We start from the raw sequence: 57,671 nt of genomic DNA, 5'->3' as shown, positions 1-57,671 counted from the left end.
TTCGAAGATGCCCTCGAAGATGCGCTGCACGACGTAGCCGCCGACGATCACCCACAGCAGCAGGCCGTCGAAGGGCGTTGCCAGACCGGCGGCGCCGAGGCCGACGATCCAGGCCCACCACCAGAACGGCGGATGGACGAGATCGATGCCGTGGTCGAAGACGTTGCCCCACTTCGACGAGGTCAGGGTCACGCGCGCCAGCTTGCCGTCGACGGTGTCGAGGAAGGTCATGATCCAGGCGCTGACCAGGCCGCTCAGGTAGTGGCCGTGCCAGAACGCCCAGAACGAATAGATCACGCCGATTGCGCCGATCGAGGTCACCATGTTCGGGCTCAGGCCCAGCTTGGCGCACCAGCGGGTGACGACTTCCGCCGGTCGCGGCCACCAGTATTTGGTGACGAAGTCGGTGACGCCCTTGTAGCTGCCGTTGAACATCCGCCGTTCGACCGCCGCTCGCGTGTCCGGCGTCAGTCGCAGCAGATACGGCGATTCCTTCTTGCGCAGCTCGTGGTTGTAGGTGCCGCCGACCTCGTCCGGGCCGAGCCGCTGCAGGGTGTCCGGCAGCGGGTCGGCGCCGCCATCGAGCAGCGCGATCGCCGCCAGCAGCTGGCCGGCCTCGACATGAGCGGCCACCGGCCGCTGCGTGGCCGGTTCGATCACCAGCGTGCCCGGCCGCTGGGCAAGGCCGACGACGATGGAAACGTCGAACACCCAGTCGTTCGACAGCACCACGACGGTACCGCCGACGATGTCGCCGAGCCGGTCCGCGCTGCGCACCTCGGAAACGCCGGCGCGCTTCAGGCAGCGGCTCAGTCGCTCGGTCGACGACATGCCCCAGAGCAGGGTGCTGTTGCGGCCGGTGATCACGCCGCACGCAGCGCGTGGGCCCGGGGACGGCGGGGAAGGAGAGGCGGCGGAAGTCATCAAGCGGGATCGTCAAAAAAAGCGCCGTATTATGGTGCAAAGCGGCAACCGGTCTGTGACCGGCGCCCGCCGGCCCGGCCGAGGCGCGCCAGCCGGCTCGACCTCATCGTGCAATCCCATGTTCCGGCTGGCCCATTTCTCCGATCCGCACCTGCATTTCGACGCGCCGCCGCCGACCCTGGCCGAGCGCTTCTCGAAGCGCAGCCTCAGCCGCCTGTCGTGGGCGCGGGGCCGGCGCGAGCTGCAAAGCCCCCAGGTGCTGGCGGCGGCGGTGGCCGATGTCCGTCAGCACGCGCCGGATCACTGGCTGATCAGCGGCGACATCACCAATTTCTCGCTGCCGGGGGAATTCGCCGCCGCCGCCGGCTGGCTGGCCAGTCTCGGCAGCTGCCGCGATCTCACCGTGGTGCCCGGCAACCACGATGCGCTGGTGCCGGTGTCGTATGCGGACGGCTGGGCGCACTGGCAACCGTGGATGCAGGGCGACGATGGCGTGGCCGCGTTTCCGTTCCTTCGTGTGCGCGGCGAGCTGGCGCTGATCGGCCTGTCGACCGCGCTGCCGACGGCGCCGGGACTGGCCAGCGGCCGCCTGGGTCGCGCGCAGCTCGAGGCGCTGGCGGCGCTGCTGGCCGATCTCGGCCGGCGCGGGCTGGCGCGCGTGGTGGCGCTGCATCACCCGCCGGCCGATGGCGTGGTGAAGCGCCGCAAGGCGCTGGATGATCGCGCCGCGCTGCGCGCGGTGATCGCTCGCCATGGCGCCGAGCTGCTACTGCACGGCCATTCCCGCGATGCCCGCTTCGATCCGCTGCCGGGTCCGGATGGCCTGGTGCCGGTGCTCGGCGTGCCGTCGGTCTCGGCGATTCCCAATCCCAAGGACGAAGGCGGGCGCTGGAACCTGCTGGGCTTCGAGCGGATCGACGGTCGCTGGACGATCGACGTCCGGGCCCGCCGTTGGCAGCCCGCGCAGCAGCGCTTCGTCGACGGCGGCGGTTATCGGCTGCGCTGAGTCGCGGTAACCTTGTCCACCGATTGCCCCGCGCCGATGCCGAATCCCACTGCCCTGAAATTCGCCTGGCCCCGTTCGCGGATCGCCGAGACCGCCAGCTGGACCGTCCAGCTGCGGCCGAAGCAGCCGACCTTCGGCAGCCTCGTGGTGGTCTGCAAGGAGCCCGTCACGGCTTTCTCGGCACTGAGCCCGCAGGCCTTCGCCGAGCTGCGCGACATCACCATCGGCGTCGAACGCCTGCTGAAGGCGATGGTCGACTATCAGCGCCTCAACTGGCTGATGCTGATGATGGTGGACCCGGACGTGCACTTTCACGTCATTCCGCGCTACGAAGGCGTTCGTCACTGGGACGGGCTGACGTTCGCCGATGCCGGCTGGCCGAATCCGCCGGCGCTGACCGAGGCGGTCAGCCTCGATGACGGCCGGCTCGCGCAGCTGGCGGCCGAGTGGGCTGCCGCCTGGCAGGCCCGCTGATGCCGACCCTGCTCGACCGCTACCTGCTGCGCCAGCTGCTGCCGGCGTTCACGCTGTGCCTGGGCACGGTGCTGATCGCGCTGCTGCTGGAACGCCTGCTGCGGCTGTTCGACCTGCTGGCCGAGAACAACCACGCGCTGCCGGCCGTGTTCCGGCTGATCGCCAATCTGGTGCCGTACTACCTCGGTCTGGCGCTGCCGGCGGCGTTCTTCGTCGCGCTGTTCGTGGTGGTTTCCAAGCTCGGCGACGAGAACGAACTGGATGCCTACCTGGCCGGCGGCCAGTCGATCGCGCGGCTGACGCAGCCGTTCCTCGCCGTGTCGGTGGTGCTGTCGCTGTTCAGCGCCTGGGTGTTCGGCTGGCTGCAGCCCTATTCGCGCTACGACTACCGGGCGGTCATGTACTCCGCGCTCAATGCCGGTTGGGACGCGCGGCTGCAGCCCGGTACCTTCGCCAGCGCCGGCAGCGGCTACACGCTGACGGCCGATGAAGTCGACAAGACCGGCCGCCAGCTCCGGCGCGTGTTCATCCGCCGCGAAGTCGACGGCCGCGAGGAACTGACCGTCGGCGCAAGCGGCGAGCTGACGCCGTCCGACGACGGCCACCGCCTGAAGCTGACCCTGCACGACGGCCAGCACCTGCGCGACAAGCCCGACAGCGGTCTGCTGGACGTGCACTTCGCGCAGATGGACAGCAACACCGCTTTCACGCCGGATGCCCCGCCGTTCCGCGCCCGAGGCGGCAACGAGCGCGAGCTGACCGCGCCGGAGCTGCTGGCCGGCGGCTTGCCGGGGCAGGACACGCCGATCAGCCACGCCAAGCTGACCGGCGAATTCAACGGCCGGCTGGCGCGCACGCTGTCGCTGCCGCTGTTGCAGCTGCTGGCGATTCCGCTCGGCATGTCGGCCAAGCGCGGCAAGCGCACCGCCAGCCTGATCGTCGCCGCCGTGCTGATGCTGCTGTTTCACAACAGCCTGCAGCTCGGCGAAAGCCTGGCGGAGTCCGGCAAGGTCAACGCCTATCTCGGCGTCTGGCTGCCGTGGCTGGCGTTCGCGCTGCTGAGCGGCTGGATCTACAGCCAGAGTCTGGCGCGCCCCGGCGACAACCCGGTGACCCGCGCGGTGTCGGCGCTGGAGGATCTGGTGGCGGCCTTCGTCGCCCGCCTGAAGCCGGCCGCCAAGCCGAAATGAGGCTGTTCCTGATCGGCAGCGGCCTCGGCGGCTATCTGCGCGGCCTGCTGGCGCTGCGCTGCTTCGCGGTGCTGTGCGGCCTCGGCGGCCTGTTCCAGGTGCTCGACCTGCTGGAAACCTCGACCGACATCCTCAGCCGTGGCCAGGGCTTTGCCGGCATCGCCCACTACACCGTGCTGCGCTCGCCCAGCGTGCTGCTGCAGGCCGTGCCGCTGGCGACGCTGCTGGGCGCGATCTTCAGCTTCTCGACTCTGTCGCGGCAGAACGAGATCTGCGCGATGCGCGCCGCCGGCCTGCCGTTCCGCCGCGTGCTGCTGGCGCTGCTGCCCACCGTGATCGCGATCGGCCTGCTGCACGCGCTGCTCGCCGAAGTGGTGGTGCCGCGCTCGCAGAAGGCGCTGACCGCCTGGTGGGCCAGCCTGCCGCCGTCGCCGGACAAGGACCCGGACACCGAGCTGCTGTGGTTCCGCACGGCCGGCGCCGTGGTCGGCGTGGCCACCGTGATGCCCGATGGCCGCCGACTGGACGAAGTGCGCATCTACCGCCGCGACGACGCCGGCCAGTTGGCCAGCCGGACCGTCGCCAGCCGGGCCGAATATGCCGACGGCGCCTGGACCCTGATCGACGCGGTGGTCACCGATCTTCGCGCCGGCCGGCATGCGCCGGTGCAGGCGCAGCTGCCGTGGGACACGCGGCTCAAGCCCTCGGATCTGATGCGCCTGTCGGCGTCGGAGCCCTACGTGTCCGGCGGGCTGGCGGCGCAGGTGCTGGCCGGCAGCCAGTCCGGCACCAAGACCGATTCGTTCTACCGCACGCGCATCGCCCGGGCCTTCAGCGATCCGCTGTCGGCGCTGGTGATGCTGCTGCTGGCGACACCGGTGGCGATCGCGCTGACCCGCGGCGGTGCCGGCGGCGCGCAGGTGCTCGGCGCGCTGGCCACCGGCCTCGTGTTCCTGCTGGTCAATGGCCTGATGTCGGCGCTCGGCGAGGCCGGCACCGTGGCGCCGCCGCTGGCCGCGTGGCTGGCCCCGGCGCTGTTCGCGCTGCTCGGCCTGATCTTCGTGTACCGCCTCGATCGGCACTGATCGACGCCCTTTCCTGGAGGCTGCTTCCCCATGTCCGCGACATCCGCAGGCGCTGCGATCACCCTGGTGCCGGTCGACTCCGCCGCACTGAAGCAGCGCTTCATCCGCCTGCCGGCGCGGTTGCATGCCGGTGACCCGAACTGGATCACGCCGCTGGACCTGGAGCGCAGCGAAGCGCTGTCGCCGAAGCACAATCCGCTGTTCGCGCACACCGACGTGCAGTTCTGGCTGGCCGTGCGCGATGGCCGCGACGTCGGCCGCATCAGCGCCCAGGTCAACCGCGATGCCACCGACGGCGTCGGCCAGTTCGGCCTGCTGGCCGCAGAGAACGACGCGGCCATCGTCAAGGCGCTGTTCGACACCGCCGAAGCCTGGCTGAAGGCACGCGGCATGCGCGAGGCGCTGGGGCCGTTCAGCCTGTCGATCAACGAGGAGACCGGCCTGCTGGTCGCTGGCCACGACACGCCGCCGATGCTGATGATGGGGCACGACCGCCCGTATCTCGGCGGCCTCGTCGAGGCCCAGGGCTATGCCAAGGCCAAGGATGTCTACGCCTACCTCTGCGACATCACCCAGCCGTGGCCGAAGCCGGTGCAGGGCCTGCTGCGCCGGCCGCTGGGGCCATCGGTGCAGCTGCGCCACCTGAGCTTCAAGCACTACCGTCGCGACATCGAGCAGATCACCTCGATCTTCAACGATGCCTGGTCGGCGAACTGGCGCTTCGAGCCGCTGACCGCCGCCGACACCGACCATCTGGCCAAGGCGATGCGGCCGATCCTGTCCGAGCGGATGGTCTGGTTCGTCGATGTCGATGGCGAACCGGCCGGCTTCGGTGTCGCGCTGCCCAACCTCAACGAGGCGATTGCCGATCTCGACGGGCGGCTGCTGCCGTTCGGCTGGGCCAAGCTGCTGTGGCGACTCAAGGTTCGCGGCGTGACCGGCGCGCGGGTGCCGCTGATGGGCATCCGCAAGCGCCACGCGCACGGCATCATCGGTTCGACCCTGCCATTCCTGATCATCGACGCGATGCGCACGGAAGGGCTCAAGCGCGGCTTCCAGCGTGCCGAGCTGTCATGGATTCTCGAAGACAACCTGCCGATGCGGCGGATCAACGAAAGCCTCGGCGGCGTCGCCTACAAGACCTATCGCGTGTACCGGAAGGCGCTGGCTTGAGCGGTGTGAAGGCGGGCGGGCTGACTGCGCTGGTCCTCGCCGGATCGCGCGGGCCGGACGACCCGATGGCGCAGGCCTTCGGCGTGCCGCACAAGGCGCTGATCGCCGTTGCTGGCACGCCGATGCTGCTGCGGGTGATCGCGGCACTCGGCGCGACGCCGGAGATCGCGCGGATCGTCGTGGTCATCGAAGCGCCGGCGCTGGTGCAGGCACTGCCGGGCCTTGCCGAGGCGGCGAACGGCAAGCCGGTCGATCTCTTTCCGGCGGCCGGCAGCCCGAGCCGCAGCGTGGTGGCCGCGCTGGCCCGGTATCCGGTGCCGCTGCTGGTCACCACGGCCGACCACGCGCTGCTGCAGCCGGGCTGGGTGCGCCATTTCCTCGCCAGCGTTCCGGCCGGTGCCGATGCGGCGCTGGCGCTGGCCCGCTCGGAAGTCGTGCTGGCCGAAATGCCGGACACCCGCCGCACCTGGCTGCGCTTTGCGGAAGGGTCGTACAGCGGCTGCAACCTGTTCTTCTTCGCCACTCCGAAGGCGCAGGCGCTGGCCGAGCTGTGGCAGCAGGTCGAGGCCCTGCGCAAGCAGCCGGTGGCGATGCTGCGGCTGCTCGGCCTCGGCTATGCGTTGCGCTACCGCTTCGGCTGGCTGAAGCTGTCGGCGGCGCTGGCGCGGCTCGGCCAGCTCGCCGGCGGCTGCCGCGCGGCGGTGGTGGAGATGCCGTTCGCACGGGCGGCGGTGGATGTCGACAAGCCGGCGGACAAGGAGCTGGTCGAACGGCTGCTGGCGGAGGATCGGCCAGCGCACTGAACGGAGGCGGGCATGGCCAAGGCGCTGCGGGTGGCTTCGTGGAACATCGAGCACTTCAAGGACGACCCGAGCCGCGCCGATCGCGTGCTCGGGACGTTGAAGGCGGTTCGTCCGGATGTCTTCGCGCTGTACGAGGTCGAAGGCAAGGGCGTTTTCGAGCCGCTGGTCAAGGCGTTCCCCGGCTACCAGTTCCACATCACCGAAGGCGCGCAGGTCCAGGAGATCCTGGTCGGCGTCAAGGGCGGCATCACCGGCTTCTTCTCGCAGCGGCTGGAGTTCCAGATCGGCCAGGTGAGCCTGCGGCCGGGCAGCCTGCTGACCGTGACCGTGGCCGGCATCCACTACTCGCTGCTGTTCCTGCACACCAAGAGCAGCGCCGATCCGATCGGGCTGGGCCTGCGTGATGCGCAGTTCCAGAAGGCGTTCCGGCTCAAGGAGGTGCTGGACGCGCAGGCCGCCGATGGCCGGTCGAACTTCATCGTGCTGGGCGATCTCAACACCATGGGCCTCGACTACGCCAAGGGCATCGCGATCGCCGCCGATGCCGAGATCACCCGGCTGGCGGCCGAGGCCGGCAAGGTCGGCATGCGGCTGCTGTCGAAATCGCATCCGGCCACCTGGTCGAACGGCAGTCGCAGCCGCTACAAGCCCGCCGACCTCGACCACGTGCTGGCGTCCACCCATCTGGCCTTCAAGCCGCTGCGCGGCGCCGAGGTCGAGGTGCTGGGCTGGCCGCTGCTGGCCGATACCACCGCCCGCGACGCCTGGATCAAGCAGTACTCCGATCACGGCCTGCTGGTGTTCGAGCTGCAGAAGCGGGCCGCTGTGACTTGATGCCGCAGCGCCCTGCGCCGCGGCACGCGCAGCAAAAAGCCGGCGCGAGGCCGGCTTTCGGACGCACCGCCGAATCGATGGCTCAGGGCCGCGTGGCGCTGCGCCGCGTGCCCATGATCCAGTCCCACAGCGGGCTCGATACACCATAGCCGGTGTCGCCGTTCACGAAGTGGTGCTGCATGTGGTGCACCTTCAGCTTCTTGAACAGCGGCTGCTGCCAGGCGTAGTGGTGCAGCGCGTAGTGCAGGGTGTCGTAGATCACGTAGCCGACGATGAAGCCGCCGAACAGCGCCTTCAGCCAGACGCCGTCGACCGCCAGCGCGAACAGGCACCAGAAACCGTAGGCCAGCGGCATGCTGACCGACGGCGGCATCACCAGCCGCAGCCGGTCGTTCGGGTGGTCGTGATGGACCCCGTGCCAGATGAAGTGCAGCCGCTCGCCGATCTTGCCTGGCGGGGTCCAGTGGAACAGGAAGCGATGCAGGAAATACTCGGTGGCGGTCCAGATCAGCAGGCCGCCGGCGAAGCAGGCGATCCAGCCGGACACTGGGATGCCATCGGTGAACGCGGTCCAGGTCAGCCACGCGAACAACGGCAGGTAGATCGCCATCGGCACCCAGAACGGGATCTTCGACAGCGCTTCCATCCAGTCCGCCTGGAACATCCGGATCGACTCGTCCGGCGAGCGCCGGGCCGGGCGCGCGGCTGCCATCAGGCGGCGCCCTTGGCGGCGCGGCTCGTCAGCGCTGCGCTGACCGGTTGCGGCCAGCCGGCGACCAGCGCCTCGTTGTGGGCGACGTCGGGCAGGAAATCCATCTCGCCCCAGCCCAGCCCCTCGATCGAGGTGTAGCCGACATCGCCGGACTGGCTGGCGATCCGGTGGATGACCGACAGGTACCAGAGCTTCAGGCCTTCCGGCGTGCGCATGATCCGCTCGACTTCACCGACGAAACGGGCCGCTCCTTCGGTGGTGAAGCGCAGGAAGCCGATCGACTCGCCGTTGACGATCTCGGCATCCAGCTTCTTGCCGATGGCGACCAGCTGGCCGCCTTCGGTGCGCACCTTCATGTCGTCGGCGTCGTAGAAATCCTTGCGGTCGATGGTCACCGTGATCGGGTGGCTGACCTTGCCGAGCACGCGCTCGACGATCGCGGTCTCGACCAGCGTGTCGCCGTTCAGGATCAGGCATTCGCCGCGCAGTTCGTGGCGGGCGATCCAGCAGCTGGCCAGGTTGTCGGCCGCCTCGAAGAACGGGTTGTACAGCGTGCGCACCTGGATGCCGGCCGGCGTGCGCGCCTTCAGCATGTCCTCGACCTGTTCGGCGCCGTAGCCGATGACGATCACGGCTTCGCGCACGCCGGCCTGGGCCAAGCTGATCAGCTGCCATTCGAGCAGGCTGCGGCCGCCGAGTTCGATCAGGCACTTCGGACGCGATGCGGTCAGCGGCAGCAGTCGGCGGCCTTGGCCGGCGCTGAGAATCAGCGCCTTCACGAGGACAGGCCCGACGTGGCGGTAACGGCGATCAGCTGCGGCATGCGGAGGAACCTCGGCGCGAACGATTGTCAACAAACGGTCGCAATTCTAGGGCAATTCGCGGGCCAGGGCGGAGCGCGGGAAGACCCGTCCGGCGAGCGGTCGGGCCGGCTTCCGCTGGTGCGGATCAGTGGCCGAGCGCCAGTTCCAGCTGTGCCGCCAGCCGCAGCCCGGCCCGTTGCAGCTGCGTTTCCAGCACCGGCTGCCAGCGGCGCCGGTAGGCCGCTTCGTCGAAGGTCTCGGCTGCCGGATAGAAATCGGCCGAGGCGACCAGCGCGCAGGACTGCCGCGCCCACGCGGCTGGCGGCCCGGCCAGCGTCGATGCCGCCGGCTTTCGGCGGCGGGCGAGGCTTGCGGCCAGGCGCGTCGCATCGGTGCCGATCGCGCGGATCAGCAGGCCGTCCCAGAGCTGGTGGAGGTTGTGCGGCGCGCCCTGCCAGCGCAGCGGCACGCGATTGCCGCCGCGATCCTCGGCGCGGCCGGCGTGCAGCGGCTGGTGCAGGTCGGCGACGAAATGGACGAGGTCCTTCAGCGCCTGGCGGCGATCGGCGCTGGCCGCCCGCCGATCGCCGACGACGGCTGCCGCCCGCTCGATGGCGGCGATCACGCAGCGGCCGTCGGGGCAGTCGCGGGCCGGCTGGTAGTCGCAGCGGCCGGGCGGCAAATTGATGTAGTGCAGCGGGCCGGTCGCGTCGGTCTTGTGCAGATCAGCATCATTGGCGACCCCGGCCAAGGTCGGCTCCGGCTCGCCGGCCAGCAGCGCGGCCACCGCTGCCGCCGTCGCCGGTCGCAGCTGGCGTGCGGCAAGCTCGCCGACGATGCGGTGACCTTCCGGTCCCCAGGCCAGTGCCGGAGCGCTGGCCGCCGTCAGCAGGAGGGCGGCCAGCAGCGCCGTGCAGCAGGCCCGAAGGCCGGAAAGCATCAGACGCGCGACACCTTGACGATCACCACCGGTTCCACCGGCACGTCCTGGCCGAACGGCCGGGCGCGGCCGGTCGGCGTGGTGCCGATCTTGTCGAGCACGTCGAGACCTGCGGTCAGCTTGCCGAACACCGCATAGCCCCACTGGCCCGGCTTGCCGTCGAGGAAGGCGTTGTCGGCGTGGTTGATGAAGAACTGTGCGGTGGCCGAGTGCGGATCGCTGGTGCGGGCCATGGCGATCGTGCCGCGGGCGTTCTTGAGCCCGTTGTTGCACTCGTTCTCGATCGGCTTGCCGGTCTTCTTCTCGGTGTAGTCCGGGGCCACGTAGCCGCCGCCCTGGATCATGAAATCGCGGATCACGCGGTGGAAGGCCAGACCGTCGTAGTGGCCGGAATCGACGTAGGCCAGGAAGTTGGCCACCGTCTTCGGGGCCTTGGCGGCATCGAGTTCGATCGTCATGTCGCCCAGGCTGGTCTGCATCAGCACGGACACGGTTGCGGCGTCGGTCATCAGTCTTCTCGGGGAGGGAGTGGCGTGGAAAGGGCGGCAGTGTAAGCGTGGCTGCCGTCCGGCGGGGATGGCCGCCGGCGCGCTACTCTCGGTCCACCATGCCGGCCGCCCCGACACCGCGATCCCCGCAGCGCCGCGCCACGCGCAGTGGCGGGGATCATCTCGACCTGGTCGCCGAGCTGATCGAGGCCTTTGCCGACAGCGAGGATCTCGACGCCACGCTGGCGGCGGCGCTGGCGCGGATCGCCGAGGCGCTCGACGCCGATGCCGCCGGCCTGTTCCTGCTCGATGGCACTTTCGGCGATCCGGCCGCGCGGCTGCGCTGCCGCGCCTGCGTCGGGCCGGTCGATATCCGCCAGCTGCAGTTGCCGGCCGATCGCGGCATCCACGGCCGCGCGCTGGCCCGCAACGCCACCGAATGGGTGGCCGATGCCGCCGCCGACCCGGACCTGCTGGCGCCGGCCAGCATCGGCATCGACTACACGATCCGCTCGATGATCTGCGCGCCGCTGAGCCATCGCGACGAGCGCTACGGCGTCGTCGAGCTGCTGAATCCGCGCGGCCGGGGCCGGCGCTTCAGTGCCCGCGATGCCGAACTGCTCGGCCTGCTGGCGACCGCTGCCGCGATCGCCATCCGCAACGCCCGGCTCACCGCCGCGCTGCTGGCCCAGAACCGCCTGCGTCGCGAGCTGGAACTGGCCGCCGACGTGCAGCGCCAGCTGCTGCCGCCGACGCCAGCCAGCACCGCGCCGGTGCAAGGCCTGAACCGGCCAGCGCACGGCGTATCCGGCGATTTCTACGACGCGCTGCAGCTGCCCGACGGCCGCATCGCCTTCGCGCTGGCCGATGTCTCCGGCAAGGGGCTGAACGCGGCGCTGATCATGGTCAAGGCGGCCACGCTGTTCCGCAGCCTTGCCAAGCGCGTGTACGAGCCGGGGCTGCTGCTGTCGCGGATCGAGACCGAGCTGTGCGAGACCATGGCCTTCGGCATGTTCGTGACCATGGTGATCGGCGTCTACGACCCGGCGAGCCACCAGATCCGGCTGGCCAACGCCGGCCATCTGCCGGCCTTGAAGCGCGCTGCCGATGGCGGCTTCGAGGAGTTTCCGGCCACCGATCCGCCGCTCGGCATCCAGTGCCGGCTCGACAACGACCGCTACCGCGAAACCACGCTGTCGATCGCCGGTGGCTGCCTGTATCTGTACACCGACGGCGCCAGCGAAGCGCGCGATGCCAGCGGCCGGATGCTCGGCAGCGAAGGCCTGAAGGCGCTGATCGAACGCCACGCCGATGCTGCGCCGGGCACCCGGCTGACCGCCATCGCCGATGGCCTGGGCGACGATGTCCGCGACGATCTGACCCTGCTGGTGATCGACGACCGCTACGCCGCCGCCGAGCCGCTGGGTGCCAGCGTCCGCCGGCGCAGCGTCGCCGAACTGGTGGCGCAGACCATTCCGGCCGAGGCCGGCCAGCTGAAGATCGTCCGCCGGCTGGTCGAGGCGGCCTCGCGCGAAGCCGGAGCGAGCGTCGAATGGGCGCAGGATCTGGTGCTGGCCGTCGACGAGGCCTGCCAGAACATCATCCGCCACGGCTACGGCGCGGCGGCCAAGGCTGGCGCCGCGCTCGGCGAGAAGATCGAGTTCTCGATCCGCAAGGCGGCCGACGGGCTGGAGGTCGAGCTGATCGACTACGCGCCTACCGTCGACGCGCAGGACTGCCGGGGGCGGGCGCTCGACGAGGTCCGGCCCGGTGGTCTCGGCACCCACCTGATGCACGCCTTGACCGATCGCGTGCAGTTCCGGGCGCCGCCGAAGGGCGCCGGCAATCGCCTGGTGCTGACCAAGAAGCTGGTTCGCGGCTTCGGTCGCGCCGACCGCCCGGCCGAGGCCGGCCAGGACGCCGATCCCGGCGTCGACCATCCGCCACACGACAAGGGGAGCGGCAGCAGATGAGTTTCAGGGTCAACGATGACGCCGGCACGTCGACGGTCTTTCTCAGCGGCGAGATCGATCTCGAACGCTCGCCGGCCGCCCGCAAGACGCTGCTCGACATCTTGGCGCGCCGGCAGGCGCTGGTGGTCGACCTGCGCGATGTCAGCTACATCGATTCCTCCGGCATCGCCAGCCTGGTCGAGGCCTACCAGAAGGCGCGCACCGCCAATCTCGGCTTCACGCTGGCCGAAGTCGGCCCACCGGTGATGCGGGTGCTGAGCCTGGCCCGGCTCGACAAGGTGTTCCCGATCCGGGCCGCTGGCTGAGCGGCCGCTGGCACCGCATGGGCGGCGGCAAATTTTTTCGTCCGCCTCAACCCCGTTTGCCGGGCGCCTTCGTTCAAGTCGGTACAGCCCCCACGGAGTTCGCCATGTCCCGCCCTCATTCGACCACCCTGATCGCCGCCTGCTGCCTCGGCGCGGCTGCCGCGCTGGCGGCCTGCTCGGCACCGCCCGCGCAGCGCGCGGCTGCGGAGCCGATCTCCGCGCCACCGTCGGTGGCGCAGGACGTCGTGCCGGCAGCGGCAGAGGCCCCGACTGAAGCCCCGCTTCCGGCCCCGGCGCAAGCACTGGCCCTGGCCAAGGCGCAGACCCGCGAAGCGCAGGCCACGACGCGCATGGCGCCACCGCCGATGGCGGTGGCCACCGAGCAGTGGCAGCACATGCCGGCGCCGTTACCAGCGCCGTCGGTGATGCCGGATGGCGACGGCGAGCGCTACGCCGAACTGCGGGCCAACCCGGTCTGGGTCGCCGCCGAGCAGCCGGTGTCGACCTTCAGCGTCGATGTCGATACCGGCGCCTACGCCAATGTCCGCCGCCTGCTCAACGCCGGCCAGCTGCCGCCGCGCGACGCCGTGCGGGTCGAGGAACTGATCAACTATTTCGACTACGCCTACGCGCCGCCGAAGGACCGCGCGACGCCGTTCGCGCTGCACACCGAACTGGGGCCGACGCCGTGGAACCCGAAGACCGAGCTGCTGGCGATCGGCATCCAGGGCTGGAAGCCGGCGGCGGCATCGATCCGGCCATCGAACCTGGTGTTCCTGGTCGACGTGTCCGGCTCGATGCAGTCGGCGGACAAGCTGCCGCTGGTCAAGGCCAGCCTGAAGCTGCTGGCTGGCCAGCTGACGGCACGCGACCGGATCAGCCTCGTGGTCTACGCCGGCCGCACCGAAGTGGTGCTGGAGCCGACGCCCGGCGACCAGACCGCGACCATCGTCGCCGCGCTCGATCGTCTGGAAGCCGGCGGTTCCACCGACGGCGCCAGCGGCATCCAGCTGGCCTATGCGATGGCCGAAAAGGCCTTCATGAAGGACGGCAACAACCGCGTGCTGCTGGCCACCGATGGCGATTTCAACGTCGGCCTCCGCGATGTCGGCCAGCTCAAGGAGATGGTCGAGAACAAGCGCCGCAATGGTGTCGCGCTGTCGACGCTAGGCTTCGGCACCGGCAACTACAACGACGCGTTGATGGAACAGATCGCCGATGTCGGCAACGGCCACTACAGCTACATCGACTCGGCGCGGGAAGCGCAGCGGGTACTGGTCGAGGAACGTGCCTCGGCGCTGGAAACCATCGCCAGCGACGTCAAGATCCAGGTCGAGTTCAATCCGGCGGTCGTCGCCGAATACCGCCTGATCGGCTACGAGAACCGCCTGCTGCGGCGCGAGGATTTCAACAACGATGCGATCGACGCCGGCGACATCGGCGCCGGCCATCGGGTCACCGCGCTGTACGAGATCGCCCGGGTCGGCAGCGGCGGCGAGAAGGTCGATGCGCTGCGTTACGGTCAGGCCGCGAAAGCCGGTGCCGGCATGGCCGGCGAACTGGCCCAGCTGAAGCTGCGCTACAAGCGCCCGGAAGACGGTGTCGATGCCCGCAGCCGGCTGATCGCGCGGGTGGTCCGCGCCGACGAGGCGGTGACGGCCGATCGCACCTCGCCGGCCTTCCGGCTGGCGGCGGCGGTGGCCGCCTACGGGCAGCTGCTGCGCGGCGGCGAGTACACGCAGCGCTATGCACTGCGCGACGCGGCGGCGCTGGCCAGCGCCGCGCAGGTCGACCAGGCCAGCGGCCGCGCAGCGGAGTTCGTCGAACTGGCGCGGCTGGCCGCCAGCCTGAACGGCGAACGCCTGCTGGTGTCCGGCGATGACCACCACGCCGGAGCGCACTGACTGGACCGCTCCGCACCGCCGGCCGCGGCTCCGGGCCCGAGCGACGAAACGCTGATGCTGCGGTACCAGGCCGGCGATGCGGCGGCCTTCGAGCCGCTGTACCGGCGCCATCGCGACGGCGTCTACCGGCACCTGCTGCACGGCTGCGGGCGGCCGGCCATCGCCGGCGAGCTGTTTCACGATGTCTGGCTGAACGTCATCCGCACCCGGGCCGACTGGCAGCCGCGCGCCCGGTTCGCGACCTGGCTGTACCGGATCGCCCATCACCGGCTGATCGACTGGTGGCGGGCGACGCCGCCGGGGCTGGAGCCGCTGCCGGAGCCCGGCGATGACGACGAGGCGCCCCCCGTGCCGGCGGCGCTGTGGCTGCCTCGCCGCGAGCAGCCGGACGAACAGCTGCTGAGTGCCGAGCGCGGCCAGCGGCTGCGCGCGGCGCTGGCCCGCCTGCCGATCGAGCAGCGCGACGCCTTCCTGCTGCACGAGGAAGGCGGCCTGAGCCTGGCCGAGATCGCCGAGGTGGCGGGCGTCGGCCGGGAAACCATCAAGAGCCGGCTGCGCTATGCGCTGGTGCGACTGCGGGAGGCGCTCGCCGATGACCGAACCTGACGACGACGATCGCCTGCTGGACGCCTTCCTGGACCGGCGCAGCCCGCTGGCCAGCGCCTGGCGCGACGAGGCCACAGCCGGGCAGGGCGCGCCGGCGTCGCTCGATGCCGCCATCCTCGCCGCAGCAGCTGCTGAACTATCCGACGCTGCCAAGCCCGTGACGCCGCCGCGCCGGCCGACGCGACTGCGGCGTTGGCGTCTGCCGGTCAGCCTGGCCGCGTCGCTGCTGGTCAGCATCGGCGTGCTGCGCGAAGGTCTGCGCGATGCCGCCGCGCCGCCGCCGCGCGCAGCAGTGCTTGCGCCCCTGCCTGCGCCCGCGCAGCAGGCCCCGCAGGACGTGCCGATGGCGGCTGCGTTGGCGCCGCCGGAGGAAACGGCCAAGCGCGCGCCGTTGCCCGCGCCAGCCGCGCCATTGCCGCCGGATAGCCGGCCGGAGATCGCTGCGCTGCCGTCGCCAATACCATCGCCGCCGCCACCGCTAGCGGAATCGCAGGCCCGATCCCCGGCGGAATCCCCGGCTGAATCTGCGGCTGTCTCGCTGCCCGAATCCTCGGCCGAACCTGCGGCTGAACGAGCCGCCGCCGCGCCGGAACGGGCGCCGGCGCTGGCGGCGATGCCGCGTCTGGCGGAAGCGCGCCGCGCGGAGGCCGATGCACTGGCCGCCAAGGCTGATCCGCCGGCGACAGCGGATCAGACCTGGCAGCCGGCGCGCTATCGCGGCCAAGTGCTCGGCCAGTTCACCGCCGATGCGCTGCGCCAGCCGGCGGCGTCTGCCGATGCCGAGCCCGATGCCGACGCCGGCACCGCACCGCAGGCCGACCCGGCCGCAGGCAGCGATCCGCGCGGCACCGTGACCGTGCAGCTGGCGGCCGGGCGCGGCGTGGTCACGGCGCTGCATCTGGCGCTGGCGCCGCCGTTGCCGCTGGCCGTCGTGCAGCAGATGGAAGGGCTGTCCGGCGATGGCCGGGCCGTCACCCAGGACGACGCCCGCTGCGCGGCCGAGCTGCCGCTGGCGGACGGGTTGCTGCTGCGCCGCTGGCCGCAGCAGGGCGTGCAGCTGCGGCTGACGGCAGCCGGCACGGTAATGGCGATCGACTATCTCGAACACTGCCCCTGAGCCGCTCGTCGGCGGCGCGGCGAACGCCGGTCGGCCGCTGCCGGCGCGCAGCGCGGGCGCGACGATTCTTGAAAAATCGGACGATCCGGCGCGATTCCTGCAAGAACGCGCCGCCCGTCCACATGACTTTTCCAAGACCGCAGTACGCCGGAGCCGGGCTGAGTGATAATCCGCGAACCAGAAAAGCCCGGCGCACCGGGTTGCCGTCGGAGCCATCCATGAATTTCCTGCGTCCGCTGCGGATCGCGATCGTTTCGCTGTGCGTTGCGCTGTCGTCCTCGACGCAGGCGGACAACCTGCTATCGGTCTACACCAAGGCACTCGACGGCAATCCCGAGTACCTGTCGGTGATCGCCGGCTACCAGCAGGCGATCGAGGCGCGGCCGCAGGCGCTGGCCAAGCTGCTGCCGCAGATCGGCGTCAGCGGCGAGGCGGCCACCGTCAGCCAGACGCTCAGCGGTCGCTTCTTCGTCGGCGGCGTCGGCGCCATCCCAACCAGCGGCGCCGATGTCAACCGTACCGATGCCTTCAACAGCGTCGGCTATCAGGTCGGCCTGACGCAGGTGCTGTTCGATCGCGGCCTGTACTTGACGCTCGACACCGCCGCGCTGGAAGTCAGCCGCGCCGGCCTGCTGACCTACGACGCCCAGGACACGCTGCGCATCGGCGTCGTCGAAGCCTATTTCGCCGCGCTGTCGGCGGACGAGGAACTGCGCTTCGCCGAAGCCGAGAAGACCGCCATCGAAGCGGTGCTGGCGCAGACCCGCGACAAGTCGGCGGCCGGGCTGGTGGCCGATACCGAGGTGCAGGTCGCGCAGTCGCAGCTCGATCTGGCGGCGGCGGCGCTGATCGCCGCGAAGAACGCGGTGGCGGTGTCGCGCGTGCAGCTGGAACTGCTCAGCGGCGGCACCCGTTTCGGCGCGCTTGACGGCCTGTCGAAGACCTATCTGCCGGCGGCGCCGCAGCCGGACAGCCTCGATGTCTGGATCGAGCGCGCCGGCAAGCAGAACCTGCAGCTGAAGGCGCAGATGCTGGCCACCGAGATCGCCCGCAAGAACGTCGACAAGGCCTACGGCGCGCGCTGGCCGAGGGTCGACGCGCTGGCCGCCTACACCTACCAGTACGCTGAAGGCGGCATTTCCAACGGCATCGGCGCCGAAGGCAACCGCGCCACCGATGAACGCGTCGGCCTGCAGGTGAAGATTCCGATCTTCACCGGCGGCGCCATCAGCTCCGCGATCCGCGCCGCCCAGGCCGGCGTGGTGCGGGCCGAGGCCGATGAAGCGGCCAAGCGCGCCGACGCGCTGCGCAAGGTGCAGGTGGCGTTCCTGAATTCCAGCGCCGCGATCGCCAAGGTGCGCGCGCTGAAGCAGGCGGTGCAGTCGACGACCGCCAGCGAGAACGCGATCCGTGTCGGCTACGAGGTCGGCACCCGGACCAACGGCGACCTGCTGCTGGCGCTGCGCAGCCGCTACCGGGCGGAGCGCGACTACGCGGTCGCCCGCTTCGACGCCATCCTCAATTCGCTGCGCCTGCGGGCCGCTGCCGGCAGCCTGAACCACGCCGATCTTCTGGCCGTCAACGGCGCGCTGGCGGCGCCCTGACGCCGCTGCCGGCCGCGTTCGTCTCTTTCGTTCCACGATCGTTCCCCGAAGCCGATCTTCCCGAGCTCCCTGATGGAAAGCCCTCGTCACCTGTATCGAAAATTCGTCTTCGGCTCGGCGGCCAAGTCGGCTGATGGCCTGTACTACGCGCTGACCGGCGCCCGCCACGGCCGGCCGATCCGACTTGATCCGGCCGAATTCGAGCTGGCCCGGCTGATCGATGGCAGCCGCGATGCGGCCGCGGTCCGGACGGCGGCGCGCGAGCTGCTGGGTGCGGAGCTGACGGCGGCGGAACTCGAACACTTCTGCAACGAGCTGGCCACCAGCGACCTGCTGGCGGCCGGCAGCCAGGAGCCGCTGCCGGTGCCGGCGCAGACCGATGCCGAAGCGACGCTGGCCGGCTGGAATCGCGGCCCGCGCCCGGCCGGCGTGGCGCCGGAAACGGCGGCGCCGTCGACGGTGCCCGGCTCGCTGGGCGGCCCCGGCCTGCCCGGTTCGCTGACCGGCCTGTGGGGCGCGTTCCGGGGCGTGGTCGCGGCCCCGAAGGTGCTGATCCCGGCCAGGCCGCTGCTGCCGATCGGCTGGCTGCTGAACCTGCCGCTGTTCGGCCGGCTGCCGCTGCTGGGCCTTCTGGCGCTGGTGATCGGCGCGGTGGTGGCGATGTGGACGCACCGGGTCGAGATGGGCGTCGATTTCGTACGCCTGATCGAACCGCTGCCGCTGCTGCTGACCCTGATCGGCGGCATCTACCTGGTGAACTTCCTGTCCGAGATGGCGCGCGCGTCGGCCATCCACACGCTGACCCGGCAGACGCCGAAGTTCGGCGTGGTGCTCGGCACCGTGCTGATCCCGCGCTTCCACTGCGATACCGGCGGTGCGGCGGAAAGCGCGCCGCGCGACCAGCGGCTGCGGATCGTCGGCAGCGGCCTCATTGCCCAGCTGATGATCTTCGTGATCGCCGTGGCGCTGTGGCTGGTGTTCCATCACAGCCACTCGATCCTGCCGTCGCTGCTGGTGGCGCTGGCGCTGCTGGCCAGTGCCTTCTTCCTGCTGCAGGTCAATCCGCTGGTCAAGCGCGACGGCTACAACTGGCTGGTGCAGTGGTACCAGGCCGCCGACCTGCGCGAGCAGGCGATGTACGCGATCTTCGGCTACGACCGGCCATGGAACGAGATGAAGAAGCTGTCGCCCGGCGTGCTGCGCTGGTACGGCTTCCTGGTGCTGGCGTACACGATCTGGCTGATGGTCTGGGTGGTGATCTTCCCGGCCCGCTGGCTGAGCGGCGCGTTCGGCGCGGTCGGCATCGTCATCACCGCGCTGCTGCTGGCCTGGTCGGTGTTCACCAGCACCCGCCGCGCACAGGCGAGCCGCGGCTCGATCGGTGCCGGCAAGGTCAATCTGGCGCCGCCGAAGCGCTGGGACTGGGCGATCATCACGATCCTCGTCACCGTCGCGCTGTTCCCGTACACCTACGAGCCGAGCGGCGAGTTCATCGTGCTGCCGACCGCCCGCGCCGACATCCGCGCGCTGACCGATGGCGATGTCCGCGAGGTGTTCGTCAAGGAAGGCGAACTGGTCAAGGCCGGGCAGGTGATCGCCAAGCTCAACGACGACGCCGAGCGCTACGCCGTGGCCTCCAGCGAAGCGAATCTGACGCGGCTGCGTGCCAACGTCGCGATCGCCAAGTCCGGCGCCAAGGGCGAAGAAATCGACCAGGCCCGGCAGCTGGTGGCAACTGCCGAGAAGCGTCTCGAATTCAGCCGCGCCGAGGCCAATCGCCTGAAGCAGGCGTTCACCCGCAAGGCGGTGTCGGACCAGGAATACCAGCGGGCGCTGTCGGTGGCGGAACTCGATCAGCAGCGGCTGCTCGAAGCGCGCAAGCAGCTGGCGCTGGTGATCAGCCCGGTGCGCAATGAACAGCTGCAGGCGCTGGAAGCGGAGATCGCCAGCGAGCAGGCCAAGCTCGATCTGGCGCAGAAGGCGGTCGAGTACGCGCAGGTGAAGGCGCCGATCGCTGGCCGGATCCTGTCCGGCACGCTGCGCTTCGCGCTGGGCGATTTCCTCGCCCGTGGCGCGCAACTGGCGACGGTTGAGGATTCCTCGAAGCTGCTGGTCGAGATCCGGGTGCCGGAGGCCGATGTCGGCAAGGTCGAGATCGGCCACAAGGCGATGGCCAAGGCCTGGTCGTTCCCGGATCGCGGCTATCCCGGCGTGGTGCGCGAGATCGCGCCGAGTGCGGAAGTCAGCCAGTACGGCCGCGTCGTGCGCGTGGTGATGTCGATCGACGAGACCGACGGCAAGCTGCTGCCGCAGATGACCGGCTACGCCAAGGTCGAGGCCGAGCGGATGCCGCTGATCGTCGCGTTCACGCGGCCGATCGTGCGCTTCTTCCTCGTCGAGCTGTGGTCCTGGCTGCCCTGATGGACGACGGCGTCCAGCCGCAGCGGCGGTGGCGTCCACCGCCGCCGGACAACGGCCGTCTCGACGGCCGCGACTTCCGGCTGACCTGCGAGTCCGGCTTCGGCGACGGCTGGAATGCTTACGCGCATTCGATGGCCTGGTTCGAGGGCCGGCTGTACGTCGGCACCACGCGCGGCACCATTCCCGGCATGAAGCTGCTGTCGCCGCCGCCGGACATCAAGCCGTGGCCGGTGGAGTCGCCGGACAACGTCTACGACATCGACCGCAACTCGCAGATCTGGCGCTACACGCCACAGACCGATCGCTGGGACATGGTCTACCGCGCGCCCGACGTGATGGCGCGCAACAAGTCGCGGATGGTCGCGCGCTATGTCGGCATGCGTGGCATGACCGTTTTCCAGGGCAAGAGCGACTTGAAGCCCTGTATCTACTGCTCGACCTGGGCGCCAGCGATGGCCGAACCGCCGGACATCCTGCGCAGCGAGGACGGGATCAATTTCACCGTCGTCAAGCGGCCGCCGTGGGATGTGTCGGTGCGCTCGTTCCGCACCCTGCAGGTGTTCGGCGGCCGCGTACACACCTCGCCGACTGCGTCGAATGCCGGCGGCAAGGTGCAGGATTCGGTCGGCTCCGAAGCGGTGATCTACGCCAGCGAAGACCTGCCGACCGGCGTCTGGAAGCCGGTCAACGACGAGGGCTTCGGCAACAAGGGCAATCTGACGATCTTCGAGATGGCCGAGTTCAACGGCTATCTGTACGCCGGCACGGTCAACCCGTTCACCGGCTTCGAACTGTGGAAGACGCGCGGCGGCGACACGTTGCCCTACCAGTGGACCAAGGTGCTGACCCACGGCGCCTGGCGCGGGCCGTTCAACGAAGTGATCGTCAGCATGTGCGAGTTCAAGGGCGCGCTGATCGTCGGCACCGGCATCATCAACGGCGGCTACCACCGGGCGTTCAAGCTCGGGCCGGCTGCCGCCGAAGTGCTGCGGGTCTGGCCGGATGACAGCTGGGAGCTGCTGGTCGGCCATTCACGGGTCACGCCGGACGGCCTGAAGGTGCCGCTGTCCGGGCTCGCCGCTGGCTTCGACAACCTGTTCAACGGCTATGTCTGGCGCATGGCCACCCACGGCGACTACCTGTACGCCGGCACCTTTTCGTGGGCCAACTCGCTGCCGTACCTGCCGAACGCCAAGTGGCCCGAGGACGTGCTGAAGCTGATCCGCCACTGGGGCATGGAACATCTGACGCGCAACTACGGCGGCTTCGCCCTGTGGCGCACGCACGATGGCGTGCGCTGGGACTGCGTGACGCCGAACGGCTTCGGCAACAAGTACAACTGGGGCGTGCGCAACTTCGCCTCGACGCCGCATGGCCTGTTCGTCGCCACCGCCAATCCGTTCGGCCCGCGCGTGGCGATCAAGGAACAGGGCGAGTGGAAGTACGTCGACAACAACCGGGGCGGCTGCGAGGTATTCCTCGGCGCAGCGCCGTCGCGTCAAGCCGATGCTTGAAGCCCCGGTCCTGATCGTGGCGCCGCCTGGCGCCCATGCCTCGCGGCTGGCGGCGATGCTCGGCCAGCACCAGCGCGCCCAGGATCTGCCGGAACTCAACCTGTTCATGGCGCCGACGCTCGGCGGCCTCGGCGAGATCAGCGCCCTGTCCGACGGGCGCACCAGCCACGGCCTGCGGCGCGCCGTGGCGGCCCTGTACGGCGGCGGCCAGACCGATGACGGCATCGCCGCCGCCGGCCGCTGGCTGGCACGGCGGGCCGACTGGCGCGGCGCCGACATGCTTGCCGAGCTGGCGCAGACGCTGGCGCCGCGGGTGCTGGTCAGCGCCGAGACCTCGATCGGCTGGCGGCCGGATTTCATCGACCGCCTGCTCGACGAGCGGCCCGACGTGCGGCTGCTGCATCTGGTCGAACATCCGCGCCGCTGGTGCCGGGACAGCGCGCGGGCGCTCGACGGCCGTCTGTTCATTGCGCCGGACTACAAGGATTACGCGGTCAATCCGCCAGCGCTCGATCCGCAGCTGGCCTGGTTCCGGGTGCACGCCAATCTGGCGGCGGCCGGCGCGCTGCTGCCGAACGCCTGCTATCGCGTGCTGCGCATCGAGGATCTGCTGCGCCAGCCGGAAGCGACGCTCGGCGAGCTGTGCGAGTGGCTCGGCTGGCCGGCCGAGCCCGATCAGCTGGCGGCGATGCAGCAGCCTGAGCACAGCCCGTTCGCGGCGCTCGGGCCGGATGCCGCGCTGTACGGCGCCGACGAAGGTTTCCTGGCCGATCCCGGCTTTGCTCGCCGGCTGCGGCTGACCGAGCCGCTCGACGGGCCGCTGGAATGGCGCACCGACGGTCGCGGTTTCGCCGACGAAGTGCGAGCCATCGCCGGTCGCTACGGCTACGCCTGAGCCGGCCTGCCGGCATCAGACAGCAAGAAGCCCGGCGTGCCGGGCGGCACGCCGGGCTTCGGGCGCTGCGATCAGCCCTTCGGCGCGAACGCGGTGCACCAGCCCTTGGCCGACACCGCCTTGCCCGGGAAGATGCCGCAGGGACCGCTGGCAGCCCCGGCGGCGCCGGAGAACAGCGCGCACTTGGCGCAGGCGCTGCCGGGCTTGTAAGCCGGGTTCTTCACGGTGGAGGCATCGGCGACATAGCCAACGCCCTTGGCGGTCGGATCATCGGCGGTGACCAGCGGCAGGTCGGCAGCCTGGGCCTCGCGGCCGTGGAGGGCCACCGGCACGGCGGCGACGGCAGCGGCGAGCGTCAGAAAACGGCGACGCGACAGCGGGTTGCGATCAGTCATCGGAACGGCCTCTGAGAACGTGGAGGCCGAAGCTTATGAGCTTTCCTTGCGCGATGACGAAACGAGATTTGTTCTCATTTTACAAATTCTCGACATCATCGCCGCTCATGGCGCGGCGTCGGCCAGGCCGAAGAAGGGTCGCAGCCAGGCGAGCACCGGACCGGCATTGCTGATCGGAAAGAAGTGCCCGCCTTCCGCGACCAGACGGAACTCCGCAGCTGGCCGCAGGGCCTGCAGCGCGCGGCAGCTGGGCATCGAACGCGACCATTCGCCGTAGATCCACAGGCAGGGCATCGGCAGCGCGGCGATCGCCGGGCCGTCGATGCCGGGCATCACCACTTCCTGCAGCGCCGAGCTGCTGTCCATCAGCGCCACGAACTGCTTGGCGGTGCGCTGCGCGCCACGGCCCTCGCCGAACGGCGTGAACACGTCCTTGGCTTCCGAACCGCCGCCGCTGGTCTTCCAGCGCGCCAGCACGTCGAGAAACAGCAGGCCGACTTGCGGCTCGTTCTGCCAGTCGTGCCCGGAACGGCTGGCAACCTCGATCTCGAACGGCGACAGATGCGGCGAATCCGACAGCCGCTGGGTCGGCTGCAGCGCGTTGATCTTGGTGTCCATGACGACCAGCCGCTCGACCCGTTGCGGATGCAGCCCGGCGAACTCCAGGGCCACGCCGCCGCCGTAGCTGTGGCCGACCAGCAGGCAGCGCGCGATGCCGAGGTGGTCGAGCAACCCGGCCAGATCGGCTGCCGCATCGATCGCCCGGTAGCCGCTGGCCGGCATGCTGCTGTAGCCGTGGCCGCGCAGATCGAACAGGGTGATGCGGAAATGCTTCGACAGCGGCAGCGCGTACTGCAGGAACCAGAACGCGCGACTGGCGGCGAGGCCGTGCACGAACACCAGGTCCGGTCCTTCGCCCATCTGCTGGTAGGCGATGGTGACGTCGTTCAGCTGCACCTCAGCCATGCGGGCTCCGGATCGCGGTATTTGCGGATGTCATGCGTGGACGGCGGGCTGCAGCAGGTCCCAGGGATTGCCGTAGAGGTCGACGAACACGGCCACCGTGCCATAGGGCTCGTGCCGGGGCGCTTCGCGGAACTGCACGCCACGCGCCTGCATCCGTGCGTGGTCGCCAGCGAAGTCGTCGGTTTCCAGGAACAGGAACACCCGGCCGCCGGCCTGTCGCCCGAGCTGGGCGCGCTGGGCGTCGTCGCTGGCCCGCGCCAGCAACAGCGGCGTGCCGGCCGACGGATCGGCCGCCACCCGGACCCAGCGCTTGCCGCCGCCCAGCGGCGTGTCCTCGATCAGCGTGAAGCCGAGAACATCGGTGAACCAGGCGATCGCCTCGTCGTAGTCGGCAACCAGGTAGCTGATGGCCCCGAGACGGCGTGCCGCCGGCATGGCGCAGGCTTCAGACGAAGCCGACGAGGAAGTCCGCGATCTGCCCGATGCTCAGGTCGTCGACATAGCGGCCGTCCTTCATCAGCAGCTTGTCGAACGGGACCTTCTTCTTGGAAATGTCTTCCTCGATCGCGACCACCAGCTGGATGATGTCGATCGATTCGAAGCCGAGGTCGCCGAGCAGGCGCGTGTCGGCATTCATCCGGCCTTCGAATTCGTGATCCCAGTCCTGGGTGAAGTCCTCGAGCAGGACGATGAGTTGCTTGACGTAGGTGTCGTGCGCAGCGGACATGGCGGGCAGGGTCGGGGAGCGGTGGGCGGCGTCAGTACAGCGGGGCGGGCAAGGTTTCGAGATCGTAGCCGCTTGCCCCCGGACGTATCGAACAGGTGGCCGGAACCAGCCGTTCGAGACGGCCTTCGGCAAGCTGCTCCTCGAAGTAGGCGAGTGTGGCTTCGGTCTTCGAGAAATCGACCCGGTTCTTGTGTGGCGCGAGATCGTACAGCCACCACTGCAGCTGCAGGAAGCGTTCGATCAGCGGCTCGGCGAAGCGCATCCGCACGATCCGTGCCGGCGAGCCGACCACGATGGCGTAGTCCGGCACATCGCGGGTGACGCTGCTCTTGGCGCCAACCACCGCACCGTGGCCGATCCGCACGCCGCGCTTGATGAAGCTGCTGACGCCGACATAGGCCTCGTGGCCGATGGTGGTCTCGATCGGCATCGAATCCGCGTACGAAGGACCTTCCTGGGCATCCGGCGCCAGTCGCGCGAAGTCCTCGAAGCGGTACATGTTCGGCATGTACTTCGGCCGCGTGAAGGTGAACGGGTGCGAGCTGAACCAGTCCATCGGGTGCTCGGGCGGGCCGAGGATCGACGACTCGCCGATCTGCGCATAGCGGCCGATGTTGCAGCGGTAGGCGCTGCTGGTGCCGGCGGCGTTGAAATAGGTGAAGGCGCCGATCGAGCAGCCCTTCAGGCGATGGCCGTAGACGAAGGCCGGCCGCTCGAAGCGCAGCTCGATGCCGATCCGGCTGGGGCCTGAGTCGATCATCAGGCCGTGTTGCATCAGGTCGTGGGCCGTAAGGCCAGTGGCGGTCATGCCGGAATGGAGAGTGGAGTCAGTAGAGCGGGGCGGACAGCCGGGTCAGGCTGTAACCGGTGGCCGTGCTGGTGACGGCATAGGCTTCGGGCATCAGCTTGTCGAGCTGCCGGTCGGCGACCTTCTGTTCGAGCACGTCGAGCGTGCGCTCGGTGTCGGCCCAGTCGACCGCGCGCTTGATCGGGCCGATGTCGTAGTTCCACCAGGCCAGTTTCAGCAGCCGTTCGATCACCGGATCGGGATAGCGGTAGCGCAGCACCCGGGCCGGCGAGCCGGCGACGATCGCGTACGGCGGCACGTCGCGGGTGACCACGCTGCGTGCGCCGATCACGGCGCCAACGCCGACGGTGACGCCCCGGCGCACGAAACTGCCGGCGCCGACATAGGCCTCGTGGCCGATGACGGTCTCGATCGGCGATTCCGACTCCGCCCACGAAGGGCCGTCATCTTCCTCGGGCGAGATCCGCGCGAACTCCGGCATCTGGAACATCTTCGGCATGTGCGACGGCCGAGAGAACGCGAACGGATGGGTGCTGAACATCGTCATCGGATGTTCGGGCGGGCCGACGATGGTCGACTCGCCGACCTGCGAATAGCGGCCGAAGCGGGTGCGGTAGGCGCTGGCGAGGCCGGCGGCGTTGTAGAAGCCGTAGGCGCCCATCGAGCAGTTCTTCAGCCGATGGCCGTGGATCATCGCTGGCCGCTCGAAGCGGAAGTCATGGACCTTGTTGTTGCCCTCGTCGATGCAGACGCCCAGCGCCATCAGGTCGCTCGCCGACAAGCCTTCTCTGCGGTCCATGTCCGTTCTCGCCTCGCGCCGTGCCGCGACTTATTCCATGTACCCGAGCATCTGCAGCTGCTCGATGATCTGGCGCTTTTCCTCGTCGTCCATGTCTTCGGCCTTGGCCTTCTCGCCGCCGCCGACCGTGGCCTTGCCGATCTTCACCGGATGCTCGGCCAGCCAGTTGTCGGTGAAGAACGGCTCGGCCGCCTTTCCTTCGATGTCCTTCGGCACCGGCAGGCCGAGGCTGTAGAGCAGGGTCGGGCAGACGTCGCGGATGTCGAGACGGTCGACCAGACCACGGGCGGCGATGCCTTTGCCGTAGGCCATGAAGATGCCGTCCGGGTGGTGGGTGCCGGCCGGGCTCGGCCGCTTGATCACGACCGGCTTCAGGTTGCGGATCGACACGAAGCCGTTGTCGCGCAGCACCAGGGTCAGGTCGCAGGCGCGCTCCATGTGCTGGCCCGGGAACCATTCCTCGCGCTTGAGCACGTCGACGATCACCGGCTCGCCGTCGTCGTTGCGCAGCGTCTTCAGGTCTTCGATCAGCTTGTCGCGGAAGGCGATGTAGTCCTTCGGGTCGATGCCCGGCTCGCCCGGCTTGGTTGACTGGCGGATATGGATGCCGTTCGACGACGGCGTGCGGCAGTAGGCCGTGGTCTTCGACCAGTCGAGGTTAGCGAAGTCGCTGGCCTCGCGGCGGATCGCCTGCTCGGAGCCGTCGTTCTCGGCCCACTTCAGGTAGCCCAGTTCTTCGAGGAAAGCGTTGATGCGCAGGGTCTCGACCGTGGTGGTGAAGCCGTGGTCGGAGGCGAAGAACACCTGGCATTCCGGGCCCGCCATCGTCACCAGCCGCTCGATGTAGCGGTCGACGTTGGCGAAGTACTCGCGGCAGACGCCGCGCATGCGGTTGTAGAAGTCGCTGCGCTCAGCCGGCACCAGCGCCGGATCGACAAACTGCCAGGCCTGGTGCTGGATCTTGTCGGTGCCGTCGAACATCACCGCCATCAGGTCCGGCGCATCGTTCTGCAGGATGTACTCGGCAATCTTGAACCACTGCTCTTCGCGCGGCAGGTGGTAGCGCACCCACTGCTCCATGTCGTTGTCGTTGAGCACTTCCAGCGCCTGCTTCTCATTGTCGAAGTCCCAGGCCAGTTCCTTGGCATCGAAGCCCGGAATCGCTTCCTTCAGGCGCTCGAACAGACCTGGCGTGGAGTTGCGGCGCAGATGCTTGGCCGGAATGAAGCCCGGCACGATCGAGCCGTTGACCTCCTTCGGCGGCGGCGCGGTCAGCGGGAAGTTCAGCGCGGCGATCGACTTGCCCTGGCGGCTGGCGATCGACCAGATCATTTCCGAATCGACATCGCGCGAGTCGTACAGCGTCCAGTAGACCTCGCCGCCCTTGTCCTCGGCGCGGATGAAGTCGAACACGCCGTGCTGGCCGGGGCCGCGGCCGGTCATGATCGACGTCCAGGCCGGCGGCGTCAGCGGGTTCGGCGTCGACCGCAGGTTGGCGCGCGAGCCCTTGGCCATCAGTCCGGCGAGGAACGGCATGGTGACGCCTTCGCCGGGAAGGTCGCGGGTCATTTCGTCCAGCACGGTGAACGTGCAGCCGTCCATGCCGATGAAGAGGGTCTTGGTGGTCATCTGGGGTCTGCCTGAATCGTCTGGATGAAGTGCGGCTTGAAAAGGGTCGGTGCTGTCAGGTGCTGGCGAGGTGCCGCTAACGCAGGAACTAGGCCATCGCCGGGCGCGGCCCGCTGCTGGCCGGCAAGGGCCGCAGGGACAGCGCGAACAGCGTGTCGGCCTGCAGGTGCAGCGCGACCGGGTGATCGACGCCGCCATGCCGCACCAGCACGGCGCCGACCGGGGCCGATGCCTGCGGCAGGGCACCGTCGACGACCGCCCAGGCTGCCGGCTGGGTCTCGGCGCGCTGGCCGCTGGCGCCAGCAGCAGCGCGCTTGGCCGCGCCGAGCAGGGCGATGCCGCGCTGCGCGTCCGGGCCATCGGCGGCGGCGATGAAACGGCTGCGTTCGGCGGCCGACAGCGCCTGCGCCAGCGGATCATCGGCGGCGTTGCGGTCGAGCCGCCGGTAGTCGATGCCGACTGCCAGACCCGGCGCCGAGCAGGCGGCCAGCGCATCGCCGCCATCGGCGCTGACCGAGATCGACGGCAGCGCCGCGAGGCTGACGCCGGTGATCTGTCTCAGCTGCGGCTGGCCGGCGGCGTCATCGGCGAGCGAAATGTCCGCCGCGGCAACCGCAACGCCCAGTGTCTGCTGCAGCCAGATGCGCACGGCGTCCTTGGCTGCCACCCGGCCGAGCAGCCAGGTCTCGCGCTGCGGGCCGGTGACCGGCAGCGCGTACCAGTCCCGGCGCTCGTCGTCGTCGAGCACGAGATTGGCCAGCACCCGCTTCCAGATGCTGAAACCCTGGTCGAGGAAACCGTCGTCGAAGGCGGCGACCCGGCGGGCGACCACCCCGGCAGCGGCCAAGGTGTCGGCCTGCCAGGCCTCGCTCAGGAAGCCGGTCTGCGGCGCCATGCGGAACGCGTAGTAGCGCTCCGGCACGGTGAACTTGCGGTCCTCCCAATGGGTGGCGCGCATCAGCAGGCGGCCGGCGCCGTCGATCACGTCGAAGTGCGCTTCGATGCGCAGCGGATCAGTCATCCGCACATCGCAGCGGCAGACCACCGGCGTGCCGGCCGGCGGCATCGGCGCGTACTGGCGGAAGCTGCCGACGTGATACGGGAAGCAGTTGAAGCCCCAGGTGTAGCGTTCGGTCAACCAGTAGCCGACCACCTGGCCGGCGGCATCGAGCAGCGCCGGATCGGTGCGGAACTGTGGCCGCTGCGTGAAGCGGAAGTAGTCGTGGGTGGCGATCGTCACCATGTCGGCCTCGATCGCTTCGTCAGCCCAGCGGCGGATCGAGGTCACGCCCTGCAGCCGGGGGCCGTGGAACATGCCGCGGCTGTACAGCGTGCCGTCCGGATTGCTGCGCGTCGGCCGGCTGTCGGCCGCTGACCACGGCCGCACGGCCGGGGCCGACGGGAAGCCGGCTGCCAGCAGCGCGATCGCTTCGAACACCAGCACGCCGCCGGCCGGGCCACCGACGCCGGCCTGGAACAGACGCACCGCGACGCGCTCGATGCCGGGTTCCTCCGGCTTCGGCGCGCTGCGCTCGGCGACGATGCGCAGGTCCAGGGTGCCGCCATCGAGGCCGAGCCAGCGATGGCCGCGCGAGCTGTCGAGGCCAATGAACTGCAGTGCGTCGCCGGTCAGCAGGCAGGCCGCTTCGGCGACGATTTCCATGCTGAAGGTGAACGGGATGACGCTCAGCGCCAGCAGCTCGCCCTGCTGTGCGCTCGGCGCCGAACCGAGCGCGTGATCGCGCAGGAACAGGTCCGAGGCGAGGTCGTAGCGGCGTTCGCAGACGAGCCTGGCGCTGTCCTGCGACAGCACCCGGCCGAGCAGCGGATAGCGGTCGGGATCGGGGCGGGCGGGGTCGGCGCGTTCGGCTGCCGCCGGATCGGCCGGCGCCAGCGCGCCGGTCGCGAAGCCGTCGAGCACCCGGGCCTGGCTGTCGAGGAACTCCTGCATCAGCGCGAAGTGCGACTTCAGCGCTGCCAGGCGTGGATCAGCCGGCGCGACCGGCGCCGCCTGCGGCACGGCGACCGACGGCGCAGCAGCGGCCGGCCCGGCGGCCGGTGGGGCGCTGCCGGCCGGCGCGGGCGCGACGATCACCTTCGCTTCCGGCATCGGCCGCACATCGTCCGGCAGATGGATCAGCGGCATCTGCAGCTTGATCTTCGGCTTCACCTTCGGCGCGGCGCCGGGCGCGGCGCGCAGCGTCAGCGCCGGAATCTCGCGATGGCGGTACAGCTGCTGCGGATCGAAGCCGACGCCGAGCGCGAACAGCTGCGCCAGCGTCTGGTGCAGATGGGTGACGCCGGCCTTGCGTCGGCTGTTGGTGCTCAGCGACACGACGTCGTCGCGGTCGCGCAGGGTGTCTCCGATGAACGAGGTCAGGTTGCCGCTCGGGCCGACTTCGACGAACACCCGCACGCCGTCGGCATACAGCTGCTCGATCGTTTCGGTGAAGCGCACCGGGCTTTCCCACTGCTGGCAGGCCAGCTCGCGGATGTCGAGCGGGTCGTCCGGGAACGGACCGACGCTCTTGGCGCTGTACAGCACGGTGTTGCCGGGGCCGAAATCGAGATCGGCGTAGTACTCGCGGTAGGCGTCGGCGACCGGTGCGAACAGCGAGGTGTGATAAGCGCGGCCGAACGGCAGCTCGGCGCAGATGGCGCCGTCGGCGGCCAGCGTGTCCTTCAGGTCGGCGATGTCGAAGCGCGAGCCGAACAGCACCAGCTGGTTCGGGCAGTTGTCCATCGCGACCCGGATCGGGCTGTCATCGCTGCCGAACCGGCGCAGCAGTTCGCGGCGGGCGTCCGGCTTCAGGGCGCCGATGGTCAGCAGGCTGCCTTCGACGATGCGGCCCTCGCGGTCCAGCTCCCGGTAGATGCGGTTCAGATCGCGCACGGTGTCGGCGATCTCGTCGCGGCGCTCGTAGCGGCGCACGCCGGACGCGGTCAGCGCGGTGTTTTCACCGGTCGAGTGGCCGAGCATCGCATCCGGCCGGAAGCCCAGGTCTTCCAGCAGCGTGTACAGGCCGATCGACGCCGCGAACACGGATTCCGCCGCCACGTCCATTTCGTACAGCGCACCGTCGAGGCGCTCCCGGACGGCCGCGCTGATCGCGTTCGGCACCGGGAACACCACCGGCGAGCGGCGCAGGCCGTCGCGCTTGATCGAGGACTCGTCGATGAAATCGAACCACTCGCGCACCTGAGGGAAGTTCAGGCACAGGTCGGCCAGCATGCCGCTGTACTGCGCGCCTTCGCCGGGGAACACGAAGCAGACCTTGCCGGGCAGGCTGCCCCGGCCGTAGTGGACGCCGGCGCGGATCTTGAACGGCGCCGGATCGGGGCGGCCGAGCTTGGCCAGCGCCTGGTCGAGCTTGGTGGCCAGATCGGCGCTGTCGCTGGCGACGACCGCCAGCCGGTGTTCGCCGCGCGCATGCTGGCTGCTGGCCCGGGCAAGCATCGCCAGGCTCGGCCGCGCCGGGCCGCGTGCGTGGGCGATCAGCTGCTGGGCGAGGGTGGTCAGTTCGTCGACGCTGGCGGCGGCGAGCGTCACCAGTTCCGAATGTCCCGGCACGTGCAGCAGGCCGGCGCCGATCTTCTGCCGCTGGCTTTCCGGCGGCAGGTATTCCTCGAGGATGACGTGGGCGTTGATGCCGCCGAAGCCGAAGGCATTGACGCCGGCCCGGCGCGGATGCGGCCCGGCGTGAATCCACGGCCGCGCCTCGGTGTTGATGTAGAACGGCGTCTTCTCGATGTGCAGCTCGGGATCGACCTCGTCGCACAGCATCGGCGGCAGCACCTTGTGGTGCAGCGCCAGCGCGGTCTTGATCATCGAGGCGCTGCCGGAGGCCGGCAGGCAGTGCGAGATCATCGACTTCACCGAGCCGAGCGCGATGGTCGGCAGATCGCCGACTCTCGGCCCGAACAGCGTGGTCAGCGACTGGATCTCGGTCTTGTCGCCGACCCGGGTGCCGGTGCCGTGCGCTTCGACCAGGCCGATGGTCGCCGGATCGATGCCGCTGGATTCGTAGGCGCGCTTCAGCGCCAGCACTTCGCCTTCCAGGCGCGGCGTCAGCAGGCCCTTGGCCTTGCCGTCGCTGGCCGAGCCGATGCCCTTGATGACGGCATAGATGCGATCGCCGTCGGCCTCGGCCAGCGACAGCTTCTTCAGCACCAGCACGCCGACGCCTTCGCCGAGCAGGGTGCCGTCAGCGCCCTTCTGGAACGGCCGCAACTGGCCGTGGCTGAGCGCGCCGATCTGGCAGAACTGCATGTACAGCTGCGGCGGGCACTGCGCCTGCACACCGCCGGTGATCATCATGTCGCAGCGGCCGGAGTGGATCTCGCGCACCGCCAGTTCGATGGCGATCAGGCTCGAGGCGCAGGCGGCGTCGACGATGAAGTTCGGCCCCATCAGATCGAGCCGGTTGGCGATCAGGCCGGCGATCACGTTCGGCGTCAGCAGGCCGACCATCTCCGCGTTGTACGGCGGCAGCTGCTTCTTGAACTGCGCCTTCAGCTTGTCCAGTTCCGCAGCGGTCAGATCGGGCCGCAGGCCGCGGATCAGGTCCATCGTCTGATCCATGATCATGCCGTGCTGGACCATGGTCAGGATGCCGCGATTGGCGTAAGTGCCGCGGCCCAGGACGATGCCGATGCGCTCGCGGTTGAAGGCCTTGTTCAGATAGCCGGAATCGGCCAGCGCGTCGCGCGCGAAACGCAGCGCCAGCATGTGATCCGGCTCGCCGCCGTCGAGCGTGTTCGGCATCACGCCGAGTTCGCTCAGGTCGACTTCGGCGAGATCGCGCAGGAAGCCGCCGCGCGTCGTGTAGATGCGGTCGTTGGTCTTGGCGTCCGGATCGACGTACGGCCCGGCCCATTCCGGCCCGGCTTCCGCGACGGCATCGACGCCGTCGAGGATGTTCTGCCAGAACGTCGCGGCATCGCGGGCGCCGGCATAGGCGCCGGCCATGCCGATGATGGCGATGTCGAGCGGCGCGCTCACGCGGCGGTCGCCTGCCGTGCTGGCTGCCGAGGTGCTCAGGAGTTGCCCGCCAGTCGGTTGAGCGCTGCGCTCATCGTGCTTTCGGCGTCGATGAACGCCATCCGCAGCTGGCCGGCGCTGTCGATGAACTGCATGTCGTAGCGGACGCCGGATTCGTGGGCGGCCGGCTTCATGCGGATCGCCACCGTCATCGGGCCGGTGACCGGCTGGCTGCCATAGCGCACCACCTTGCCGAAGCTCGACGGCAGCGCCGTCTTGCCGTGCATGACCCGCGACCAGACCAGCACCAGCTGCGGGCCGCAGTCGACCAGGCCGAAGTCGAACAGCCAGCGGGTGCTGGCCGCCTCGGCGGTGCCGAGCATGCTGCCCGGCGAGGTCGCCACGACGGTGGCGTCGATGCCGGTCATCGACATCGACGCGACCTCGGTCACCAGCTGGAACTGCGGGCCGTGGAACAGGTGCTCGGCGTACATCCGCGTGGTGTTCATCGGCGCGCCGTCGGTCAGCGACGTGACCGCCACCTGCGGCGGCTCCGGCAGCTTCGGCAGCAGGATCACGCTGGCGCGGTAGTTCGGCGCCTTGCGGCCCTGCTCGAACAGTTCGATGGTCGCCGCCTGCGAGCCGGCGTCGGAATGGGTCGACGAGCGCGCCTTCAGCAGCAGCGTCTTTTCGGCGCCGTCATGGTCGAGCACGATGCCGGAGAACGCCCGCAGGTCGCGGATCTCGGCCACCGTCCACTCTGGCCAGGCGGCCTGCGCGAACTGGGCGATGTACTCCAGCGCCGTGGCGGCCGGCATCACCGGCTTGTTGTCGAGCCGGTGATCGCCGAGATACGGATCGGCGCGCAGGCTCAGGCTGTGCTCGTAGACCACCGCGCCGCCCGCACCCATGCGTACCGGTCGCGGGATCAGCGGCAGCGCGGTGCTGTCGGCGACGGCGGTGCTGTCGTCGATCGCCGGCGCGCCGCGATCCTGGTCCCAGGGACCTTCGCCCGCCACCAGCTCGACATCCTTGCGCGGCCCGAAAGCCAGTTCGTCCATGAACCAGCGGCGCCCGGCGGCAACCGGAATCGGCGTGATCTTGCGGGCCCGGAACGCATCGCGGACCTGTTGGCTGGCCATGCCGGCATCCCACGGACCCCAGTTTATCGAGATCACGCGCACGCCGTTCCACTGCCGGTGCAGCTGCCAGGCCAGGCGGTTCAGCGTTTCGTTGGCGGCGGCGTAGTCCGACTGGCCGGTGTTGCCGAAGCGGCCGGACACGCTGGTGAACAGCGCCAGCAGCTGCAGGCTGTCCGGGCGCAGCTTCTGGGCCAGGGTCCAGGCGCTGTCGACCTTGGTGTCGTAGACGCGGTCGAAGGAATCCGGCGTCTTGTCCGGAATCCGCTTGTCCTCGATGACGCCGGCGCCGTGGATCACCGCATCGATGCGGCCGTAGCGGGCGTAGATGGCATCGATCAGCGCGCCGAACGCGGCCGGATCTCGGACGTCGCAGGCGCGGTAGTCGACGGTCGCGCCGGCCTTGCTCAGCTTGGCGATGTTGCCGAGGATTTCGCGGTTGGCGAGCAGGCTCGACAGCTCGCGTGACAGCTCCACCGGCGTCGGCTTGCGGCCGGCGGCCAGCGCCTGGGCCAGCAGCGTCTTCTTGAGTTCGGCCTCGCCGACGATCGACGCGGTAGCCGGGCTTTCGATGCCCGGCAGCGCGCTGCGGCCGAGCAGCACCAGCCGCATGCCCGGACGCACCATCTGCTCGGCGATTTCGGCGGTGATGCCGCGGGCGCCGCCGCTGATCAGCACCACCCAGTCGCCGCTCGGGGTCAGGTGCGGTGCGAACGGGTGATCGGATACCGGCTCGGCGGCGTGCGTGTAGCCGTAGCGGACGCCGTCGACATAGCCGATCTCGGTGCGCGCATCGTCGGCCACCAGTTCGTCCATCAGCGCGTCGACGATCACCTGCGCCGAGGCATCGGCCGCGAAGTCGACCAGACGGGCGCGCAGGCTGGGGATTTCCTGGGTCGCGCAGTTGAACAGGCCGACGGCGGCGCCGGCCTGCGGCAGGCTGCTGCCTTCGGTCTCGCGGCCGAGGCTGCCGCCGAAGCGGCTGGCGGCCAGCGCCACCGACGGCCCGCGGCCGAGGTCGGCCATCGTCTGCTGCAGCAGCCAGAACAGCGCCTTGGCCTGCCGCGTGCTCTGCAGCTTCCAGGCAGCCAGCTCGCTGGTGTCGGCGCGGTCGAGCGTGGCCAGATGGACGATGCCGCTGACCTTGCCGTGCTGCTGGCGCAGGCCGTCTAGCGTGGCGGCCAGCGCTGCCGGATCACTGGCGGCCGTCACCGGAATCACCACCGCCTTGCCGCCGGCCTTGTCGAGACAGGCGGCCAGCAGATCGGCAACGCCGCCGTCATCGGCGGTCAGCAGGTACAGCCCGGCAATCGCCAGCTGCGCCTTCGGCAGCGGCACCCGGCGCGCGCGCGGCGCGTAGCGGGGAATGCTGTCGGCGCTGGCGCTCGGGCTGGCTGCCGCGACCGGGCCCGAGGCCACGCGGCCGCCGGACACCGCAGCCGTCGCCGCCGGGACCGGCGCCAGCGCCACGGCGCTGTCGAGAATGGCGCTCAGGCTGCGGCTGCGCGTGAAGCGCTCCATCGACGCCTGCATCGCATCGCTCTGCGCAGCCGGCAAGGCTTTCTGCAGCGCGCCGAGAATTTCCACGCGCTTGATCGAATCGATGCCGAGCTCGGCTTCCAGATCCTGATCAAGCCCGAGCATGTCGGTCGGGTAGCCGGTGCGCTCGGCGACGATGCCGAGCAGCAGCGCGGCAAGCGTGCTGCGGTCGAGCGTGGCCGCTACGGCGGCGGCGACCGCTGCCGGTGCAGCTGCCACCGCAACGGCGATTGGTGCTGCGACCGCAACCGGTGCCAGCGCGGCGGCCGCCGCGAGAATCGCGTTCAGCGAGCGGGCGCGGGTGAAGGTCTCCATGCCGGCCTGCATCGCGTCGGCCTGCACGGCCGGCAGCGCCTTCTGCAGCGCGCCGAGGATTTCCACGCGCTTGATCGAATCGATGCCGAGTTCGGCCTCCAGATCCTGGTCGAGCCCGAGCATGTCGGTCGGGTAGCCGGTGCGTTCGGCGACGATGCCGAGCAGCAGCGCCTGCATCGTCGTGCGGTCGAGGCCGGCTGCCGCCGGCGCCGCAGCCTGCGTTGCCACCGAGACCGCGACCGCCGTCGCCGGAGCCGCCGCCACGGGGGCGATCGCAGCCACGGCATCGAGAATCGCGTTCAGCGAGCGGGCGCGGGTGAAGCTTTCCATGCCAGCCTGCATGGCGTCGCCAGCCGCTGCCGGCAAAGCCTTCTGCAGCGCGCCGAGAATTTCCACGCGCTTGATCGAATCGATGCCGAGCTCGGCTTCCAGATCCTGATCGAGCCCGAGCATGTCGGTCGGGTAGCCGGTGCGTTCGGCAACGATGCCGAGCAGCAGCGCCTGCGCCAAGGTGCGATCGAAGGTGACAACCGGTGCCGCCGTCGACACCGCGACCGATACCGCCACCGGCGCGGCAGCGGTGACGCCGGCCGACGCTGGTACCAGCGCCATCGCGGCCTCGAGAATCGCGTTCAGCGAGCGGGCGCGGGTGAAGCTTTCCATGCCCGCCTGCATGGCTTCGCCAGCCGCCGCCGGCAGCGCCTTCTGCAGCGCGCCGAGAATCTCCACGCGCTTGATCGAATCGATACCGAGTTCGGCTTCCAGATCCTGGTCGAGCCCGAGCATGTCGGTCGGGTAGCCGGTGCGTTCGGCGACGATGCCGAGCAGCAGCGCCGACACCTGGGCGCGGTCGATCGCGGGCGCGGCATTGACGGTGACCGCCACCGCTACGGCGGCGGCTGGCGCGGCGCCAGGTGCCTCGGCGGTAGTCCCGGCAGCAGCCAGATCGGCCCGGGCGGTGTTGAGGATCGCGGTCAGCGAGCGGGCGCGGGTGTAGCGCTCCATGCCGGCCTGCATCGCCTCGCCAGCCGCAGCCGGCAAGGCCTTCTGGAAGGCGCCGAGAATCTCCACGCGCTTGATCGAATCGATGCCGAGCTCGGCTTCCAGGTCCTGGTCGAGCCCCAGCATGTCCTGCGGGTAGCCGGTGCGGTCGGCGACGATTTCGAGCAGCGCCGCTGCCGCGTCGAAGCGGACCGCCGCCGGCGCCGCGACGACTGCCGGCTTCACCGCCTCGACCCGCGCGGCAGCTGCTGGCTGAGCCATTGCCGGCGACGGCGTTGTCGCCACAGCTGGCAGCACCACTGGCGCGGCGGCGAGCACCGGTGCCGGCATCGGCGTCGGCAGGGCCGGCGCGACTGCACCGGCAGCTGCACCTCCGAGGTATTGCGACAGCACGCGCTCCTGCAGCTGCAGGAACTGGCGCATCGTCTGCTGGTAGGCGGCCAGCGCTTCCGAGCCGAGCGCGGGATTGGCGGCAAGTGCCGCACGCGGCGCAGCAGCGGACGCGGACGAAACCGGTGCCGCTGCAGCGGGCGCCTGCACGATGACGGTGCGGGCGGCCTTCAGCTTGGCCTGTTCGGCTGCCAGCGATTCGACGTCGTAGGCCGGCAGCGAGCCGGTACGGAACAGAGCGTCGTCCTGCGCGCGCGCACAACCGCCGCTGACCCACCAGGCGTGCTTGGGGATGACGTCGGGCTTCAGCAGCTCGGCGAGCTTGGACAGATCAAGCGGCTGGGGATCGCGACCGTCGAACAGACGGGCGAGGGCGACCGGCACGCCGGCCACCACCAGTTCGGCAAGGCCCAGCAGCAGACCGCGCAGGCCGCCGCCGTTGCCGTCAAGAGACACACAGATCGCGTCACGGCCGGCCAGCGTGGCGCGGGCCATGTTGGCGCAGGTGCCCTTCGGGCCGAGTTCGACGAACACCCGCACGCCATCGGCGTACATGGTTTCGATTTCGGTCACGAACTCGACGCTGTTCAGCAGGTGGCCATCGAGCACGCGCTTCACGCCGGCGGCATCGGCCGGGTAGGCCTTGCCGGTGGTGTTGGCGTACACGGCGTAGCGCGGTGCGCTGATCGCGCTGCCGGCGATCGCGGCTGACAGGCCGGTCTGGGCGCTGGCGACCAGTTCGGTGTGGAACGCACCCGACACTGCCAGTCGGGTGACGCGCACGCCGCTGGCTTCGAGCGCCTTGGCGGCCTGTTCGACGCCGGCCGCCGGGCCGGAAATCACTGCCTGCTCCGGCGCGTTGTGGTTGGCGATCTTGACGCCGGCGATGCCGGCAATCGCGGCAGCCACCACGTCGCGCTTGGCCTGGATCGCGGCCATCGCGCCCTTTTCGGAGGTTGCGGCGGCTTCGGCCATGCACTGGCCGCGCACGGCGGACAGCTTGAGGAAATCGCGAGCGGTCAGGGCGCCGGCCGCGTGCAGCGCGGCGTATTCGCCGTAGCTGTGGCCAGCGGCTGCGACCGCGCGCAGGCCGAGACGCTCGGCCAGCCGCGTGTAGCCCAGCGCCAGCGCGCCGATCGATGGCTGCGCGACGCGGGTATCGGTCAGCGCCTTCAGCTGGGCCCGTTCGGCCTCGGCATCGAAGGTGGCCGGCGGCAGGATGGTGCGCGACAGCAGCGCCGGGAATTCCGTGCGCAGCGTCAGATCGGCGAACTCCAGCGCGCTGCGCAGTTCATCGACATACAGCGCCGTCTCGCGGCCCATGTTGACGTACTGCGCGCCCTGGCCGGGGAACAGGAAGCCGAGCTGCGGCGGTGTGCCCGGCACGGTCTTCGAGTAGCGCACCGACTGCGGCAGCGGCCGGCCGTTGCCGGCGAGGCTGGCGATGGCGGCGTCGAGATCGGCCTGCAGGCCGGCGAAATCGCGCACCACCAGTGCCAGGCTGACCGGCGACCCGACCCGGCCTTCCGCCTGCCGGGCCAGCGCATGCGCGAGGTCGCGCAGCTTGAGGTTGCTGCCGGCCTTCAGTGCCGTGACGAAGCGGCCGAGATCGGCGGACAGCGTCGCCTCGTCCTTGGCGCGGAACACGAACAGCTCCTGCGGCCAGCGCGGGGCGCCGCTTGCGCCGCCGCTGCCGAAGCTGCCGCGATACTCCTCGAGCACCGCATGGAAATTGGTGCCACCGAAACCGAACGCCGATACGCCGCCCCGGCGCGGGTGATCCGGATGGGCGATCCACGGCCGTGCGTCCTTCAGCAGGTAGACCGGCGCGCTGGGGTCGGCAATGGTGTCGATCGGCTTCTCGACGCCGTAGTGCGCCGGAAGCGTGCGGTGGTACAGCGACAGCGCCACCTTGATCAGGCCGGACACGCCGGCGCTGGCCTTGGTGTGGCCGAGCAGGGTCTTGACCGAGCTGATCGCCACCGTCTTCGGCGCAGCACCTTCGGCTGCCAACGATTCGGTGATCGTGCGGGCTTCGGCCTTGTCGCCGACCGGCGTGCCGGTGCCGTGCGCCTCGGCCATGCCGAGCGTGGCCGGCGAAAAGCCGGCGCGTGCGTAGGCCCGCTTCAGCGCCAGCTTCTGGCCTTCCGGGCGCGGCGCGGTCAGGCCGAGCGCGCGGCCGTCGCTGGAGCCGGCGACCGACTTGATCACCGCATAGATGCGGTCACCGGCGGCTTCGGCGTCGGCGAGGCGCTTCAGCACCACCACGGCGAGGCCTTCGCTGATCGCGATGCCGTTGGCGTTCTGGTCGAAGGTCTTCGGCTTGCCGTCCGGCGACAGCGCCTGGGTCTTGGAGAAGCACAGGAAGCCGAACGGACTCTGCACGGTGTCGATGCCGCCGGCGATGGCGACATTGCTGCGGCCGGCTTCGAGTTCGTTGACGGCGATCGAGATCGCCGCCAGCGACGAGGCGCAGGCAGCATCGACGGTGAAGTTCAGGCCGCCGAAGTCCATGCGGTTGCTGACCCGGCCGGCGGCGACGTTCAGCAGCGTGCCGGCGAACGATTCCTCGGTCCATTCCGGCAGGCGTTCCCAGACCGTCTTGTCGTCGATGTCGACGAAGCGCGGCAGTTCGGCGCGCACCGCGTACTGGGTGCCGAGATCGCCGAGACCACCACCGGCGCCGAGCACGATGCTGGTGTTCTCGCGGTCGTAGTCGCCATCGGCCATGCCGGCGTCGGCGAGCGCGCGACGCGCAACTTCAAGCGTCAGCAGCTGCATCGGATCGATCGACTTCATCGACTTCGGCGGAATGCCGTAGGAAATCGGGTCGAAAGCCACTTCGTCGAGGAAGCCGCCCCAGCGCGAATAGACCTTGTCGCGCGCACGGCGGTCGGCGTCGAAGTACATCTTCCAGTCCCAGCGGTCCTTCGGCACTTCGCCGATCACGCAGACCTGGTCGAGGATGTTTTCCCAGTATTTGTCGGCCAGCGTCGCCTTCGGCAGCAGGGTGCCGAGGCCGACGATGGCGATGTCCGACGGCTTCGCTTCCTGCTTGCGGGCAGCCTTGGCGCCGGCCACCGCGTGCAGCATCGCCATGCCGCCCTCGGTGACTTCGTGATGCAGCGCGTCCAGCGTGATCACCTCGTCGCGCAGGGTCGCGATCTGGCCGATCATGAACATGCCGTCCTTGTACTGATCGGCTTCGCTGACTTCGACGATCTGGCCCGAAGCGTCGCGGTTCAGGCCCTTCGAGGCCACGCGCATGCGGCCCATGTTCATGTCTTCGAGGCGGTCGCGCAGTTCGTCCGCACCCACGCCTTCGCGCAGCAGTTCCTTGCGCGCGTTGCGGAATTCGCGGAAGAACGGGGTATCGACGCAACGCGTCGAGTGGCCGGGGCCAGTCTCGAAATTGACGGTCTTGTCGCAGCTGATCGCGGCGTCGCGGAAGCCCTTGACCACGGCTCCCGAATCGACGATTTCCCGCGTGAACAGGTAGGCCGTGCCCATGATGCAGCCGACCTTCATGCCGCGCGCTGCCAGCGGTGCCGCCAGCGCCGCGAGCATCGCGCCGCTGGCGGCGTTGTGGATGCCGCCGGCGAACAGGATGTGGTACCCGGCTTCGGTGCCCGGCTTCACGTCGGCCAGCAGCACTTCGATCATCTGCTCCCACAGCGGGAAGCTCGCCAGCGGGCCGATATGGCCGCCGCATTCGCGGCCTTCGAACACGAAGCGCTTGGCGCCCTGTTCGATGTACATGCGCAGCAGCGCCGGGGCCGGCGCATGGATGTAGGTGGGGATCCCTTCCTTCTCGAACAGCGCGGCCTGGTCGGGTCTGCCGCCGGCGATCAGCGCGTAGGTCGGCTTGCACTGCCAGACTGCGGCGATCTGCTCCTCGCGCAAGCTGTGCGGCACGAAGCCGAGCATGCCCACGCCCCAGGGCAGCTCGCTGCCGTCAGCCTGGGTCATCTTCGCCTTGGTCTGCTGGAGCATCTCCAGCACCTGCGGGCCGCGGTACAGCGCCAGCGCCAGGAACGGCAGCGCGCCGTTCTTCGACACCTGGTAAGCGAATTCGGGGGAATCCGAGACGCGGGTCATCGGACCCTGAGCAATCGGATAGGTGGTGCCGTGCGACTTTGCCAGCGCGCCGCCGGGTGCCATGAAGCCGGTCGCCACCGCCGAGCTGACGTGCTGGGTGCTGGCGCGGCGCACCGCCTGGATGAAGCGGCCGACGCTGCGGTACTGGCTGCGATAGGTCGCTGCCATGCCGATGCCCTGGCCGATCGGCAGGAACTGCTCGCCGCCGTTCCAGCCAAGGTTGGCCGTCAGCCGGGCGCGCCAGTCGGCGACCGCGAGATCACCGGCTTCCACCGCGTTGTTGTCGGCATCGGCAGCCTTCAGCTGCGCGGTTCCCGGCCGCGAGTAGACGCGGCAGGGCAGGTCGATCAGCTCGCCGAACAACCGTGTCTCGGCACCGTTCAGGCGCGCCAGCTCGTTCTGCTGCGTTTCCGGCAGCGGCGATTCGGCGAGCAGCAGCAGCTGGTCCTCGAAGACCACGCCGGCGGCGCCCATCGCCCGCAGCGCGGCGGCGCTGTGCACACCAATGCCGCCTTGCATGATCACCGGCAGCGCCGTCTTGCCGAGCAACTTCTGGGCAAGGATGTAGCTGGTGTCGGCACCGACCCAGCCGCCGGCCTCGTGGCCCTTGGCGACGATGCCGTGGTGGGCGAATGGCAACTGGCCGACGTGGGCGACATCGATGATTTCAGCCAGCACGCGATGCTGGCCTCCGGGCGCCAGCTGGGCCGCCAGCGACGCCTGCTGGGCCGGCGTGCCGGTGAAGATCAGGGTCAGCGGACGATCGCCGGCAGCCGACAGCAAGGCAGCGGCCAGCGCCGAGTGCCCGAGATCGACGCGAAGGCCGATCCTGGCATCGGTCGCCGTCAGCAGGCGCTCGAACGAGGCGGACGCGCGTTGGTCGTCGCGGCTGAATTCGAGGTCGAGCAGGCCGATTCCGCCGGCGCGGGCCGTTGCCACTGCAGTGCCCGGATGGGCTGCGTCAGCAGGCGCAAGCCCGAAAACATCGAAGCTATCGTGAACCACTGCCGCTCTCCCGTCTGACCCCGCACTCATCGACATCTTTCCCGCACCCGCCATGCTGTGACGGATCAGCGCTTCCGGCCTTCCAGGAACGGCACTTCGAGCACCTTCTCGTGAACGATCGGACCATGGCCGAAATAGCCGCCTTCCCCGAAGCATTCGCCATGGTCGGCGGTGATCACGAAATGGGTGCCGACCGGCGCTTTGGCGATCAGCGCATCGAGCACTTCGTCGACGTATTCCACGCAGCGGACCTGCTGCGTGTGCAGATCGCGCATCTGCTCGTCATCGAAGAACTTGTCTTCGGTTTCCTGGCCAAGGTTGTCGTCCATGCGCTTGAACACGCCGTGCACGCCGGAGATGTGCGGCATGTTCTTCGGGTCGAGCATGAACGGATAGTGCGTTTCGCCGAGGTTCAGGAAGTAGAACTGCGGCTCCGACTCGTCGAATTCGATCTGCTTGACCATGCCGGCGAAATCGTTGTGATTCGCCATCAGCTTGTAATCGTCGAAATGCTTGTTCAGGTGCGAGAACGGATTCAGCACGGGCAGCGACACCTTGGCCGACGTGCGGTAGCCGTTCTGCTGCAGCACGTGGGGCAGCGACAGCTGCGGCACGAAGCTCTTGAACGACAGGTCCTTGACGCCCAGGCGATCGACCCAGAGCGAGAAATCCTTCTTGTAGACCTCCGACGCGAACACGCCCTGCGGGCTTGTGTGCGGAATCATGCCCATCAGGTAGGTGTAGTGAGACGGGCTGGTCCACGACGCGAACGAGTAGCGCTTCGAGCCCTCCCCGATGCGATCCATGTGCGGCCGTTTGGCGCGCTGGTAGCTGTCGTAGCGGCAGCTGTCCATAACAATGAAAACAAGATTATTGGCGGTCATTAAATTACTTTAGCAAAAACGTCCGTTAAAAGGAAAATTATGACGATCGATACCGGCGGCCATCAAGTCCCCGGCGCAGGTTTTTGACCGGCATTTCGTTTGGCGTCCCGATAGGCAAAAGCAGCCATGGCAACGATTGCTCAGCTGCACGATACGGCGCGAATAGGGAATTCTGGTGACGGCGAGCAAGCCGATAAACCCAACAGAATCATTGTCGATTGGCCGATTTTCAGGTTCGGTATCTTGATAGTCGCGTTAGCAATAAGCGCACCATGACTGCCAGCGCGCGACGGAAATGTGACGGCAGGCCAGCCGGCATCCGGGTCCCGACGATCGGCCGCAATGGCGGCGGCCAAAACACGAAAGGCCGCACAAGGCGGCCTTCGCTGAAATGGTGGAGGTGGCGGGAATCGAACCCGCGTCCAACAACCTTCCGTTCTTCGATCTACATGCTTAGCCGGTCTTTGATTTTCATTGATCGCTCCCGGACAGGCACGGATCGCGCTCACCTATTCACTTTGGGTTTTAGCGTATCGGCAAGTGACCTGCCTTTATCGCGAGTTGATGAGAGTCGACGGCTGCTTCCGGGGCATCAACACCACCGGGGCAACCGCTCGCCGGGATTAGGCGGCGAGGGCGTAGTTAGCGTCGTTCGCAACTAGCTTGTTTGCTTTCAAGTTTTACGAGGAAGAAAGCACCTCGGCATGCACGTCGAGTTTCCAGTCACTGTCGAAACCATGTCACCCCCGTGTCGATAGACGATAGCACACTCGGTTTCCCGCCCCTCCCAGGCAGCGTCGCGCCGGTAGCCGTGGGCCGGCTGGGTGCCTACTCAAGCTGCTGTTTGGCATGACCGGCGGCAATCTGCTGCGCACACCCGCGCCGGAAAGTGAATTTCGGCAATCGGTCGGCGATAACCGCCTGTTTGACGCCTGAATCTGCAATCATGTTGGCCGTAAAGGCCTTGGTGACGGACGGTTCAATACGTAATCCGCGTCATGCTGGTGCAGTGCGGGCGTACGGTATTCCTGCAGCGCGGAGACGGCGGGCAGGCGCGGTGCAATGCTCGACGGCTGTGCGAACTCAGGCGTCGTGCCGCATGGCGCGGCCTTTCTCGCGCTGCCAGTCGCGCTCCTTTTCGGTGCTGCGCTTGTCGTGCAGCTTCTTGCCCTTGGCCAAGCCGATGTTCAGCTTCGCGCGCCCGTGGCTCCAGTGCAGATCCAGCGGCACGATGGTGTAGCCGGCGCGCTCAACCTTGCCGCGCAAGAGATCGATTTCCCGGCGGCTCAGCAGCAGCTTGCGGGTTCGTGTCGGGTCCGGCACGACATGCGTCGATGCCGACAACAGCGGATTGAAGTGGCCGCCAAGCAGCCAGGCCTCGCCATCCTTGATGATCACGTAGGCTTCGGTGATCTGCGCCTTGCCGACCCGCAGACTCTTGACCTCCCACCCCAGCAGCACGATGCCAGCTTCGAAACTGTCCTCGATGAAGTACTCGAAGCGCGCGCGCCGGTTCTGGGCGATATCGCGGTCGGCCGCTGCTTCCTTCTTCTTCCCGCTACGCTTGGGCTGGCTCATCGTCGAATTATAAGGAGGCAGCGTGAGGGTCGACGTGGTGATGGCGGTCGCCGGCGGCAGTGTCGTTCGCCGGACAGTCGAATTGCCGATCACGGCATCCGTGCGCGATGCCCTGTCGGCCGCCGCGATGGCCGTGCCGGACGGCGGCGTGGCGACGGTGTTCGGCCGGATCAGGTCGCTGGAGAGTGCCGTTGCGGACGGCGAGCGCGTCGAGATCTGCCTTCCGCTGGCGGCCGATCCCAAGCAGGCGCGCCGCAGCCGGGCGCGCCGAAGAGCAAATCCCGGCCGCTAGTTGCTGCCCTTCGACTCCGTGCCCTTGGCCAGCGGGTCCTGGCTGGTGCCGGCATCCGGGCTCGTGTCGGCAGCGTTGCCGTCGCTCGCGGTCTTCGCCGTGTCCGGGCTGCCCGGCGTCGCGTTGTGGCTGGCGATCTGCACACCCTCCATCCGGTCGAGCTTGTCGCCGGCGAAATAGAGACTGATCGTGCGGGTCGAGACCTTGCCGCGCGGGTCCTTGTAATAGCCGAAGTAGTCCCAGCGATCGTTGCGGAATGGCGAGGTGGCGATCGGCGTGCCGAGCAGGAACTTCACCTGTTCACGGGTCTGGCCGACTTTCAGCAGATCGAACTGCTTCTGATCGATCACATTGCCCTGACGGGTCGGCAGCTTGTAGACGAGGAAGCAGCCCGACAGGCTGAAACTCAGCAGGACCGCAAAGATCGAACGAATGGCCGGGCGCATGTAGGTTGTGGCTGAAAAGCGAGATGCGATAATAGCGCAACGTCGTTTAGGGCACGTTCCGTGCGTTTTGCGCGCTGATCGCCTTCATTTCGCTCAAGGAAAGCCTCATGGAATCGCAGGATCTTCGCAACGCGGGACTCAAGGTGACCTTGCCGCGGCTCAAGATCATCGAGATGCTGGAACACAGCCCGACGCGCCACCTGTCCGCCGAAGAAATCTACCGGCGGCTGATGGATGGCGGCGAGGACATCGGCCTGGCGACGGTCTACCGGGTGCTGACGCAGTTCGAGGCAGCCGGCCTGGTGACCCGCCATCATTTCGAAGGCGGCCACGCGGTGTTCGAGCTGGAGCGCGGCCACCACCACGATCACATCGTCTGCATGCAGTGCGGCCGGGTCGATGAGTTCGAGGACGAGATCATCGAGAAGCGCCAGCGCGAAAAGGCGGACTCGCTCGGCTTCAAGCTGATCGAGCACAACCTGATCATGTACGGCGAGTGCCAGAAGAAGGACTGCCCGCACCTGAAGCAGGCGTCCAGCCGGCGCCTGTAAGGCTCCTCGATCAGCGCCGCGTTGCGGCCCGGCCGAGCAGTTCCTCGGCGAGGCTGACGGTGCTGCCGCCGCTGCCGTCGCCGCCGAGCATCCGCGACAGTTCGGCGATGCGGGCGGCGTGATCCAGCGGCCGCACCGAAGTTCGCGTCTGGCCGTTGGCCACCGATTTCGCGATGCCGTAGTGGGCGTTGCCCCGGGCGGCGACTTGGGCGAGATGGGTGACGCACAGCACCTGCCGGTGCGTGCCCAGCGCGGCCAATTGCTGGCCGACGACATCCGCGGTGACGCCGCCAATACCGGCGTCGACCTCGTCGAAGATCATCGTCGCCGCGCCTTCCTCCGACAGCAGGCTGACCTGCAGCGCAAGGCTGATGCGAGACAGCTCGCCGCCGGACGCTACCTTGGCCAGCGGCCGGGGCGGCTGGCCCGGGTTGGCGGAGAAATCGAAGCGCACCGAATCGGCACCGTGCAGCGTCGGTCGGTCGCGGCCGAGCGGCTCCACGGCCACGACGAACTCGGCGTTCGGCATGCCCAGCTCGCGAACCCGGCCGGTCACGGCTGCGGCCAGGGTGATCGCCGCCGCCCGGCGGGCGCTGGTCAGCGCCGCCGCCGCGGCACCGTAGGCTTTCAGTGCCGTGGCCCGCAGGTCTTCGAGGCGGGCCAGCGCGGTGCCGGCGTCTTCAAGCGTGCCCAGCTCCACGCGCAGTTCGGCGTGGCGCTGCACCAGCTCGTCGGCGCGCACCCGGTGCTTGCGCGCCAGATCGTGGATCGCGCCGAGGCGGCCTTCGACCTCGGCCAGCCGCTCCGGGTCGAGATCCAGGCGCTCGATCAGGCGGCGCACCGCGTCGGCCGCTTCCCGGACCTGCGCCTGCGCCGCCGCCGCCAGGCTCTCGGCCTCGGCGAAACCCTCGTGCAGCGGCGTCAGGCCGTGCAGCACCGTCAGCGCCCGCGACAGCTGGTCATAGACACTGGACTCGCCGCCGTACAGCAGCTGCTGGGCGCCGTCGCCCTCGTTGATCAGCCGGCCGGCATTGGCAAGTCGCTTGTGCTCGGCATCGAGTTCGACCAGTTCCTCGGCGCTCAACGCCAGCGCATCGAGCTCCTGCAGCTGGAAGCGCAGGTACTCCAGCTGTGCCGGATCGCGGCTCTGGACGCTGCGCAGCGCTTCGATGTCGGCTTCGATCTGCTGGACCGATCGGGCTGCGGCCGCAACTGCCGCGAGCGGGCCCGGATAGCGGCCGGATTCGTCGAGCGCGCGTCGCTGGGCATCGGCCATCAGCAATGAACGGCTTTCGCCCTGGCCGAAGATTTCCACCAGCCGTTCGCCGAGATCGCGCAGTTCGGTGGCGCTGACGGCGCTGCCGTTGACGAAGGCGCGGGTCCGGCCTTCGGCGTGGACGACGCGGCGGATCATGCAGTCGTCGCCATCGCGCAGGTCCCGCTCGGTCAGCCAGTCGGCGGCGGCGGCGCAATCGGCCACGGAAAATTCGGCCGCCACCTCGGCCTTGTCGGCGCCGGCGCGGACCAGCGTGGCATCGGCACGCAGACCGATCACCAGGCCGAGAGCGTCGATCAGGATCGATTTGCCGGCGCCGGTCTCGCCGGTGAGCACATGAAAGCCGGTCGACCAGTCGAGGTTCAGCTCGTCGATGATCGCGAGGTTCTTGATCTGCAGGCTGCGCAGCATGGGGTCGGGGCGTGGAGACTATTTCTTGAGCATGCCGACCGGGTTGCGACCCCAGTCGAGCTTGTCGCGCAGCAGTTCGAAGTAGCTGTAGTGGCGCGGGTGCAGCAGTACCAGGTCCTGCGGCGAACGGCGGATTTCGACGGCGTCCGACGGACTCAGCGCCGTGCCGATCTGGCCGTCGCAGGTCATCGTCGCGCCGGATTCGTTGGCGCCCAGCACGATGCGCACGGTGCGCGAGGCGGGCACCACGATCGGCCGGTCGGTCAGCGTGTGCGGGCAGATCGGTACCAGCGCCAGCGCCGCCAGCGCCGGATGCACGACCGGACCACCGCCGGACAGCGCATAGGCGGTCGAACCGGTGGCGGTCGACACGATGAAGCCGTCGGCGCGGTGCTGGCTGATGAACTCCCAGCCGTCACCGACGTCGCTGGCCAGGAAGGTGGCGAACTCGACCATGCGGATCGCCGCCTGGTTGCGGATCACCACGTCGTTCACCGCCATCCACGGCAAGCTCAGGCCGCCGTCGGCGCGGCGCACGCGCGCTTCCAGCACCAGCCGCGTCTCGCGGATGTACTCGCCGCGGAACAGGGCGCCGAGCGTGGCCGCCATGTCCTCCGGGCGGACATCGACCAGAAAGCCGAGCCGGCCCTGGTTGACGCCGAGGATCGGCACGCCGGAACTGGCGAGGCTGCGGCCGGCGTCGAGCAGGGTGCCGTCGCCGCCGATCACCACGATCAGCTGGCAGCGGCTGGCCAGTTCCTCGCGACTGGCAGTCGGGCAGCTGCCGGACGGCAGCAGGCGAGCGGTTTCGGTTTCCACCAGCACGTCGCGGCGGTGTTCGCGAAGCAGGCTACAGAGCCGGCCGAGCGTGTCGGTGACGCGGGGATCGCGGCGCTTGCCGATCACGCCGACGGTCTGGAAAAGGCTGGGAGTCACGAGGGACAGTCGGGGTGACCGGCGGCGCACTTGGTTTTGCGAGTGGGGCGCAAATTATCATGAAATCCGCAAACCTAAGGCCGGTGCGCCGCACCGTTTGCGTGCGATTCTTGCCTGCCCGTGCCGTGCTGCCCGAACCTTGCAATGCCCATGTCCGAGAAACTCGACCCCCGCGCCGCCGAACTGCTGAAGTTGCTGATCGAGCGCCATCTGCAGGATGGCCAGCCGGTCGGTTCGCGCACCCTGGCGCGCGCCTTCAAGGTGGAACTCAGCCCGGCGACGATCCGCAACGTGATGGCCGATCTCGAGGACCTCGGCTTCGTCGCCAGCCCGCATACCTCGGCCGGCCGCGTGCCGACCCAGGCCGGCTATCGCTACTTCGTCGACACCCTGCTGGCGCCCGAGCCGCTGTCGGCCGCCGAGCTGGAGCGGATCGCCGGCGAGCTGCTGCCCGGCAGCAAGTCCTCGGCCGACATGCTGCAGACCGTGTCCGGCCTGCTCAGCCGGCTGTCGTCGATGGCCGGCGTGGTCACCGTGCCGCGCCGCAATGTCACCGTGCTGCGGCGGATCGAATTCCTGAACCTGTCCGGCGGCCGGGTGCTGGCGATCCTGGTGGTCAACCAGCGCGAGGTACAGAACCGCGTGCTCGACATGGGCCGCGACTACAGCGCCCAGGAGTTGGAGCGCTACGCCAACATCATCAACGAGACCTTCGCCGGCCGCGATCTGCTGAGCCTGCGGCGGACCCTGGCTGATGAACTGGTGGAAGCCCAGAAGCGCATCAACCAGATGCTCGGCGAGGCGGCGGCGCTGGCCGAGGCGGCGCTGAAGGGGCAGGACGCCGATGACGACTACGTGCTGGCCGGCGGCACCAACCTGCTCGGCTTCCAGGAGCTGTCCGACGTCGGCCGCCTGCGCCGGCTGTTCGACGTGCTCGACCAGAAGCGCGACCTGCTCGACCTGTTCGACCAGTGCCTGACCGCCTCCGGCGTGCAGATCTTCATCGGCGGCGAATCCGGCTACCAGGTGCTCGACGGCTGCAGCCTGGTCACCGCGCCGTATGCCATCGACGGTCAGGTGGCCGGCGTGCTCGGCGTGATCGGGCCGACGCGGATGGCCTACCAGCGGATCATTCCGCTGGTGTCGGAAACCGCGCGGCTGCTCGGAAACGGGCTGGGATCCGGCCTTGAAAGCCGCTGAAGCATCCCAAAAAGGCTGAGCAGGCGAGGCGCGGGGGCGTCATCGCCGCCGAATCACCCGCCTGAAACACCCGAACCGATTGGAATCCACGATGACGGAATCATCCGCAACGCCCTCGGCTGCGCCCGAGGCCAGCAGCACCTCGGTGTCGATCGAGGAATACGAAGCGCTCAACGCCCGCCTCACCGAGGCCGAAGCGGCCGCCAGCACGGCGCGCGACGCGCAGCTGCGCGCCATGGCTGAACTCGACAACGTGCGCAAGCGCGCCGAGCGCGAGATCGACAGTGCCCGCAAGTTCGGCACCGAGCGGGTGCTCGGCGACCTGCTGGCGATCAACGACAGCCTCGAACTCGGCATCAAGGCTGCCGGCAGCCCGGAAGCCACGGCGGCGTCGATCGGCGAAGGCATGACCCTGACCCACGGCCAGCTGCTGAAGTTCTTCGAGAAGCACGGCATCAGCATCGTCGACCCGGCCGGGCAGCCGTTTAACCCGGACCTGCACGAGGCCGTGTCGGCGGTGCCCAGCGCCGACGTCGCGCCGAATCACGTGATCAGCGTGCTGCAGAAGGGCTATCGCCTGCACGAGCGCCTGCTGCGGCCGGCGATGGTCATCGTCGCCAAGGCACCGTAAGTCGGCGACGCCCCGCGCGTCGTCGATGGCAGCTTGAAAGCGCGCTGCCAACCAACACATCTCCCGCATCAACAACTCACCGAACACTGGAGTACCCCACATCATGGCCAAGATCATCGGCATCGACCTCGGCACCACCAATTCCTGCGTCGCGATCATGGAAGGCGGCACCGCCAAGGTCATCGAGAACGCCGAAGGCGAGCGCACCACGCCGTCGGTCGTCGCTTACCAGGAAGATGGCCAGACCACGGTCGGCCGTCCGGCCAAGCGTCAGGCCGTCACCAACCCGCACAACACGCTGTATGCCGTGAAGCGCCTGATCGGCCGCCGGTTCGACGACTCGGTGGTGCAGAAGGACATCGCGATGGTGCCGTACAAGATCGTCAAGGCCGCCAATGGCGACGCCTGGGTCGAAGCGCGCGGCAAGCCGATGGCGGCCCAGCAGATCTCCGCCGAAGTGCTGATCAAGATGAAGAAGACCGCCGAAGACTATCTCGGCGAGAAGGTCACCGAGGCGGTCATCACGGTGCCGGCCTACTTCAACGACAGCCAGCGCCAGGCAACCAAGGACGCCGGCCGCATCGCCGGTCTGGACGTCAAGCGCATCATCAACGAGCCGACCGCTGCCGCACTCGCGTTCGGCATGGACAAGGTCAAGGGCGACCGCAAGATCGCCGTCTATGACCTCGGCGGCGGCACCTTCGACATCTCGATCATCGAGATCGCCGAAGTCGACGGCGAGCACCAGTTCGAAGTGCTGTCGACCAACGGCGACACCTTCCTCGGTGGCGAAGACTTCGACATGCGCGTCATCGACTACATCGTCGAGGAGTTCAAGAAGGAATCGGGCATCAACCTGAAGAACGATCCGCTGGCGCTGCAGCGTCTGAAGGAAGCGGCCGAGAAGGCGAAGATCGAGCTGTCGTCGACGACCCAGACCGACGTCAACCTGCCGTACATCACGGCGGATGCGACCGGCCCGAAGCACCTGAACATCAAGATGACCCGCGCCAAGCTGGAATCGCTGGTCGATGATCTGGTCGCCAAGACGCTGGAGCCCTGCAAGGTGGCGCTGAAGGATGCCGGTCTGTCGGCATCGGAGATTCAGGAAGTGATCCTGGTCGGCGGCCAGACTCGCATGCCGAAGGTGCAGGACGCGGTCAAGGGCCTGTTCGGCCGCGAGCCGCGCCGCGACGTCAACCCGGACGAAGCGGTGGCCGTCGGTGCGGCGATTCAGGGCGCGGTGCTGGCTGGCGATGTCAAGGACGTGCTGCTGCTCGACGTCACGCCGCTGTCGCTGGGCATCGAGACGCTGGGCGGCAAGATGACCAAGCTGATCGACAAGAACACCACGATCCCGACCCGCAAGTCGGAAACCTTCACCACCGCCGAAGACAACCAGGGCGCGGTGACCGTGCACGTGCTGCAGGGCGAGCGCGAGATCGCCAGCGCCAACAAGTCGCTCGGCAAGTTCGATCTGCAGGACATTCCGCCGGCGCCGCGTGGCGTGCCGCAGGTCGAGGTGACCTTCGACATCGACGCCAACGGCATCCTGAACGTGTCGGCGAAGGACAAGGCCACGGGCAAGTCGCAGTCGATCGTCGTCAAGGCCAACTCCGGCCTGAGCGACGACGAGATCAAGAAGATGATCAAGGACGCCGAGGCCCATGCCGACGAGGACCGCAAGTTCAACGAGCTGATCACCGCCCGCAATCAGGGTGACCAGATGATCCACGGCGTGGAGAAGTCGCTGAAGGATCTGGCCTCGGAAGTGGCCGAAGACGAGAAGAAGGCGATCGAATCGGCGATTGCCGAACTGCGCGAGGCGCTGAAGGGCTCGGACAAGGATGCGATCACCGCCAAGACCGAGGCGCTGGCCGCAGCTAGCGGCAAGCTGGCCGAGCGGGCCTATGCCAAGGCCAGTGCCGCCGGCGGTGCGCCGGGGGCCGAGGCCGGTGCCGGCGCTGGTGCCGCGCCAGGCGGCGCCGATGGCGATGTCGTCGATGCCGAGTTCACCGAAGTGAAGGACAAGAAGTAAGACGTCGGACGGTCCGGCGGGAGGCATGGGAGCGTCGCCTGACGGCCGCTCTCAGGCCTCCCGCCTTTTTGCGTCACAGGACACCCGCACCGGATTCATCGAGATGCCGTTCCGCATCGCCACATCCCTGATGCCGTCTGCCTTACCGAAATCATGAGCAAGCGCGATTACTACGAAGTCCTCGGCGTCGCCAAGGGCGCGACCGATGACGAACTGAAGAAGGCCTATCGCAAGCTGGCGATGAAGCTGCACCCGGATCGCAACCCGGGCGACAAGTCGGCCGAGGAGAAATTCAAGGAAGCAAATGAGGCCTACGAAGTCCTGACCGACGCGCAGAAGCGCGCCGTCTACGACAAGTACGGCCACGAAGGCCTGCAGCGCGGTGGTGGCGGCAGCGACTTCGGCGGCGGCTTCGCCGACATCTTCGGCGACGTGTTCTCGGACATCTTCGGCGGTGGTCGTGGCGGTCCCCGGCGCGGCGCGGACCTGCGCTACCGCATCGAGCTGTCGCTGGAACAGGCGGTGTTCGGCACCACCGAAACGATCAAGATCCCCACCGTTCGCGACTGCGAGCCCTGCAACGGCAACGGCACCGCCGACGGCAAGCCGGCGCCGCAATGCGGCACCTGCCGTGGCCAGGGCCAGGTACGCGTGCAGCAGGGCTTCTTCGTGCTGCAGCAGAGCTGCCCGGCCTGCCGGGGGCGCGGCACCTTGGTCACCGATACCTGCAAGTCCTGCCGCGGCGTCGGCAAGACCCGCAACGAAAAGACGCTGGAAGTGAAGATTCCGCCGGGTGTCGACACCGGCGACCGCATCCGCCTGACCGGCGAGGGCGAACCGGGCGAGCGCAACGCGCCGGCGGGCGATCTCTACGTGCAGGTGGAAGTGAAGCCGCACGAGATCTTCGAGCGCGACAACAACGATCTGCACTGCCAGGTGCCGGTCGGCTTCGTGGTGGCGGCGCTCGGCGGCGAGATGGACGTGCCGACGCTGAACGGCCGCGCCAAGCTCACGGTTCCCGAAGGCACCCAGAGCGGCAAGGTGTTCCGGCTGCGCGGGCTCGGCGTCAAGCCGGTGCGCGGTGGTCCGCAAGGCGATCTGCTGTGCAGCGTGATCGTCGAGACGCCGGTACATCTGACGCGCAAGCAGAAGGACCTGCTCAAGGAATTCGGCGAAACGGTCGACAAGGGCGGCGACAAGCACAGCCCGGCCGCCAGTTCCTGGCTGTCGAAGGCCAAGCAGTTCTTCGAACAGCACATCAAGCCGGGCTGAGCGCGGCCGCGCCGCGCCACCCGTCGACGTCACGATCCGAAAAATTCTCGCCATGAACCAGCCTCTTGCCGTTGCCATCCTCGGCGCCTCCGGCCGCATGGGACGCGCGCTGATCGACAGCACCCTGCGCACGCCGACCTTACGTCTGGGCGCCGCCATCGAACGCGGCGGCCATCCGTCGCTCGGCAGCGATGCCGGCACCCTGATCGGCGTTGCCCCGGCCGGCGTGGCGCTGACCGACCAGCTGCCCGCTGCGCTGGCGGCGACCGCCGTGCTGGTCGACTTCACCGGTCCGGCGGCGACGCTGGCGGCGCTGGCGGCCTGTGTCGCGGCGCGGCGGCCGATGGTGATCGGCACCACCGGCTTCACGCCGGAGCAGAAGGACGCGATCGCGGCAGCTGCCCGCGAGATTCCGGTCTGCATCGCCGCCAACTACTCGGTCGGCGTCAACGTCGCGCTCAAGCTGGTCGAGCTGGCGGCGCGCACCCTGGGTGACGACTACGACGTCGAGATCGTTGAAGCCCATCACCGCCACAAGGTCGATTCGCCGAGCGGCACCGCGCTGGCCTTCGGCGAAGCCGCCGCCGCCGGCCTCGAGCGCGACCTGCGCAGCAACGCGATCTACGGCCGCGAAGGCCAGATCGGCCCGCGCAAGCGCGAGACCATCGGCTTCGCGACCGTGCGTGGCGGCGATGTGGTCGGCGATCACACGGTGCTGTTCCTCGGCGATGGCGAGCGGGTGGAGATTTCCCATCGGGCCAGCAGCCGCACCAACTTCGCCAGCGGCGCGCTGCGCGCGGCCGAATGGCTGGCCGGCCAGCCGGCCGGGCTCTATTCGATGCGGGATGTGCTTGGCCTGAACGGCTGAATTAAAGTCGGCGCGGCGCCTATTCCTTCCCACCCCGGCGATGCACGACCGCAAGACCCTGAGCCTGAGCGTTGCCGCGCTCGGCGTTGTGTACGGCGACATCGGCACCAGCCCGATCTACGCGCTGCGGGAATGCTTCTACGGCGAGCACGGCATCGCGCCGACGCCGGCCAACGTGCTCGGCGTGCTCAGCCTGATCACCTGGGCGCTGATGCTGGTGGTGACGCTGAAGTACCTGACGATCGTGCTGCGCGCCGACAACCGGGGCGAGGGCGGCACCATCGCGCTGGTCGCGCTGCTCAATCCCTGGCGTGCGCGGCCCGGTTCGCAGCGCTACCTGCTGATGCTGCTCGGCCTGTTCGGCGCGGCGCTGCTGTATGGCGACGGCGCGATCACCCCGGCGATCTCGGTGCTGTCGGCCATCGAGGGCCTGAGCGTGGCAGCCCCGGCGCTGCACGGGCTGGTGGTGCCGCTGACCCTGCTGATCATCGTCGGCATCTTCCTGATGCAGCAGCGCGGCACCGGCGGCATCGGCGCGCTGTTCGGTCCCGGCATGACCCTCTGGTTCCTGACCCTGGCGGCGCTCGGCGTGCACGGCGTGATCGGCAATCCGGCGGTGCTGGTGGCGCTGTCGCCGACCCATGCGGTTGACTTCTTCCTCCGCAACGGCAGCACCGGCTTCCTGGTGCTCAGTTCGGTGTTCCTGGTCGTCACCGGCGCCGAGGCGCTGTACGCCGACATGGGCCACTTCGGGCGTTCGCCGATCCGCCGCGCCTGGCTGCTGCTGGTGCTGCCGGCGCTGCTGCTGAACTACTACGGCCAGGGTGCCCTGATCCTCGACGGCGGCGATGGTCTGCACAACCCGTTCTACCAGCTGGCGCCGGGCTGGATGCGCTACCCGCTGATCGGGCTGACCACCTTCGCCACCGTGATCGCCTCGCAGGCGATGATCACCGGCGCTTTTTCGCTGACCCGCCAGCTGGTGCAGCTCGGTCAGCTGCCGCGCCTGACCATCATCCAGACCTCCGGCGACGAGCAGGGCCAGATCTACATTCCGGCGGTCAACTGGCTGCTGATGCTGCTGTGCATCGCCCTGGTGCTGTCGTTCCGCTCGTCGACCCATCTGGCGGCGGCCTACGGCATCGCGGTGTCGTCGACCATGGTGGTGACCACGGTACTGGCGTTCTTCGTCGCCCGCCGCCATGACTGGCATCCCGCGCTGGTGCTGCCGCTGGCGCTGCTGTTCCTGGTCATCGACCTGGCGTTCTTCGGCGCTAACCTGCTGAAGGTGATGGCCGGCGGCTGGGTGCCGCTGCTGATGGCGGTCTGCATCTTCACCTTGATGACCACCTGGAGCCGCGGCCGCAAGCTGCTGCAGCTCCGGATCGCCGAGGGCGAGGTCAGCACCGAGGCGCTCGCGCGGCGCGTCAAGTACGACCCGCCGCATCGGATTCCCGGCACCGGCGTCTACCTGACCGGCGGCGACCATGCGCCCGCCTATCTGCTGCGCCATCTCGAACGTAACCGCGTGCTGAACGAGCGCATCGTGCTGCTGACCGTGCAAACGGTGGACGAGCCGCGCGTGCCGGCCATCGACCGGCTGCGCGGCTGGGGCATCGCCCCCGGCATCTACCGGCTGGTGATCCGCTACGGCTTCATGCAGACCCCGAACGTGCCGGTGGCGCTGCGCCTCAGCGAGCAGCTCGGCCTGGACATCGACATCGACGACGTCACCTATTTCCTGGGCCGGGCGACGCTGATTCCGTCCGACACGCTGCCGGGTATGGCGCTGTGGCGCGACCACCTGTTCGCCTTCATGGCCCACAACGCGGTCCGGGCGACCGACTTCTACAGCCTGCCGCCCGAAGACGTCGTCGAGCTGGGCTTCCATGTCGAAATCTGAGGGCGCTTCGATGCTGTCGATCACTCCGGCAACGGCGGCCGACGTGCCGGCCATCCTGCATCTGATCCGCGCGCTGGCCGACTACGAAAAGCTGTCGCACGAGGTGGTGGCGACCGAAGCCAGCCTGCAGGCGGCGCTGTTTGGCAGCACCCCCGGCGCCGAATGCCTGATCGCCCGTGCCGAGGGCGCGGCAGTTGGCTTCGCGCTGTACTTCCACAACTTCTCCACGTTCCTGAGCCGGCGCGGGCTGTACCTGGAAGACCTGTTCGTCGAACCGGCCCATCGCGGCAAGGGCTACGGCAAGGCCTTGCTGCGGCAGCTGGCGCAGATCGCCGTGGCGCGCGGCTGTGGCCGGCTGGAGTGGTCGGTGCTCGACTGGAACGCGCCGGCGATCGGCTTCTACGAAAGCCTCGGCGCCCGGCTGATGCAGGAATGGCGGATCTTCCGGCTGACCGGTGACGCGCTGCAGACGTTCGCGACGGGCAGCCGCTAATCTGGGCCATTCCCGGTCCGGACCTGCGGCGATGAAGCGTCTCCTGATATTCCCCGTGCTGCTGCTGGGCCTGCAGGCGAACATCGCCGTGCAGGCTGCCGACACGGGTCTGCGGCAGCGGGCCGATACGCTGGTCGACGGCGTGATGGCGGACGTGATCAGCGCCCGCCGGCACCTGCACGCGCATCCGGAGCTGTCGAACCGCGAAGTGGAGACCGGCGCCTGGATCGCCGGCCGCCTGCAGGCGCTGGGCTATACGGTGCAGACCGGCGTCGCCGGTCATGGCGTGGTCGCGGTGCTGAAGGGCGGCAAGCCCGGGCCGGTCGTC

45 protein-coding genes and 1 other RNA gene (2 of these 46 cut by a window edge) are annotated in these 57,671 nt (G+C 69.0%); 26 read left to right on the top strand and 20 right to left on the bottom strand.

Going from position 1 to position 57,671, the window contains the following annotated elements; translation table 11 throughout:
- A protein-coding gene (locus ACTIGJ_RS01000) for a CDP-alcohol phosphatidyltransferase family protein (protein ID WP_439638406.1) crosses the window boundary here: on the bottom strand, positions 1-924 show its 5' portion. The gene continues 243 nt to the left of window position 1, outside the view; the window shows 924 of its 1,167 coding nt (coding positions 1-924); the start codon lies at positions 922-924; its stop codon lies off the left edge, out of view.
- 118 nt (positions 925-1,042) lie between these two features.
- Between ACTIGJ_RS01000 and ACTIGJ_RS00995 the strand changes: the two genes are divergently transcribed.
- From ACTIGJ_RS00995 to ACTIGJ_RS00965, 7 genes are read left to right on the top strand one after another with little or no spacing between them, the layout of a single operon-like run.
- Positions 1,043-1,930 (top strand): metallophosphoesterase family protein, encoded by an 888-nt coding sequence (locus ACTIGJ_RS00995; protein ID WP_439638405.1) that lies wholly within the window; start codon positions 1,043-1,045, stop codon positions 1,928-1,930.
- Positions 1,931-1,966: 36 nt separating this feature from the next.
- Positions 1,967-2,404: an HIT family protein gene (locus ACTIGJ_RS00990; protein ID WP_439638404.1), complete on the top strand. Its 438-nt coding sequence runs from the start codon at positions 1,967-1,969 to the stop codon at positions 2,402-2,404.
- Entirely contained in the window at positions 2,404-3,594 is a 1,191-nt protein-coding gene (locus tag ACTIGJ_RS00985) for an LptF/LptG family permease (protein ID WP_439638403.1), read from the top strand. The genes ACTIGJ_RS00990 and ACTIGJ_RS00985 overlap by 1 nt, the downstream gene beginning before the upstream one ends.
- Positions 3,591-4,679 carry an LptF/LptG family permease gene (locus tag ACTIGJ_RS00980; RefSeq protein ID WP_439638402.1) on the top strand — a complete coding sequence of 363 codons (1,089 nt, stop codon included), beginning with the start codon at positions 3,591-3,593 and terminating at the stop codon, positions 4,677-4,679. The genes ACTIGJ_RS00985 and ACTIGJ_RS00980 overlap by 4 nt, the downstream gene beginning before the upstream one ends.
- Positions 4,680-4,709: 30 nt before the next feature.
- Positions 4,710-5,852 carry a dATP pyrophosphohydrolase gene (locus ACTIGJ_RS00975; RefSeq protein WP_439638401.1) on the top strand — a complete coding sequence of 381 codons (1,143 nt, stop codon included), beginning with the start codon at positions 4,710-4,712 and terminating at the stop codon, positions 5,850-5,852.
- Between the two features lie 5 nt (positions 5,853-5,857).
- Positions 5,858-6,655, top strand: coding sequence for a nucleotidyltransferase family protein (locus ACTIGJ_RS00970; RefSeq protein WP_439638643.1), 798 nt, complete (start codon positions 5,858-5,860; stop codon positions 6,653-6,655).
- A gap of 12 nt (positions 6,656-6,667) precedes the next feature.
- Positions 6,668-7,489, top strand: a complete 822-nt coding sequence (locus ACTIGJ_RS00965; protein WP_439638400.1) for an endonuclease/exonuclease/phosphatase family protein — start codon at positions 6,668-6,670, stop codon at positions 7,487-7,489.
- Positions 7,490-7,571: 82 nt separating this feature from the next.
- Here the strand turns inward: ACTIGJ_RS00965 and ACTIGJ_RS00960 are convergent, their stop codons facing one another.
- The 4 genes from ACTIGJ_RS00960 to ACTIGJ_RS00945 all read right to left on the bottom strand — a co-directional run bounded on the left by ACTIGJ_RS00960 (position 7,572) and on the right by ACTIGJ_RS00945 (position 10,453).
- A complete protein-coding gene (locus ACTIGJ_RS00960) occupies positions 7,572-8,201 on the bottom strand; it encodes a sterol desaturase family protein (RefSeq protein WP_439638399.1) in 630 nt (209 codons plus the stop codon).
- A complete protein-coding gene (locus tag ACTIGJ_RS00955) occupies positions 8,201-8,980 on the bottom strand; it encodes a sugar phosphate nucleotidyltransferase (protein WP_439638398.1) in 780 nt (259 codons plus the stop codon). The genes ACTIGJ_RS00960 and ACTIGJ_RS00955 overlap by 1 nt, the downstream gene beginning before the upstream one ends.
- A 169-nt stretch (positions 8,981-9,149) precedes the next feature.
- Positions 9,150-9,944 carry a S1/P1 nuclease gene (locus ACTIGJ_RS00950; RefSeq protein WP_439638397.1) on the bottom strand — a complete coding sequence of 265 codons (795 nt, stop codon included), beginning with the start codon at positions 9,942-9,944 and terminating at the stop codon, positions 9,150-9,152.
- The gene (locus ACTIGJ_RS00945; RefSeq protein ID WP_439638396.1) at positions 9,944-10,453 is read right to left on the bottom strand and encodes a peptidylprolyl isomerase; all 510 of its coding nucleotides are present in this window, start codon (positions 10,451-10,453) and stop codon (positions 9,944-9,946) included. The genes ACTIGJ_RS00950 and ACTIGJ_RS00945 overlap by 1 nt, the downstream gene beginning before the upstream one ends.
- A 98-nt stretch (positions 10,454-10,551) precedes the next feature.
- On the opposite strand from ACTIGJ_RS00945, the gene ACTIGJ_RS00940 reads away from it, so the two are divergent.
- From ACTIGJ_RS00940 to ACTIGJ_RS00900, 9 genes are all read left to right on the top strand, one after another.
- A complete protein-coding gene (locus tag ACTIGJ_RS00940) occupies positions 10,552-12,405 on the top strand; it encodes an ATP-binding SpoIIE family protein phosphatase (RefSeq protein ID WP_439638395.1) in 1,854 nt (617 codons plus the stop codon).
- Positions 12,402-12,710, top strand: a complete 309-nt coding sequence (locus tag ACTIGJ_RS00935) for an STAS domain-containing protein (protein ID WP_439638394.1) — start codon at positions 12,402-12,404, stop codon at positions 12,708-12,710. The genes ACTIGJ_RS00940 and ACTIGJ_RS00935 overlap by 4 nt, the downstream gene beginning before the upstream one ends.
- A gap of 104 nt (positions 12,711-12,814) precedes the next feature.
- Complete coding sequence (locus ACTIGJ_RS00930) at positions 12,815-14,614, top strand: vWA domain-containing protein (protein ID WP_439638393.1); 1,800 nt, start codon at positions 12,815-12,817, stop codon at positions 14,612-14,614.
- Between the two features lie 54 nt (positions 14,615-14,668).
- Complete coding sequence (locus ACTIGJ_RS00925; RefSeq protein ID WP_439638392.1) at positions 14,669-15,220, top strand: sigma-70 family RNA polymerase sigma factor; 552 nt, start codon at positions 14,669-14,671, stop codon at positions 15,218-15,220.
- A complete protein-coding gene (locus tag ACTIGJ_RS00920; RefSeq protein ID WP_439638391.1) occupies positions 15,207-16,337 on the top strand; it encodes a hypothetical protein in 1,131 nt (376 codons plus the stop codon). The genes ACTIGJ_RS00925 and ACTIGJ_RS00920 overlap by 14 nt, the downstream gene beginning before the upstream one ends.
- Positions 16,338-16,555: 218 nt before the next feature.
- Positions 16,556-17,941 carry a TolC family outer membrane protein gene (locus ACTIGJ_RS00915; RefSeq protein WP_439638390.1) on the top strand — a complete coding sequence of 462 codons (1,386 nt, stop codon included), beginning with the start codon at positions 16,556-16,558 and terminating at the stop codon, positions 17,939-17,941.
- A gap of 72 nt (positions 17,942-18,013) precedes the next feature.
- Positions 18,014-20,362, top strand: a complete 2,349-nt coding sequence (locus ACTIGJ_RS00910) for an HlyD family secretion protein (RefSeq protein ID WP_439638389.1) — start codon at positions 18,014-18,016, stop codon at positions 20,360-20,362.
- The gene (locus ACTIGJ_RS00905) at positions 20,362-21,876 is read left to right on the top strand and encodes a hypothetical protein (RefSeq protein ID WP_439638388.1); all 1,515 of its coding nucleotides are present in this window, start codon (positions 20,362-20,364) and stop codon (positions 21,874-21,876) included. Before ACTIGJ_RS00910 ends, ACTIGJ_RS00905 begins: the two co-directional genes overlap by 1 nt.
- Positions 21,869-22,771, top strand: coding sequence for a sulfotransferase (locus tag ACTIGJ_RS00900; protein WP_439638387.1), 903 nt, complete (start codon positions 21,869-21,871; stop codon positions 22,769-22,771). Before ACTIGJ_RS00905 ends, ACTIGJ_RS00900 begins: the two co-directional genes overlap by 8 nt.
- 71 nt (positions 22,772-22,842) lie before the next feature.
- Here the strand turns inward: ACTIGJ_RS00900 and ACTIGJ_RS00895 are convergent, their stop codons facing one another.
- The 12 genes from ACTIGJ_RS00895 to smpB all read right to left on the bottom strand — a co-directional run bounded on the left by ACTIGJ_RS00895 (position 22,843) and on the right by smpB (position 45,026).
- Complete coding sequence (locus ACTIGJ_RS00895; RefSeq protein WP_439638386.1) at positions 22,843-23,166, bottom strand: high-potential iron-sulfur protein; 324 nt, start codon at positions 23,164-23,166, stop codon at positions 22,843-22,845.
- 105 nt (positions 23,167-23,271) lie between these two features.
- Positions 23,272-24,132 carry an alpha/beta fold hydrolase gene (locus ACTIGJ_RS00890; RefSeq protein ID WP_439638385.1) on the bottom strand — a complete coding sequence of 287 codons (861 nt, stop codon included), beginning with the start codon at positions 24,130-24,132 and terminating at the stop codon, positions 23,272-23,274.
- Between the two features lie 30 nt (positions 24,133-24,162).
- A complete protein-coding gene (locus ACTIGJ_RS00885; RefSeq protein ID WP_439638384.1) occupies positions 24,163-24,567 on the bottom strand; it encodes a VOC family protein in 405 nt (134 codons plus the stop codon).
- A 10-nt stretch (positions 24,568-24,577) separates the two neighbouring features.
- Positions 24,578-24,859, bottom strand: coding sequence for a phosphopantetheine-binding protein (locus ACTIGJ_RS00880; protein ID WP_439638383.1), 282 nt, complete (start codon positions 24,857-24,859; stop codon positions 24,578-24,580).
- Between the two features lie 31 nt (positions 24,860-24,890).
- A complete protein-coding gene (locus ACTIGJ_RS00875) occupies positions 24,891-25,667 on the bottom strand; it encodes a CatB-related O-acetyltransferase (RefSeq protein ID WP_439638382.1) in 777 nt (258 codons plus the stop codon).
- A gap of 19 nt (positions 25,668-25,686) precedes the next feature.
- On the bottom strand, positions 25,687-26,466 hold the full coding sequence (locus ACTIGJ_RS00870; RefSeq protein WP_439638381.1) for a CatB-related O-acetyltransferase: 780 nt from the start codon (positions 26,464-26,466) through the stop codon (positions 25,687-25,689).
- 30 nt (positions 26,467-26,496) lie between these two features.
- Positions 26,497-28,095 (bottom strand): alkaline phosphatase family protein, encoded by a 1,599-nt coding sequence (locus ACTIGJ_RS00865; RefSeq protein WP_439638380.1) that lies wholly within the window; start codon positions 28,093-28,095, stop codon positions 26,497-26,499.
- Between the two features lie 88 nt (positions 28,096-28,183).
- Positions 28,184-33,097 (bottom strand): beta-ketoacyl synthase N-terminal-like domain-containing protein, encoded by a 4,914-nt coding sequence (locus ACTIGJ_RS00860; RefSeq protein WP_439638379.1) that lies wholly within the window; start codon positions 33,095-33,097, stop codon positions 28,184-28,186.
- Between the two features lie 35 nt (positions 33,098-33,132).
- Positions 33,133-42,498 (bottom strand): SDR family NAD(P)-dependent oxidoreductase, encoded by a 9,366-nt coding sequence (locus ACTIGJ_RS00855; RefSeq protein ID WP_439638378.1) that lies wholly within the window; start codon positions 42,496-42,498, stop codon positions 33,133-33,135.
- Between the two features lie 131 nt (positions 42,499-42,629).
- On the bottom strand, positions 42,630-43,448 hold the full coding sequence (locus tag ACTIGJ_RS00850) for a sulfatase-like hydrolase/transferase (RefSeq protein WP_439638377.1): 819 nt from the start codon (positions 43,446-43,448) through the stop codon (positions 42,630-42,632).
- Positions 43,449-43,840: 392 nt separating this feature from the next.
- Positions 43,841-44,196: a transfer-messenger RNA gene (gene ssrA, locus ACTIGJ_RS00845) on the bottom strand.
- Between the two features lie 335 nt (positions 44,197-44,531).
- Positions 44,532-45,026, bottom strand: a complete 495-nt coding sequence (smpB, locus tag ACTIGJ_RS00840) for an SsrA-binding protein SmpB (RefSeq protein WP_439638376.1) — start codon at positions 45,024-45,026, stop codon at positions 44,532-44,534.
- Positions 45,027-45,060: 34 nt separating this feature from the next.
- Here smpB and ACTIGJ_RS00835 point away from each other — a divergent pair, with 34 nt between their 5' ends.
- Positions 45,061-45,318, top strand: a complete 258-nt coding sequence (locus ACTIGJ_RS00835; protein WP_439638375.1) for an RnfH family protein — start codon at positions 45,061-45,063, stop codon at positions 45,316-45,318.
- Here the strand turns inward: ACTIGJ_RS00835 and ACTIGJ_RS00830 are convergent.
- Entirely contained in the window at positions 45,315-45,764 is a 450-nt protein-coding gene (locus ACTIGJ_RS00830) for an outer membrane protein assembly factor BamE (protein ID WP_439638374.1), read from the bottom strand. The genes ACTIGJ_RS00835 and ACTIGJ_RS00830 overlap by 4 nt on opposite strands.
- Before the next feature lie 107 nt (positions 45,765-45,871).
- Here ACTIGJ_RS00830 and fur point away from each other — a divergent pair, with 107 nt between their 5' ends.
- On the top strand, positions 45,872-46,315 hold the full coding sequence (fur, locus tag ACTIGJ_RS00825; RefSeq protein WP_439638373.1) for a ferric iron uptake transcriptional regulator: 444 nt from the start codon (positions 45,872-45,874) through the stop codon (positions 46,313-46,315).
- Between the two features lie 10 nt (positions 46,316-46,325).
- On the opposite strand, the gene recN is transcribed toward fur, so the two are convergent.
- Both recN and ACTIGJ_RS00815 read right to left on the bottom strand, forming a co-directional pair.
- On the bottom strand, positions 46,326-48,002 hold the full coding sequence (gene recN / locus ACTIGJ_RS00820; RefSeq protein ID WP_439638372.1) for a DNA repair protein RecN: 1,677 nt from the start codon (positions 48,000-48,002) through the stop codon (positions 46,326-46,328).
- 18 nt (positions 48,003-48,020) lie between these two features.
- Positions 48,021-48,938 carry an NAD(+) kinase gene (locus ACTIGJ_RS00815; RefSeq protein WP_439638371.1) on the bottom strand — a complete coding sequence of 306 codons (918 nt, stop codon included), beginning with the start codon at positions 48,936-48,938 and terminating at the stop codon, positions 48,021-48,023.
- Positions 48,939-49,088: 150 nt separating this feature from the next.
- Between ACTIGJ_RS00815 and hrcA the strand changes: the two genes are divergently transcribed.
- From hrcA to ACTIGJ_RS00775, 8 genes are all read left to right on the top strand, one after another.
- On the top strand, positions 49,089-50,138 hold the full coding sequence (gene hrcA, locus ACTIGJ_RS00810) for a heat-inducible transcriptional repressor HrcA (protein ID WP_439638370.1): 1,050 nt from the start codon (positions 49,089-49,091) through the stop codon (positions 50,136-50,138).
- A 91-nt stretch (positions 50,139-50,229) separates the two neighbouring features.
- Complete coding sequence (gene grpE, locus ACTIGJ_RS00805) at positions 50,230-50,769, top strand: nucleotide exchange factor GrpE (RefSeq protein WP_439638369.1); 540 nt, start codon at positions 50,230-50,232, stop codon at positions 50,767-50,769.
- A gap of 103 nt (positions 50,770-50,872) precedes the next feature.
- The gene (gene dnaK / locus ACTIGJ_RS00800; protein WP_439638368.1) at positions 50,873-52,807 is read left to right on the top strand and encodes a molecular chaperone DnaK; all 1,935 of its coding nucleotides are present in this window, start codon (positions 50,873-50,875) and stop codon (positions 52,805-52,807) included.
- A 153-nt stretch (positions 52,808-52,960) separates the two neighbouring features.
- On the top strand, positions 52,961-54,079 hold the full coding sequence (dnaJ, locus tag ACTIGJ_RS00795; protein WP_439638367.1) for a molecular chaperone DnaJ: 1,119 nt from the start codon (positions 52,961-52,963) through the stop codon (positions 54,077-54,079).
- Between the two features lie 52 nt (positions 54,080-54,131).
- Positions 54,132-54,947 (top strand): 4-hydroxy-tetrahydrodipicolinate reductase, encoded by an 816-nt coding sequence (gene dapB, locus ACTIGJ_RS00790; protein ID WP_439638366.1) that lies wholly within the window; start codon positions 54,132-54,134, stop codon positions 54,945-54,947.
- Positions 54,948-54,987: 40 nt separating this feature from the next.
- On the top strand, positions 54,988-56,850 hold the full coding sequence (locus ACTIGJ_RS00785; RefSeq protein ID WP_439638365.1) for a potassium transporter Kup: 1,863 nt from the start codon (positions 54,988-54,990) through the stop codon (positions 56,848-56,850).
- Entirely contained in the window at positions 56,837-57,343 is a 507-nt protein-coding gene (locus tag ACTIGJ_RS00780; protein ID WP_439638364.1) for a GNAT family N-acetyltransferase, read from the top strand. The genes ACTIGJ_RS00785 and ACTIGJ_RS00780 overlap by 14 nt, the downstream gene beginning before the upstream one ends.
- 31 nt (positions 57,344-57,374) lie before the next feature.
- Positions 57,375-57,671, top strand: partial view of an amidohydrolase gene (locus ACTIGJ_RS00775; protein ID WP_439638363.1) — the beginning only. 1,029 nt of this gene lie beyond the right edge of the window; only the first 297 of its 1,326 coding nucleotides appear in the window; its start codon is at positions 57,375-57,377; its stop codon lies beyond the right edge, outside the window.

The sequence above is a fragment of the Nevskia sp. genome, from assembly GCF_051860985.1.
GTDB lineage: Bacteria > Pseudomonadota > Gammaproteobacteria > Nevskiales > Nevskiaceae > Nevskia.
Note: the sequence above shows the minus strand (reverse complement) of the source record. Positions and strands in the feature narration are given on the sequence as shown.

What these genes read in the sequence shown, in the direction of transcription:
- ACTIGJ_RS00995 (WP_439638405.1), top strand. Translation starts at nt 1,043, where the DNA reads ATGTTCCGGCTGGCCCATTTCTCCGATCCGCACCTGCATTTCGACGCG.
- ACTIGJ_RS00990 (WP_439638404.1), top strand. Translation starts at nt 1,967, where the DNA reads ATGCCGAATCCCACTGCCCTGAAATTCGCCTGGCCCCGTTCGCGGATC.
- ACTIGJ_RS00985 (WP_439638403.1), top strand. Translation starts at nt 2,404, where the DNA reads ATGCCGACCCTGCTCGACCGCTACCTGCTGCGCCAGCTGCTGCCGGCG.
- ACTIGJ_RS00980 (WP_439638402.1), top strand. Translation starts at nt 3,591, where the DNA reads ATGAGGCTGTTCCTGATCGGCAGCGGCCTCGGCGGCTATCTGCGCGGC.
- ACTIGJ_RS00975 (WP_439638401.1), top strand. Translation starts at nt 4,710, where the DNA reads ATGTCCGCGACATCCGCAGGCGCTGCGATCACCCTGGTGCCGGTCGAC.
- ACTIGJ_RS00965 (WP_439638400.1), top strand. Translation starts at nt 6,668, where the DNA reads ATGGCCAAGGCGCTGCGGGTGGCTTCGTGGAACATCGAGCACTTCAAG.
- ACTIGJ_RS00960 (WP_439638399.1), bottom strand. Translation starts at nt 8,201, where the DNA reads ATGGCAGCCGCGCGCCCGGCCCGGCGCTCGCCGGACGAGTCGATCCGG.
- ACTIGJ_RS00950 (WP_439638397.1), bottom strand. Translation starts at nt 9,944, where the DNA reads ATGCTTTCCGGCCTTCGGGCCTGCTGCACGGCGCTGCTGGCCGCCCTC.
- ACTIGJ_RS00945 (WP_439638396.1), bottom strand. Translation starts at nt 10,453, where the DNA reads ATGACCGACGCCGCAACCGTGTCCGTGCTGATGCAGACCAGCCTGGGC.
- ACTIGJ_RS00940 (WP_439638395.1), top strand. Translation starts at nt 10,552, where the DNA reads ATGCCGGCCGCCCCGACACCGCGATCCCCGCAGCGCCGCGCCACGCGC.
- ACTIGJ_RS00935 (WP_439638394.1), top strand. Translation starts at nt 12,402, where the DNA reads ATGAGTTTCAGGGTCAACGATGACGCCGGCACGTCGACGGTCTTTCTC.
- ACTIGJ_RS00930 (WP_439638393.1), top strand. Translation starts at nt 12,815, where the DNA reads ATGTCCCGCCCTCATTCGACCACCCTGATCGCCGCCTGCTGCCTCGGC.
- ACTIGJ_RS00925 (WP_439638392.1), top strand. Translation starts at nt 14,669, where the DNA reads ATGCTGCGGTACCAGGCCGGCGATGCGGCGGCCTTCGAGCCGCTGTAC.
- ACTIGJ_RS00920 (WP_439638391.1), top strand. Translation starts at nt 15,207, where the DNA reads ATGACCGAACCTGACGACGACGATCGCCTGCTGGACGCCTTCCTGGAC.
- ACTIGJ_RS00915 (WP_439638390.1), top strand. Translation starts at nt 16,556, where the DNA reads ATGAATTTCCTGCGTCCGCTGCGGATCGCGATCGTTTCGCTGTGCGTT.
- ACTIGJ_RS00910 (WP_439638389.1), top strand. Translation starts at nt 18,014, where the DNA reads ATGGAAAGCCCTCGTCACCTGTATCGAAAATTCGTCTTCGGCTCGGCG.
- ACTIGJ_RS00905 (WP_439638388.1), top strand. Translation starts at nt 20,362, where the DNA reads ATGGACGACGGCGTCCAGCCGCAGCGGCGGTGGCGTCCACCGCCGCCG.
- ACTIGJ_RS00900 (WP_439638387.1), top strand. Translation starts at nt 21,869, where the DNA reads ATGCTTGAAGCCCCGGTCCTGATCGTGGCGCCGCCTGGCGCCCATGCC.
- ACTIGJ_RS00895 (WP_439638386.1), bottom strand. Translation starts at nt 23,166, where the DNA reads ATGACTGATCGCAACCCGCTGTCGCGTCGCCGTTTTCTGACGCTCGCC.
- ACTIGJ_RS00890 (WP_439638385.1), bottom strand. Translation starts at nt 24,132, where the DNA reads ATGGCTGAGGTGCAGCTGAACGACGTCACCATCGCCTACCAGCAGATG.
- ACTIGJ_RS00885 (WP_439638384.1), bottom strand. Translation starts at nt 24,567, where the DNA reads ATGCCGGCGGCACGCCGTCTCGGGGCCATCAGCTACCTGGTTGCCGAC.
- ACTIGJ_RS00880 (WP_439638383.1), bottom strand. Translation starts at nt 24,859, where the DNA reads ATGTCCGCTGCGCACGACACCTACGTCAAGCAACTCATCGTCCTGCTC.
- ACTIGJ_RS00875 (WP_439638382.1), bottom strand. Translation starts at nt 25,667, where the DNA reads ATGACCGCCACTGGCCTTACGGCCCACGACCTGATGCAACACGGCCTG.
- ACTIGJ_RS00870 (WP_439638381.1), bottom strand. Translation starts at nt 26,466, where the DNA reads ATGGACCGCAGAGAAGGCTTGTCGGCGAGCGACCTGATGGCGCTGGGC.
- ACTIGJ_RS00865 (WP_439638380.1), bottom strand. Translation starts at nt 28,095, where the DNA reads ATGACCACCAAGACCCTCTTCATCGGCATGGACGGCTGCACGTTCACC.
- ACTIGJ_RS00850 (WP_439638377.1), bottom strand. Translation starts at nt 43,448, where the DNA reads ATGACCGCCAATAATCTTGTTTTCATTGTTATGGACAGCTGCCGCTAC.
- smpB (WP_439638376.1), bottom strand. Translation starts at nt 45,026, where the DNA reads ATGAGCCAGCCCAAGCGTAGCGGGAAGAAGAAGGAAGCAGCGGCCGAC.
- ACTIGJ_RS00830 (WP_439638374.1), bottom strand. Translation starts at nt 45,764, where the DNA reads ATGCGCCCGGCCATTCGTTCGATCTTTGCGGTCCTGCTGAGTTTCAGC.
- fur (WP_439638373.1), top strand. Translation starts at nt 45,872, where the DNA reads ATGGAATCGCAGGATCTTCGCAACGCGGGACTCAAGGTGACCTTGCCG.
- recN (WP_439638372.1), bottom strand. Translation starts at nt 48,002, where the DNA reads ATGCTGCGCAGCCTGCAGATCAAGAACCTCGCGATCATCGACGAGCTG.
- hrcA (WP_439638370.1), top strand. Translation starts at nt 49,089, where the DNA reads ATGTCCGAGAAACTCGACCCCCGCGCCGCCGAACTGCTGAAGTTGCTG.
- grpE (WP_439638369.1), top strand. Translation starts at nt 50,230, where the DNA reads ATGACGGAATCATCCGCAACGCCCTCGGCTGCGCCCGAGGCCAGCAGC.
- dnaK (WP_439638368.1), top strand. Translation starts at nt 50,873, where the DNA reads ATGGCCAAGATCATCGGCATCGACCTCGGCACCACCAATTCCTGCGTC.
- dnaJ (WP_439638367.1), top strand. Translation starts at nt 52,961, where the DNA reads ATGAGCAAGCGCGATTACTACGAAGTCCTCGGCGTCGCCAAGGGCGCG.
- dapB (WP_439638366.1), top strand. Translation starts at nt 54,132, where the DNA reads ATGAACCAGCCTCTTGCCGTTGCCATCCTCGGCGCCTCCGGCCGCATG.
- ACTIGJ_RS00785 (WP_439638365.1), top strand. Translation starts at nt 54,988, where the DNA reads ATGCACGACCGCAAGACCCTGAGCCTGAGCGTTGCCGCGCTCGGCGTT.
- ACTIGJ_RS00780 (WP_439638364.1), top strand. Translation starts at nt 56,837, where the DNA reads ATGTCGAAATCTGAGGGCGCTTCGATGCTGTCGATCACTCCGGCAACG.